The following is a 57,671-nucleotide window of genomic DNA, read 5'->3' as shown; positions in this document are numbered from 1 at the left end:
CATTCACGTTACTGGCACTGTGATCTTGGTGAGCGAGCACCTGCCGTGATCCCATGTGGTGGAACCCACGTGAAATCGCTAAAAGAGTATGCGACGATTAGCGTAGAACTGCGTCAAATTGATGCGCAGAACATTGAAATGCACACCAATGTAACTAGTGCAGATTCAGAATAAGATCTTTTTATTAAATGTGGTTATTCTTGCATTTATATTCAATTACCAGTGTTTTCAACTGTCTGTAATTGAAATGCAGGATATGTAACTTATGCTTTCGGTGTGTGGTTATATAAATGTTCTTTTTGCCGCAGATCGCTGATCACATTGGAAAACGCCGATGATCGTATAAAGATCATTGGCAAAAGCTTGGATCAGATCGTTCAATTTATAACAAACTTATTTAGTGAGAGTCGTAATGAGCAGCAATAATTGTCCAAACTGTCATCAAGAGCTGGACTGGGATGGTGGCTATGTGTGTAATCAGTGCGAAGTGCGCTTTAAAAAGATCGCCTTCTGCCCAGACTGCGAAGCCCAACTAGAGAAGCTCCAAGCCTGCGGCGCCGCCAGCTATTTCTGCAACAGCTGTAACGAGCTAAAGTCTAAATCGCGAATCAGGATCGAATTCGTACAAGATTAAAAAAGGAGCGAGGTGCGGGGACGCTGCGCTACGGGGAGCGAGGGGTCTTTGGTGCTGTGATATCTCCGATAAGATTAAAGGATTCCCTGCGTGGCAGAAAATCCTCGCACCTCGTAGGGCGAAGCCCGTCCCCGAACCTCGCACCTGCTTTTAGCGTGCAATAGAAGTAACGTCACCATCAGCCAAGCGCGTCACCAACACATCGCCCGATTTAACTTGCTCAGCCTGTGTAACGACCTGTCCAGATTCTAGTTGGGTGATCGAGTAGCCGCGCTTGAGTGTGGCCAGGGGGCTGACCGCATCGAGTTTTTCAGCCGCGAGTGCGACTTGGTGTTGGGAGGTCAGAAGTTGACGCTTTATGGCGTCTACCAAGCGATGCTGGGTGCGACTAAGTTGATGTTGCTGCTGATTAATGGTGTTAACTGGCGAGGCAGACAGGATTTTCTGCTGCTGACGTTCAACACCACTGCGTTGCTTAGTCATATACAGCGCCATAGCATGCTGCATGCGGCGCTCGAGCTCATCGAGTTGTTGCGACTGGCGTTCAAGTTGATAGCTTGGGTGCTGCTTCTCGAGTCGGTGCAGCAGTTGGGCTCGGCGCTGCTTTTGCTCTTGGAAATACAAGCGTGCGGCATTGAACAGACGATTGACGCGTGTCTGTACACCTTGGCGTTTATGGCTGTTATCGCGACTGACTAACTCGGCCGCGGCTGATGGGGTAGGTGCGCGCATATCGGCAACAAAGTCGGCGATAGTTACATCAATTTCGTGCCCAACAGCACTAATGATCGGGATCTGGCTCGCCGCAATCGTGCGGGCGACGATCTCTTCATTAAAGCACCACAGATCCTCAAGTGAGCCACCCCCACGCCCGACGATCAGTACGTCACACTCATTACGCTCATTGGCGGTGCCAATGGCTTGAGCGATCTTAATCGCGGCATCACCTCCTTGAACCATGGTGGGGTAAATCACCACTGGAAGGGTCGGGTCACGCCTTTTGAGTACATCAAGGATATCAAACAGCGCGGCACCGGTTTGCGAGGTGATGATCCCAACCCGTTTAGGGTGCTCAGGAAGAGGCCGCTTATTGGTCTGGGCGAACAAACCCTCGCCTGCAAGGCGCATTTTGAGCTCTTCGAACTGCTGCTGCAGTCGGCCATCACCTTCAGGCTGCATACTCTCAATAATCAGTTGATAGTCGCCGCGTGGTTCATACAGCGATAGGCGCGCTTTGACTAATACCTGCTGCCCAGACTGTGGCTTAAAGCTGACGCGGCGATTATTACCACGAAACATGGCGCACTTAACCTGAGCGCGAGCATCTTTGAGCGTGAAGTACCAGTGACCTGATACCGGGGCAGAAAAGTTGGAGATCTCACCGAGCAGCCAAACAATACCCATCTCATTTTCGAGAAGGAGGCGCACTTCGGCATTGAGCCGTGAAACAGTGAAGATATTGGGATTAGTCGCAGCAGACACAGCGATTCTCAGGACGTGAGTATGGAAGTTAGCGGCAATATAATACATAGCAAGGGGTAAAATGCAAATAAAAAATAGAAAAATGTGTAGCCAACCGTTTGCGTTGACCGTATAATCCCTCCGCAATATCTAATCCAAACGCAGCTAACTGCACTCATTATGCGAAACGATGAGTTTGGGTTTCTCTATTTTTACCTATCCTAATTGTGAGATATTGCAAATGCTAAGAATTGCCAAAGAAGCGCTGACATTCGACGACGTACTACTGGTGCCAGCACACTCCACCGTTCTCCCAAATACAGCTGATCTTCGCACTCAGCTGACGAAGAATATTACTCTAAACATCCCAATGATCTCTGCGTCGATGGACACCGTGACCGAAGCCCGTCTGGCTATCGCTCTGGCGCAGGAAGGCGGCATTGGCTTTATCCATAAGAACATGTCTATTGAGCAGCAAGCTGCTGAAGTTCGCACGGTTAAGAAATTTGAAGCTGGTGTAGTAACAGACCCTGTAACAGTAAACCCACATGCAACGATTGCCGATGTTGTGGCTCTGACGGAGAAGCACGGCTTTGCTGGTTTCCCGGTTGTTACTGAAAACAATGAACTAGTGGGTATCATCACTGGTCGTGACGTACGCTTTGTAACTGACCTGTCTAAATCTGTTGAGTCAGTAATGACGGCAAAAGAGAACCTAGCTTCAGTTAAAGAAGGTGCAACTCGTGAAGAAGTGCAAGAGAAGATGCACGAAGCACGCGTTGAGAAAGTACTTGTTGTGAACGAAGAGTTCCAACTAACCGGTATGATCACGGCAAAAGATTTCCACAAAGCAGAGCGTAAGCCAAACGCATGTAAAGACGCACAAGGTCGCTTGCGTGTTGGTGCTGCGGTTGGCGCAGGCGCTGGTAACGAAGAGCGCGTTGCAGCTCTTGTTGAAGCGGGCATCGATGTTCTTCTAATCGACTCTTCACACGGCCACTCTGAGGGTGTTCTAAACCGTATCCGCGAAACTCGCGCAGCGTACCCAGATCTTGATATCATCGGCGGTAACGTAGCGACTGGCGCAGGTGCTCAGGCACTGATCGACGCAGGCGTTAGCGCAGTGAAAGTGGGTATCGGCCCAGGTTCAATCTGTACCACTCGTATCGTAACGGGTGTCGGTGTTCCTCAGGTGACAGCGATTGCTGACGCGGTTGAAGTAGCGAACAAGCAAGGCATCCCAGTGATTGCTGACGGTGGTATCCGCTTCTCTGGTGATATCTGTAAAGCGATCGTTGCTGGTGCATCGTGTGTGATGGTGGGCTCAATGTTCGCGGGTACTGAAGAAGCACCGGGTGAGGTCATCCTTTACAACGGTCGTTCATACAAAGCTTACCGCGGTATGGGCTCACTTGGCGCAATGTCTCAAGGCTCTTCAGACCGTTACTTCCAGACTGATAACGCGGCAGACAAATTGGTACCAGAAGGTATCGAGGGTCGTATCGCGTACAAAGGTCGCCTAAAAGAGATCGTTCACCAGCAAATGGGTGGTCTGCGTTCAAGCATGGGTCTAACCGGCTCTGCCACTATCGAAGATATGCGTACTAAAGCTGAATTCGTGCGCATCTCGGGTGCAGGCATGGCGGAATCGCACGTGCATGACGTTCAAATCACTAAGGAAGCGCCAAACTACCGTCGCGGTTAATTTCTTCGCAGAAATGAGGGGCTCTGAATAAAGAGTCCCGCGACGAAAACGTTTGCTTTTTTCCTTGAAGCATTTAAGCGGGGCGAGTAAACTCGCCTCGTTTTCTTAACCCAGCTTAAAAAGACTGCCCAATATGACGAAAAATATTCATGACCAGCGTATCCTTATCCTAGACTTCGGATCGCAATACACTCAGCTCGTAGCACGCCGCGTTCGCGAAATCGGTGTTTACTGTGAACTATGGAGCTGGGATGTAGAAGAAGCGGATATTCGTGAATTCAACCCAGACGGTATCATCCTCTCTGGTGGCCCTGAAAGCGTAACCGAAGAAAACTCGCCACGCGCACCACAATACGTGTTTGATTCAGGTGTTCCTGTACTGGGTATCTGCTACGGCATGCAAACCATGGCTGAGCAGCTAGGTGGTAAAGTAGCAGGCTCTGATGAGCGTGAGTTTGGCTACGCACAAGTAAAAGTGGTTCACGAGTCATCTCTATTTAGCAACATCGAAGATGCGATTGCTGAAGACGGCAATGCACTGCTTGACGTGTGGATGAGCCACGGCGACAAAGTGGTTGAGATCCCATCTGACTTCACCAAGATTGCTCAAACAGACACCTGTCCTTACGCGGCAATGGCCAACGAAGAGAAGAAGTACTACGGCGTGCAGTTCCACCCAGAGGTGACGCACACTCGCCAAGGTACTCGCATGCTAGAGAACTTTGTTCTTAACGTGTGTGGCTGTGAAAAGCTATGGACCTCTCAGTCGATCATCGATGACGCGATCGCTCGCATCAAAGAGCAAGTGGGTGATGATGAGGTTATCCTAGGTCTATCAGGTGGTGTTGATTCATCTGTGGTAGCGATGCTAGTGCACCGCGCGATCGGCGACAAGCTGACTTGTGTGTTCGTTGACAACGGCCTACTGCGCCTGAACGAGGGTGAGCAGGTGATGGAGATGTTTGGTGACCACTTCGGTCTGAACATCATCAAGGTTGATGCAGAAGAGCGCTTCCTCAAAGCACTGGAAGGCAAATCTGATCCAGAAGACAAGCGCAAGACCATCGGTCACGTGTTTGTTGATGTATTCGATGAAGAGTCGAAGAAGCTTAAGAACGCTAAATGGCTAGCTCAAGGCACTATCTACCCAGACGTTATCGAGTCAGCAGCGTCTAAGACGGGTAAAGCGCACGTGATCAAATCTCACCATAACGTTGGCGGTCTGCCAGATGATATGGAGATGGGTCTGGTTGAGCCTCTACGTGAGCTGTTTAAAGATGAAGTACGCAAGATCGGTCTAGAGCTTGGTCTACCGTACAACATGCTCTACCGTCACCCGTTCCCGGGTCCAGGTCTAGGTGTACGTGTTCTTGGTGAGATCAAGAAAGAGTACTGTGACCTGCTACGTCGCGCAGACGCTATCTTTATTGAAGAACTGCACGCAGCAGACCTATACCACAAGGTTTCTCAAGCATTTACGGTATTCCTACCAGTACGCTCTGTTGGCGTAATGGGCGATGGCCGTAAGTACGATTGGGTGGTATCACTGCGCGCGGTTGAGACCATTGACTTCATGACGGCCCACTGGGCACACCTACCATATGACTTCCTAGGTAAGGTATCGAACCGTATCATCAACGAGATCGACGGTATCTCGCGCGTGGTTTACGATATCTCAGGTAAGCCGCCAGCGACAATCGAGTGGGAATAATCCCCGCCGCTTAGTAACTGAATCTAAAAAGCCCCGAGTACTTTATATACAGTACTCGGGGCTTTTTTCATTTGATTAACAATATCAATGATTGCAGTTAGATTGACTTCAGGCAATAAGTCTTGTTAGTTGATTTAGATTGCAACCTATATTGAGCGTTTGAGCTCGTTCGATATTGAGATAACTGTGGCCGTATCTAATAGCGATTTTTCTCTCAAGTTGATTAATCGGGACTTCCAACTCTTGAGTTTGTATCTGTTTCGGAGTCAGTGTTTTGACCGATGAATTCATACCACCTCGCTCGATCTTAAGCTGTCCGACCCACCACCGCAAAACTGTATAACCCACATCTATTGAGCGCACTGCTTTAGGAACTGAGTAACCTTGGTCAAGAACCAAGCATGCCAGATCCATTTCTAACTCGGCAGACAATATTTTGGCATTTGGCACCTTATTAATGGTGGTGGTGACTTTACCACCTAATTGTGTGCGCGGGATCGTTAAACCACTACAAAGAATTTGAAACGGCGACCTTGTAAAAGAAGTGCATCTAAACTCGGAAAAGCATGAGGATAAACAAGCCTAATTATGAGAAATGCAATACAAACTATTTTTAACTGCAATAAAGTTATGTTATAACATAGCGCCATTGATAAATGGGGCTATGTTGAGCGGAAAATGACTGCAATTTATGCTCATAGCGGTTTTTAAGGTGAATTATTACACTTTTAGAACCGATTAATGTTGGTCCACGTAACCCGTACCAAACGCTTCCCAGTTAGCTATACGCTCAGAGGAAGGTTAAATTGCAATCAATTATTTGGATGCCATGATATGTCCGTTAACTTTAAAGACGAAAATATAAATAGTGAAGAAAATAGATGATTGAAGGAGCAAGTAATCCAGCTTACAGGAAGGAAACAAGTTACCTAAACGGTTCAGTTTACAGAAAGGTAATGAGTTATTTACATAAGCCTATGCAGTTATTGACTGTATTGCTGGCTGTCAGTTTTCTCACCTTCGTATTAACCTCTCTGGCTCCTGGTGAACCAGGAGCTAAAATGTATGAAGCCGCAGGAGTCATACCAACACAAGAAATGCTGGCTTTAACGCGTAGCCAGCTTGGTCTAGACAAGCCTTTCCTTGAAAGATACTTTTTATGGCTGATTAGGTGCTTGCAGGGAGATTTAGGTACATCCTTTTCTCAACATGACGATGTTCTCAAGCTTATTTTGAAAAACCTGCAACCGACCATAACTCTTGCCCTATGCGTTTTGTTCGTGACTCTCACAGTTTCATTGCCTCTAGGTATTTTGTCAGCAGTAAGGAAGAATAAATTTACGGACTATATAATTCGTTTCACAAGCTTTGTAGGTAATTCTGCTCCTAACTTTCTGATTGCACTGATCTTAACCTATGTATTTTCCTATCAGCTTAAATTAATCCCAGTTTTTACTAAATCAGGGACTATTCAATCCTTGATATTACCGGTGCTTTCATTGGCAGTTGTTATAAGCTCAGAATATACGCGGCAGATTAGAGCTTTTTTCCTTGAAGAACTTTCACAGGACTACGTTTATGGTGCACGAGCAAGAGGCGTAAGCGAATCAAGAATTTTATTTATTCATGTCATGCGCAATACAATGCTACCACTCGTTACTTTGATTGCCTTTTCTTTAGGCTCTCTATTAGGTGGTGTAGCCATCATTGAAGTTATTTTCTCTTTTCAGGGGCTAGGTAATCTCATTATTTATGCTGTTGATTATAGGGATTATCCGCTGATCCAAGGTCTCGTGTTATGGATCGCCATGTGTTATACGTTGATTAATATTTTTACAGATTTACTTTACCAAGCCCTTGACCCACGGCTAAGAAAAGTTTCATAGGGAATGGTCATGATTAATAAACTTAAAAATGCAAAAACGATTACTATTCTCGTCATGGTTGGTCTTGTCTTTTTTGTGGCCGTATTCGCACCATTTCTAACTCCTCAAGACCCTTATTACACCGATTTTACTCGTTCCAACACAGCCCCAAGTGCTGAGCATTGGGCTGGAACCGACAGCCTTGGCAGAGATATTTTCTCTAGGCTTATATTAGGAACGCAAGCCTCGGTCTTATCTGCCCTTGCTCTTATAATACTGACGACTACTGTAGGCGTTTGCCTTGGTATGTTTGCCGGATACAATGGAGGTAGGGTTGATACATTTATTATGCGCATTGTTGACACCATGCTTTCTTTTCCTGATCTTGTGTTGGCGTTAGCTATTATAGGGATTTTTGGAACTGGACTACTTCCTGCGATGGTGGCTATTTTTGCGGTAAAGTGGGCGAAATACGCACGACTGACAAGAAGTTTAGTCATGAAAATCAAAACGCAGAATTACCTTATCGCTGCAATAACAAACGGGACTAAACCTCATAAAATCGTGTTTTCCCATGTTTTTCCCAATATCATTCCTCAAATTTTTGTTGCTGCATCTCTTGATATTGGAAGTATGATATTACTTTTATCTTCCTTATCCTTTTTGGGTTTTGGAATTTTGCCCCCAACCCCTGAGTGGGGATATATGCTGAGTGAGGCAAGAGGTTCGTTCTTAACGGCACCACATCTTATTTTTGCGCCGGGAGTGACGATGTTGATTGTAGTTATTATTTTTAACTTGTTTGGCGATAGTATGCGTGATGTTTTTGATACGAAATCAAATTAATGCGGTATGAAAAGTTTTAGTTTTTAAAATTAAATTAGTGAATATCTTTCGCTGTAAATACTAGCGATTAGAGAAAGGAAGTTTGTTAAATGAACAAAAGAATTGTTTTGATAGCTTTAGTTATAATAACTGGTGTGGCCATGTTATTTGCTAAATATTCAGGTGACTCAGGGTCAGAAGTAGACAAAAATGATAAAGTGGTTATTGCTACTTACTATTTTCCAGCAACCTTAGAACCCTCTAAGGATTGGGATAGTTGGTATGTTGTAGAATTTGGTGTGGGTGAAACATTGACCAAATATTCTAAAACCGGCGAAGTTATTCCTTGGCTTGCTGAAAGCTGGCAGATCAGTGAAGATAATAATTTGCTTTGGGAATTTAAACTGCGTGAAGATGTGGTTTTCTCAAATGGTGTGCCTATGACTGCAACAAAGGTCAAGGAGTCAATCGAACGTTTATATTCGATGGAAGATCCTGCTAATGGTGGAGGCGGTAACCCCCATGGGCACTTTACGTTTAATTCCATTGTAGCCGATGATGAAAATTACATTATCTATATTGAGACCTCGATACCTACTCCAGACTTACCCGGAGCACTTGGTTACCCTTGGCAGTTAATTGTGGATGTAGAAGCATCCAAGGAAAGAAATACATTCACAGAAAGTGTTGTTGGTACTGGGCCTTATATTATCACAGAATTTCAGCCTGGTATTTCCCTAAGTGGGGTTCGTAACGAAAACTACTGGAATGGCGAGCCTGGTTTTAATGAATTCGAAGTTGTTCACATGCAAGACGGTAATATGCGAGCCATGGCACTTATGGACGGAAGTATCGACTTTACGGTAAACCTACAACCTGGTGGACTTAGAGCTCTTGAAGGCAATGAGAATGTCATAGTGGAAGAGTATGCCGGTACCAAAACTGAGCTGGACCACATGAACTTTAGAGGAATTCTTTCGAATGAGATTCTGCGCAAAGCCATTGTTATGTCTATCGATGGAAATATCATTGCAGATAATGTTTTAGACGGTCTTTACAGTTGGGGATTCTCAGTCATTCCATCGGGCTTAGACTTTGATTATCACAGACTAACCAACCCTTATTCCTATAACTTTGATGCTGCAGTGAAACTGCTTGATGATAATGGAATTGTGGATACCACTGGCGATGGCATTCGTGAACTTGATGGCGAGAACATTGTTCTCGATTACGTCTCTCTTCCTGGCCAAAAAGAAATTGAAGCACGGATTGAGTTTATTAAAAAGCTTGGTCTTGGTGTAAACCACATTGTTCTAGAAGATTATCTTCCAAGGCTGTTTTCCCATGATTTTGATATTATTGGTAGTCATGATACAGCGACACCGACTGGAGATCCTGGGAAATTCCTGTCACGTTGGTATAGCGGTAATTTGGACAGCAACTATAGCGGATTTTCCAATGCAGAGTATGACGCCATTTACGAAAAATTGGAGTCGGAATTTGATGCCAATGTAAGAAGAGAGTATGTCGTCGAGCTACAGCAGATTCTTATTGATAACGCTGTAGCCTTAATTAGTGGCTACCCAGAATATAATGTGTGTTATGCCGCTGGACTCGAAGGGACAAATATTGGTGCTTACTACTATTACCAACTTACTCCTGAATTGAGATTTAAGTAAACGACTGAGCCTCTCTCAAACAAGTAAACTGCAAGGTTTGAAGGAGGCTCTGTGCATCAGTGCTCGACTCTGCACTTTATACAAAGGAGATTAAGTTTGTGGGTAAATTCCTATTAGATGTATCAGATTTAAGTATAGCCTATGATCAACCTTCAAATGTGATTGTAGAGGACTTTTGCCTACAAGTTGAGAGCGGTAAGATTGTCGCCATCGTAGGCGAAAGCGGAAGCGGCAAGACCAGTGTCATTCGTGCAATCATGGGAATTCTTCCTCCAACGGGTATAGTCACAAAAGGGAGTGTTATTTTTGATGATATCCCTCTACTAAAAAATACAAATCATAAAAAAGGCAAGGATATAGCTTTCGTATTTCAACACTCCGGATCAATGTTAAACCCCGTTTATACTATAGGGCAGCAATATATTGAGTTCATTCGGTCACACGAAAAAATGTCCAAATCTGAAGCAAGAGAACTTGCCGTCAAAACCTTGGAGAAAGTTCAACTATCTAATGCTGAAGAACTCATGTATAGCTACCCATTTGAGTTAAGCGGCGGCATGCAGCAGCGTGTAGGAATCGCGATGGCGATAACTTTTAATCCCCAATTGATATTAGCTGATGAGCCTACTTCTGCTTTAGATGTAACGACACAAATTCAGGTGATTGATTTATTAAAATCCATCAATGAAAAATATGGAACAACCATCATTATTGTTACACATAACCTTGGCGTAGCTTCTTATATGGCCGATGATTGCTTGGTTATGCTTGATGGGCAAATCATGGAATCCAATACCATGTCTAGTATTGTCCAAAGTCCAAGTAACGAGTATACAAAGAAATTGATTAATTCCACTATTCTTGAGGACATGCAAGATGGCTGAAGAAGTAATACTAAGCGTTAAGGACCTATGTAAGGATTTTAAGCGGAAAAATCATGTTATCAGCGCAAATGACCATATTAATTTTTCTCTCATGGAAGGAGAGATATTAGGGGTTGTAGGTGAAAGTGGTAGTGGTAAAAGTACACTGGCTAAATTACTTATGCATATTGAAAAACCACACCATGGCGAAATAAAAATATGTGGAGAAGAATATAGCACTTTGTCTGGGGAAAAACTTCGCATACATCGTAAAAATATTCAGATGATTTTTCAAGATCCCATTTCTTCTATGAACCCCAAGAAAAGGGTAAAGGATATTATCTGTGAGCCATTGTTGAATTATGGGAAGATTAAAAGAAGACAAATTGAAGAAAAAGCAATTGAATTGTTGCGTTCTGTAGAGCTTGATGAATCTTTCTTGGAAAAATACCCGCATAATATGAGTGGTGGTCAAGCTCAGCGTGTTGCTATTGCAAGGGCCATTGCCTTAAGGCCAAAGATCCTCCTTTGTGATGAAGCAACATCAGCACTAGATGTTTCTGTGCAAAAAAACATTATTGATACTTTGCTTAAGCTGAACCGAGAGCAAAATATATCGATTATTTTCATCTCCCATGACATTTTCCTGACCAGGTTAATTGCGGATAGAGTGATCGTTATGAATCAAGGTTGCATTGTTGATATTATAAATAAAGATGAATCTAAGAACCGAGAATATAACGAGTACACAAGAAAACTGATGTATTCTGCCAGTCTTATCAATAAGAATTTATCACCTAAGATCTAAGTGGTAAATTTATTTTGCTTTACCGAGTGTTCAGTGTTGTTGAGGCCGAGCGCTTTCTAGTCTAAATAAGTAGAAAACTGGACACAAGTCATAGCGCTCGAAGTACATGCGTTCATGAATAGGACTTTCTGCATCGACAATTGGCTGAGTGGGGATGCCTTCTATGGAGACGCCCCCGCTCTTTGTTAGGACAGTTGTCACTGGACCGTCTAAGCTAAATTCAATTTATGGTGATCTGTGTTTCTTTCGTCTTAAACCTAAGTGTCATTTCTGATGATTTCACCATATTTCAGCATCAGCTCTGCAAGGGTTGTAACCTCAAGCTTTTTCAAAATGTTGGAGCGGTGTACCTCAATCGTTCTCAGTGACAGGCACAGTTGATCGGCAATTTGTTGATTGCGTTTGCCACTGGTGAGTAAGTCTAGTACCTGACTCTCGCGTTTAGTCAGGGTGTGGTAGTTCTGTAGGTAGCTGTCAATTACCGCTTGCTGTTCAGACAGCTCAAGGCAGCGATAAATCGCCTCAACCAATGCCTCACCGTCGACCGGTTTTTGTAAGAAGTCGATGGCCCCCTTTTTTAGCGCCTCTACCGCCGAGGGGATATCACCATGCCCGGTGAGAAAAATCACTTTCAGTGGGCTGTACTCCTGCAGTAGCTTGTGATGAACTTCCTGACCGAGCATCTCTGGCATGCGCATATCTAGGACCACACATCCAGGTTGATTGATGTCTACTTGATCAAAAAAATCCATTCCAGAACAAAAGCTTGAGACCTTTAAGCCAAAGCTACTAAGGAGAAACCCAAGTGACTCGCGCACTTCTTGCTCATCGTCTATCAAGTATATCGGTAGTGGTTGTTTGCTCATGACTCTAGGGCTCTTCTTGGGTCTGGGGCTTTTCTTGGAATAGTGACTTGGGCAACGCAGCCGAGCTCGGCATTGTACAACAATAGGTGACCATCGTGCTTTTCTATTACATCTCGACAAATGGATAGTCCAAGGCCAAGACCACTGTCCTTGGTGGAAAAGAAGGCACTGTGTACTTCTTCATCGCTAGCAGTCAGGCCATTGCCATTGTCTTGCACCTGAATTTCAACATGAGTTGGCGCATAAGTAAGAGTGACCTTCACTATGAGCTCGCTGCGAATAGCCGTGACGGATTGACAGGCATCGCTGGCATTTCTCAATAGGTTGAGCAGGACTTGTTGCATTCCAACATAGTCAAACAGGGCAGAATAGGGTTGGCCGATGACTTCAAACGACAAGGTAATGTTATGGCGTCTAAAGTTAGATTCTATCAGCTCCATCGACTCATTGATAAAGCTGACTGGATCGCACAAGGTAAGTGTTGTTTCGCGCCGTTTTACCAGTGCACGTAAACGCTGAATGATATCGCTGGCAACGGAGGCTTGTTGATCAATTTTTTTAAGTGTGCCTGGTAAGTCATCGACTTCCCTCCCTTGGTGAATAAAATTAACCAGGCCCCGTGAGTAGTTTTTGATTGTCGAGAGGGGCTGATTGATCTCGTGAGCGAGACTGGAGCCGAGCTCACCAATGATCATGGTACGCTGCACGTGCTCTAGCATGGCGTTCTTCTCTTTTAACTCATCGAGAGACTGCTCAAGCTGTTTGCGGTTTTGATTAAAGCGATAAGTCAGCAGCAAGTGATAGCCGGTCATCGCGACCAGCGCCAATATCATGATCATCACCACGTAGTAGTGACGCTTAGCTAGTTCGAGTAAACGTTGCTGCCAGTGTTTCTGCAAAGGATGCATATCGAGGAACTTGTACACTTTATCCACATCGGTATTACTGACGGGAAAGGTCCAGCCAATGCTATACAGGGCTTTGGCTGCCGGATGCTCCTCAGGCATCGCCATCAAGGCTTGAGACACCTGCTTGCCTATATTGTCATCAGCGCGGTCGGTTTTCGCCCATGTCCAGTTTGGATAAAGGGGGGTGCTGACTGCACAACTTGAGTTGTAGGGGCGCTGTTCATTAATCACCCTCAACTTGGCTTTTGCAATCACTCCATCGAGCAACATATTCTCATAGGTACACGCAGGCACTATTGCCACCTCAATCTCGCCACTGATCACTGAGCGGATAATGTTGTCTGTCGGTGGCCCGGTAAACGTGAGATTTCGAAAGTAGGACGAGGTGGCTAAGTTGCGCTGCTCTATCTCGTATAAAAAAGCCAAAAATCCACCAAACGCTTTTGGGTCTACTGCGGCCATTGGTTTACGCGACAAATCCTCAAAGCTTTTATACGGGGAGTTTTCTCTGACGAGCACCACCGACGCGATTGAGCGACTTTGCAGGTCACTGAACCCCGTTTTTAAGGTGGCAAGCCCCGTCACCTCGAATTGGCGGGCAAATGTAGTCGCCTGCCCAGGGCTAGTTAGTACAAAGTCGAGCTGATCCGCTAAAAATTCCTGCTCAAGCAAGTCAAAGTCATAGGTATAGAGGTGGAACCGAGTGTTGGGTATCCGGCTTTCAAGCCAGTCTAGTGTTGGCCGCCAGTGCTCATGGGTATGTCTGTGCCCTCGTAGTGCAAGCACCCCAACATTGTAGTGCTCGATATCCAATGCACTGGACTGAACTTCGACTGAGGCGCTGACATCAGAAATCGTCAGCACAAGCGCAAAAATGATCGATAGAAAGTTTTTCATAATGTGTGATTTAGCGTGGCTGATCTCATTATTTTTAATTTTGTCAGCAAGCGATTTGTTTCAGATCAAGACAAGTCAAATACTGTGGAAAACCACAATATCCATACGGCCACTTAAGAGTGAAAATTCGCCCATACTACTAAATGGTTATATGACATTAGCCTCTTTAATAGCCCCATTAGTTCTAAGGATTAAATATATCAACAATGGAGCTGCATGTTATAAATCCATGAAAATAAAAAGATTTAACTAATTTATCATTTTAACTATTAATACTTATACTGGATATATCGAATGAAAAAATCAACGATTGCGATTGGCGTAGTGGCCGCAGCAGTGATTGGCGGCTATGCAGCCTACACGAACTTGTTTGGTGCGACTGCGGTGGAAGTGAGTGAAACCGCGCTCAACTCGAAGTTTGCTCAGTACCACCAAAGCGATAGCTTTATCTCGGCTCAAGAGCTGAATGTACTGATGAACTCGGGTCAGGATGTGGTCGTCATCGGCGCCCTTAACCCAATGCGCCCAAATCAGCCAATCTCTGGCTCGTTCACCATGTGGCGCAACGATTACTCAGCAGCCTCAGATGCTTATCCTTTTGGTGGGATGCAGAACACCCAGCAAGAGATGGAAGCACTACTGAGTGATTTCGGCGCAACACCTGAGACAACGATTGTCGTGTATGCCGCGGATTCTCACCATGATGCGGCTCGCCTGTTCTGGCAAGTTGCTGCACTTGGGCATGAAGACGTTCGTTATCTTGATGGTGGCCTAAATGCTTGGATGGGTGCTGGGTTTGCGACGGGCAATGCCAATCCAACCGTTGAGCCAACTCAGTACGCAGCGCCAAACTACTCAGAGGTTGAGCTGGCGACATTAGATATGGTTCTCGAAGCGCAAACTAACGAAGATTGGGTGATCATTGATACCCGTACTCTGGCTGAATTTGACGGCTCAACCACAGTCAGCGGGGCAGCAGGCCCTGGCGCGATTCCGACTAGCGTGCACATCGAGTGGACAGAGACGGTTGAAGATGACAGTACCCTTAAGTCGATGCCAGAGCTTGAAGCGCTGTATGCCGATATTATTCAAGGTAAAAAAGTGATCACTTATTGTCAGTCTGGTGTTCGCTCAGCGCACTCACTGATCGTACTTAAAGAGATTTTGGGCGCTGAAGAAGTCTACAACTACGATGGCTCTTGGATTGAGTACAGCCACGAGCACTACGTCGAGAACAACCCAGCGGTTAAAGTTATCAACGGTAACGGCTAGGGCGGCAGCGAGTAATGAGTAACGTAATTTTCAGTCAAAAACTGTACGACACGGCGCAAGTGATTGTCGATGGTTGTATGGGGGATGCGGACCCGGCTTGTCAGACGGCCTGTCCGATGCACACCGATGTGAAACAGTATGTTCGCCTTGCCGGTGAAGGCAAATACCAAGAGTCTTTAGACGTGGTGCGTCGCCGCCTCTTTCTGCCGCAAACACTAGGTCGTATCTGTGCTCACCCATGTGAGGTGGCTTGTCGTCGCAATACTGAGTTCGGTCAGCCGATCAGTGTCGCTGGGATCAAGCGCTTTGTCGCCGAGCAAATGGACAAAGCAGAAAACTGGGACCTGACCATCGCCGCTGAAACCGGCAAGAAAGTCGCAATCGTTGGGGCTGGCCCTGCGGGCGCTCAAGCTGCAATCGAGCTGCGCCGTCAAGGTCACAGCATTACCGTGTTTGAAAAGCTCGATGTTTACGGCGGTATGATGCGAGTTGGTATTCCTGAATACCGACTGCCCCGCGATGTGATTGATTTCGAATACAGCTATCTTGAACTGCTGGGTATCGAAACGCGCTTTGGGGTTGAGATTGGCAAGGATATCCTGTTCGCTGATCTTCGCGCGCAATTTGATGCCGTCATTCTGGCTCATGGCGCACATGTGGGCTCTATCATTCCTTTGCCAGGTCATGAGGCTAATGGGGTATTTTCGGCGGTTGAGTACCTAAAAGAGATCGCGCAAACCCAAGCCTTCCCACGCGCAGGTAAGCGAGTGATGGTCATTGGTGGCGGTGACGTTGCGATGGATTGCGCTCGCTCTTCATGGCGCATTGGGGCCGATCAGGTTCACCAGTGCTCACTCGAGTCGCTAGATAGCCTGCCAGCGAGTCAGGTTGAGATTGATGAGTCGCTCGAAGAAGGCGTGAGCTTTAACGCTGGCTGGGGCCCGGTGTCTATCCAATCTGAGGATGGTCGAGTGACGGCCATTACCCTTAAGAAGGTGGCATCGATCTTTGATAGCGAGGGGAACTTTGCGCCTCAATATACTGAGGAAACGCGCACAATTGAGGTCGATACTGTTGTGTTTGCAACAGGACAGATTGTTGCCGATATCACTGGCGGCGCCCTAGAGCAAACGCGTGGTGGTCGATACGTCGTCGATAAAGACACGCTAGCGACATCGGTCGATGGTGTTTATGTTGCGGGTGATGCTTGTGGCGGTAACATCGTGGTGGAAGCCATGGCGCTTGGCCATAAAGCGGCATTGAGTGTTGAGCGTCAGTTTGCTCAGCGCGACCTGACGGAAGGCCGTGATTTTACCCTTGAATATAGCTACCCATCACGTTTAGATGTTCCACTGCCTAAAGGGACTCAGGACACGCCACGCCTGCATGGTCTATTGCGTGATGCTGAAGAGCGCAAGCGTGATTTCAATCAGGTCGACTTTGGCTTTAGTGAACAAGATGTTCAAACCGAAGCCGGTCGTTGCTTGCAGTGTACTTGCAAGCTGTGCATGAGTGAATGCGTGATGATGAATGATTTTGGTGACTGTCCAAAGACGCTATTTAAAGACTTCATCGACAATAAAGATATGGACCCGCTGCTGGCCTATTCCTGTAACGCTTGTGATCAGTGTACCTTGGTTTGTCCTAAAGCCTTCCCAATGAAGGATATCTTTATGGGCTCGCGTGCGGACTTTGTTAAGGCCAATGATGGCAATTCACCGATACCGGGGCACAAAGCAATCAACATGCATCAAATGCTCGGGTTCTCAAAATTCTTCACTATGGCTAAGCGCGGAGCAAAATAATGAGCAATAAGATTTTTATGCCAGGTTGTAGCTTGCCATCCTACTCGCCTGAAGGGGTTGCAGCGATTGCAAATTACCTAAAAGAAGTCTTCCCAGAAATGGGGGCAGTGCAAAAATGCTGTGGTAAGCCTACCGCGGCCCTGGGACAGACCGAGCAGTTCAAGCAGCGCTTTGGCATGCTTCAGTCTGATTTCGATAAAGTCGATGCCGAGGAAGTCATCGTCGCCTGTCAAAGCTGCTTTGGCATGATCAAAAAGTTCTCTGATAACCAAGTGCCGGTCTCCCTGTGGACGCTGCTGCCGCAAATTGGCTTGCCGAAAGAGTTGGTTGGTAAGGCAAAAGACAGCGATGTGGTGTTCACGATTCATGACTCTTGCTCCACGCGCCATGAGCGAGAGCTGCAAGAGGGCATCCGCTGGATCATGAATGAGCTGGGTTATAAGACCGTTGAGCCTGAGCACACCAAAGAAAACACCCGTTGTTGTGGCTTTGGTGGCATGGTGGTGCCGGCTAACCCGGATGTGGCCAATCGGGTGATCAAGCGTCGTGTTGATGAATTTGAAACCGACCATGTCGTGGTGTACTGCGCGGCTTGCCGAGCTTCCATGATGGGCGTCGATACCGCATCTTGGCACATCTTGGACCTGATGTTTGGTCCCGTGGTGATGAAAGACACGCCACCACCGGCAAATGTTCTGGCAAGCCCAGTTAAATCTTGGTTTAACCGCTACAAGTCGAAAGCGGGTCTGATTAAATGCATGGCAGTTTAAGGCATTAGAAAATGAAAATTGTAAAAATTTTGGCTGCGATACTGGCTATCGCAGCGGTGATCTTCGGCGCGAAACAAACTGGGTTACTCGAGATCATTACTGATATTAGTCGCCTGCAAGCCTGGATTGCTGGCTTTGGCTTATGGGGTTACCTAGTCTTTGTCCTGGCGTTTGTATTTGCCTGTGTCTTTATGCTGCCAGGGAGTGCATTCACCATCGTCGCGGGCATTGTCTTTGGCCCAGTGAAAGGGGCGTTGCTGGCGCTGTTTTCAGCGACACTTGGGGCAACTGTGGCGTTTCTCTGTGCACGGTTTATTTTCCGTGACCTGATCCTAAACAAGTTTGGTGATAACCCAATCTTTAAGAAGATCGATGATGGCGTGGCGCAAAATGGGTCGAGCTTTTTGATCCTCACTCGCTTGGTGCCAGTGTTCCCCTTTAGTCTACAGAACTACGCCTATGGCATTACTGGCCTTAATCTTGGCACCTATATTCTAGTTTCACTGGTGACCATGGCACCTGGCGCCTTCATCTTCGCCTATATGGCGGGTGATATCGCTACCAACGGTGTGTCTGCGATGCTGCTGGTTAAATTTGCTGCCGCTGGCTTGGTTCTATTTGGCATGTCATTGATTCCAAAATATATTGCCAAGAAAAAAGGCATTGATATGGAAGCGCTAGCGAAGTAACGACGTTTGGATTAGGGGGCACTGCTCTGCCAAACTAAGCAAAGTATTGACCGGGCTTTGCCCCTCAAAACCAAGTCACTTGTCCAGCCTTTCAACAAGATAGGGAGAGTTTGTGTACAAATTCTCCCTTCTGTTTTTGTTTTGCAAACTATTGATGAAATTTTGTTACACTCGGTTAACGCTTAAATGAGTTAGGCGGTGGTAATGAAATGGAATGTCAAACTTATGAATAATAAAATCAATCAGATATTGACTCTATTTGCAGTGCTGTCTTTTGGTACTTCAGCTGGAGAAATTGAATGGCAACAAGTCACTGAGAAAGCTCAAGGACAAACCGTCTATTTTCATGCTTGGGGTGGAAGCCAAGAGATCAATCGCTACATTCAATGGGCAGGAAAAGAGCTGAGCTCACGTTACGGGGTGAAATTGCATCATGTCAAAGTTACGGATATTGCCGAGACGACACCGCGCCTGATTGCAGAAAAGGCGGTCGGAAAAAATACCGGTGGCAGCGTTGATATGGTGTGGATCAACGGTGAAAACTTCAAATCAATGAAAGACAATCAGCTACTGTTTGGTCCTTTCACCGAGCAGTTGCCAAACTGGCAGTATGTGGACAAAACGCTACCGATTGATGTTGACTTCTCAGAGCCGACCGAAGGCCTTGAGGCCCCGTGGGGAGTTGGCCAGTTGGTGTTTATTCATGACCCATACGAGCTGAATAACCCACCCAAATCATTTAGCGACCTGCTAAGCTACGCCAAGGCATTTCCAAACCGCCTCAGCTACCCTAAGCCACCAGAGTTTCATGGCACAAGCTTTCTTAAGGCACTGCTGATTGAGCTGTCTAACCATCACCCCGCGCTGTACCAAGAAGTCAACGAGGCGAACTTTGACCAGGTGACAAGTCCAATGTGGCAGTATCTCGATGAGTTCCATCAGGTCGCCTGGCGCAGCGGCCGTCAGTTCCCGGCGGGCACCTCAGAGACGATCCGTTTGCTCGATGACGGCCAGCTAGACCTTGCGATCACCTTCAATCCAAACGCGGTATATTCAGCGCAGGCATCGGGCCAGTTGGCTGAAACCACTCAAGCGTACGCCTTTGAGTCGGGAGCCTTATCCAACATTCATTTTCTTGCCATTCCCTGGAATGCAACAGCAAGGGAGGGGGCGCTGGTGGCGATCAACTTCTTGCTAAGCCCTGAGGCGCAATCGCGCAAGGGGGATCTCAATATCTGGGGCGACCCATCTGTTCTGGAGGTGAAGCATCTTACAGGCAGTGCGGCCAATACTCAGCATTATCAATCCATCGCTGAGCCGCACCCAAGCTGGCAGGCTGCCATTGAGCAGGAGTGGTTCAAACGCTATGGGCGATAACCGAACACTATGTTAAGACTGTCGTATTTTGTTGTGGTAGCGATTTGCATGCTACCCACACTGCCTGGCTTATTGGGCGTGACGATCGCGTCATTAAGCTATATTCCACCGCTAGGTCTAGACACGTTCTCGCTAGCTGGCTTTGCTCAAGTATGGGCATGGCACGGGGTTGGTAAGTCGCTGCTACTCTCATTTGTGACCTCGCTATTTAGCACGATACTCACCTGTCTTGTGACCTTTTCTATCCTGCAGCGCCTGTGGGGGAGAAGGGGCTGGCGACGTGTTGAGTGGTGTTTATCCCCCTTGATGTCGATGCCTCATGTGGCGTACGCGATCGGTTTTGCCTTTCTGTTTGCACCTACTGGCCTGGGGGTAAGAGCCTTTTTCCAGCTGTTTGGTATTGACCTGACAGGAGCCGGTGTGCAGGGGTTTGCCACCCTTGTTCAAGACCCTTACGGTTTAGGCCTGATTGTCATGCTGACTCTCAAGGAAGTGCCTTTTTTGCTGCTAATGAGCATTCCAGTCTTAAAGCAGCTCAATACAGAAAAGTCGCACAAGGTGTGCCAATCGCTGGGTTATCAACGCTATCAGTTTTGGTGGAAGTGCATGTTTAGCCAGTGGCTGGTCAAAATGCGCTTTCCAATCTTGGCTGTCCTGGCATATGGGTTGTCGGTGGTTGATGTCGCACTGATATTAGGCCCTACCAATCCACCCACGTTTTCCGTTTTGGTATGGCAGTGGTTCAATGATCCCGATCTAACCTTACTGCCTCGAGCGTCCGCAGGGGCCTGTGTGTTGTTTTTGCTCGCGGGTATCATGATAGCTATGGTCCGTGCGATAGAATGGGTTATCACAAAAGGCCTGCGTCAATGGCAAACCTCAGGACGGTCAGGGCTGAAACTGCCCGGTGTTAGCTTGATTGTTACCATGGTGGCTATCAGTAGTCTGATCATTCCTGTTACTGCTATTTGGAGTGTTGCCCAGCGATGGCGCTTTCCTGATTTTTTTCCGACGCGATACAGCTTAAGGTTTTGGCAGTATGAGTGGTCAGGCATTGTCTCGACCGTTGAGCAAAGCCTGACGCTAGCGCTTATCTCTGCCAGTGTGGCACTGCTGTTTGCCATCATCGCTCACGAGTATCGAATTAAGTATCGCTGGCAAGTGCCGGGGTATTTGATCGCGGTGCCGATGCTGATCCCTCAGCTATCAATCTTATTTGGATTTCAGATGATGACCTTATTCGTCGGGGGACAGCATTATTGGTTATGGGTCTGCTGGGCGCATATGTTTTTTGCCTTTCCATTTATCTACCTTGCGCTTGACGGTCCATGGCGGGCCTATAACCCGGGCTTTACTCGGGTGGCATTGAGCTTGGGTAAAACCCCCTTGAGAGCATTCTTTGCTGTTAAGGTGCCGCAACTGTTTTCGGCGATTGCGTTTGCATGGGCGGTTGGGATCAGTGTGAGTTTGGCTCAATACCTGCCAACCTTGATGCTCGGTGCGGGACGCATCAGTACCTTGACCACCGAGGCAGTGGCTTTATCGAGTGGCTTTGACCGACGCGTCACGGCGATCTATGCGCTTTGGCAGGCTTTGTTGCCGCTGCTGTTTTTTGTTTTTGCCATCACCCTGAGTCGAGCAACTCGGTGGCGAAGTAAGTTTCAAATGTTCAAAGGTTCAATAATTAATGAGTCTGTGTCTAAAAAAACTCACCATTCTTAAAAAGGAAGGTGAGGCACTGTTTACCGGATTAGATTTGCAGGTTTTGCCTGGTGAAGTCCTATCTTTAATGGGCCCGAGTGGTTGTGGGAAATCGACGCTGCTTGATGTCATCGCTGGTCACCTTTCTGATGAGTTTGAGTATCAAGGTCAAGTACTGCTTGATGATGTGGTGTTAGATAAGCTCAGTGCTCATCAGCGCCGAGTTGGGATCTTATTTCAAGATGATCTGCTGTTCCCTCACCTCACTATCTGGGAGAACTTGGCATTTGCCATTCCTGATAATGTGAAAGGGGAAGAGCGTAAGCAGCGAGCCATGCAAGCTCTGGAAAATATTTCTTTACTCACACTGGCAGACTCCTTTCCCGAGCAAGTCTCCGGTGGACAGCGGGCGCGTATCAGTTTGACCCGGATGCTGTTGGCCAAACCTAAGGTGGTGCTGCTCGATGAGCCTTTCAGTAAGCTGGACAAAATGTTGCGTGAGCAGTTCCGAGACTGGGTATTCGAACAACTGGCACAGGCAAATATTCCAACCGTGATGGTGACACATGATGAACAGGACGTTCCTGCAGGAAGTCGTATGTTGAACTGGCCTTGGGTAGACAATCATGCTGGATAGCTTAAGTATCAAAGTTATACGCTGGCCTTTGGCTCAGCTTGCCACCTTGCTGGATAAAATGGGGATCAAGGCTAACCAAGTCACGATTACAGGCTTTGTTTTAGGCTGTATTGCGCTGCCTCTGCTTGCCTTCGAGTGGTACATCGCTGGGTTAGTGTTCATCGCCTTGAATCGGATATTCGATGGTTTGGACGGGGCATTAGCCAGAAGGCAGGGCATTTCTGATGCCGGCGGCTTCCTCGATATCAGCCTCGACTTCGTTTTTTACTCTATGGTTCCGTTCGGGTTTGTTCTGGCCAACCCGGAAGCGAACGCCGTAGCGGGCGCGCTGTTGATCTTTTCTTTTATGGGCACAGGCTCAAGTTTCCTCGCTTTTGCCGTAATGGCAGGCAAGCGCGGGATCAGCAATCCTGTATACAAACAGAAGTCGCTCTATTACATGGCGGGGTTGACGGAAGGAACGGAGACCATCGCTTGCTTTGTGTTGATGTGTTTACTGCCACAATATTTTGCTCATATTGCCTACGTGTTTGCGATGCTGTGTTTTTTCACCACATTCACTCGCATCTACTCGGGCTTTCACACGCTCACCGAGCCATCTGAACCGTGATGACAATAAAGGCCCTCGATGGAATGATAATGAGGGCCTTTACCTAGTTTGCGCTCAAAGCTGATCCAGTTCAGTGTCTTCCTGTAGCTCTAACAAGTTAATCGCGATAGCGACAAAGTCACTGTCGGTAATGATGCCGATTAACTGATTGTTCTCGACCACAGGAAGGCAGCCGACTTTATGTTTTTGCATGTATTTGGCACTTTCCTTCAGTCCAGCCTGTGGCGTAACTGTCATCAGCTTGGTGTGCATGATCTCGCGTAAAGGCGTCTCTGCGGTGTAAGAGAGTTGCGCAGAGCCATTGAGTAGACTGGATTCTTGCGCGGCAAGGACGTCGCGTTGGGTGACGATACCGAGCAGGCTGCGGTCGGTATCCACGATGGGAATATGGCGGATATCTAGGGCGCTCATCATATCGCGCGCATCAGACAAAGAGTGCGAACGCAGCAGGGTATGCGGACTTCGCGTCATCATATCTTCAACCTTTATCATACCGGTCTCCTTGTTTTTCTTTAAATATAGTCAGTTTAAATGCCAAGAACTGAGAGCTAGTTCGTTTTTTACAGCGTCGAAGATGATTTGTATCAACTTGCTGCTAGCTAGGTAAATTCACGCGTTCTAGGCGTTGAATTAATCCTCTCGACATGCCCTGACAGTGCGGTTTTTTTACTCGACTTAGCGCAAGCTAAGAGGGTGATATCCCCCATCGCTTGTTGTATACTGCGCTGCTGCGACAAACCCGCTTGACGATTAACCCAACGGTAGAAGATTTTCCCATGCAAGTATCTGACTTTCATTTTGAGCTCCCAGATGAGCTGATTGCTCGCTATCCTAACCCACAGCGCACGGCCAGTCGTTTGCTGCAGCTGAACGGGAATAGTGGTGAGTTGACCGATGGAACCTTTACCGATGTACTCGAGCAAGTGCGCGAGGGCGACTTGATTGTGTTCAATAACACCCGAGTGATCCCAGCGCGTATGTTTGGTCGCAAGGCCTCTGGTGGTAAGCTCGAGGTGCTGGTGGAGCGCATGCTGGATGACAAGCGTATCCTTGCTCATGTGCGCTGCTCAAAATCACCAAAACCTGGCTCAACGATTCTGCTCGGTGAAGGCGATGAGTATCAAGCACTGATGGTGGCGCGTCACGACGCCTTGTTTGAGCTTGAGTTTCAATCCGACAAAACCGTGCTTGAGATCCTAGAGCAAGTCGGTCATATGCCGCTGCCGCCGTACATCGACCGTCCTGATGAAGACTCGGATAAAGAGCGCTATCAAACGGTTTACAACGCCAAGCCAGGCGCAGTGGCTGCGCCAACCGCGGGTCTGCACTTTGATGAGGTGCTACTCGACAAGATTAAGGCCAAAGGCGCTGAGCTTGCCTACGTGACGCTGCACGTTGGCGCCGGTACCTTCCAGCCAGTGAAGGTCGATAATGTGCTTGAGCACCATATGCATGCTGAGTATGTTGAGGTGACGCAGGAGGTGGTGGATGCCATCAAGGCCACTAAAGCACGCGGCGGCCGCGTGATCGCAGTAGGCACCACCTCAGTGCGCTCACTTGAGAGTGCTGCTCAAGACGCAGTGAAAAATGGCACAGAGCTGGTGCCTTTCTTTGGCGATACCGAGATCTTTATCTACCCAGGCTATCAGTTCCAATTGATCGATTGCTTGATCACTAATTTCCACTTACCAGAGTCGACCTTGATCATGCTGGTGAGTGCCTTTGCCGGTTACGAGAACACCATGCGGGCGTATCAGCACGCGGTGGACAATCAGTACCGCTTCTTTAGTTATGGCGATTCTATGTTTATCGAGAAAAAGACCAACTAGAACTGTCATAATTAGCGCGTAATCTTGCGCACAGTTTACGAGTGCTAGCAGTAGGCTAGGGTAGAGGCTAGAGCCGGTTATCTCGCATGGAAAGCGACCACTCCTTAGCAGGCTTTGGCCTAATTTAACCGTCAGACTGTTTCTCTGACAATTGGAGGATTCGTGAAGTTAAAGTACGAACTTAAGAAAACCAACGGTCATGCTCGCCGTGGTCAATTGACCTTTGAGCGTGGCACAGTGCAAACCCCAGCCTTTATGCCAGTGGGTACCTACGGTACAGTAAAAGGCATGACGCCAGAGGAAGTGAAAGAGACCGGTGCAGAAATTCTGCTAGGTAACACTTTCCACCTATGGCTGCGCCCAGGTCAAGAGATCATGAAGATGCACGGTGACCTGCACGACTTTATGAACTGGCAAGGTCCTATCCTGACCGATTCAGGCGGTTTTCAGGTCTTCAGCCTAGGTGCGATGCGTAAGATCACCGAAGAGGGTGTGCACTTCCGTAACCCGGTAAACGGTGACAAGATTTTTATGGACGCTGAGAAGTCGATGGAGATCCAAAAAGACCTTGGCTCTGATATCGTGATGATCTTCGATGAGTGTACGCCATACCCAGCGACGCACGATGAAGCGAAGAAATCGATGGAGATGTCACTGCGCTGGGCACAGCGCTCACGCGACCACTTCGATAAGCTAGACAACCCGAACAACCTATTTGGTATTGTTCAGGGCAGTGTTTACGAAGACTTGCGTGATGTGTCGGTAAAAGGCCTAACTGAGATTGGTTTCGACGGTTATGCTGTTGGTGGTCTTGCTGTCGGTGAACCAAAAGAAGAGATGCACCGCGTGCTTGAGCACACCACACCTCAGCTTCCAGAGGATAAGCCACGCTACCTAATGGGTGTCGGCAAACCAGAAGACTTGGTTGAGGGTGTGCGCCGCGGCATCGATATGTTTGACTGCGTAATGCCAACGCGTAACGCGCGTAATGGTCACCTGTTTGTGACGGGCGGTGTGATTAAGATCCGTAACGCGAAGCACAAGACGGACACGACGCCACTCGATCCAGAGTGTGATTGCTACACCTGTAAGAACTACTCGAAGTCTTACTTGCATCACCTAGACCGTTGTAACGAGATCTTGGGTGCGCGCCTGAATACGATCCACAACCTGCGCCACTACCAGCGCCTGATGGAGAGCATTCGTCGCGCGATTGAAGAAGATCGTTTCGACCAGTTTGTTGAAGAGTTTTACGCTCGTCGCAACCAAGAGGTTCCTTCTCTTGGTAAGCTAGAAGCGGAAAATTCATAAGATTTTGTGACGCCACCTTGTTTTTAACCACGCTGTGACTTGAAAATAAGGTGGCGTTACCCAATGTGATTGGATTATCTACAAAAAATAACGAGGACAGTTTATGTTTATTTCTCAAGCTCACGCAGCAGCAGAAGGCGCACCAGCAGGCGGCGGTTTCGAAATGCTAATCATGCTAGGTATGTTTGCGGTTATCTTCTACTTCATGATCTACCGCCCACAGTCTAAGCGCGTGAAAGAGCACAAGAACCTTATGGCGTCGATGGGCAAAGGCGACGAGGTACTAACCAGCGGTGGCCTAGTGGGTAAAATTACTAAAATCGCTGAAGACAACGATTACATCGCGCTTGAGCTAAACGCTAATAACGAAGTTGTGATCAAGAAAGATTTCGTGACTGCTGTGCTACCTAAAGGCACCATCAAGTCTCTATAAAACAGCATAAGGATCCTCGCTGTGTTAAACCGTTATCCATTATGGAAGTACTTGATGGTGGTCTTCACCATCGCAATTGCGGCCTTGTACGCACTTCCTAATATTTACGGTGAAGATCCGGCTATTCAAGTTACAGGGGCACGTGGTGCCTCTGTAGATATGTCAACGCTGGATGCTGTCACTCGTGCTCTTGAAGAAGAGCAACTCTCTCATAAATCCATTGCCCTAGAAAATGGATCCATTCTGGTTCGATTCAATGATACCGATACCCAGCTCAGCGCGCGTGATGTCGTCGCACAGGCAATGGGTAGCGATAATATCGTTGCGTTAAACCTTGCACCAGCGACACCAAATTGGCTTGAAGCGATTGGTGCTGCACCGATGAAGCTGGGTCTCGACCTGCGCGGTGGTGTGCACTTCCTAATGGAAGTGGATATGGATGCAGCAATGGCTCGTCTTATCTCACAACAAGAAGAAGCGTTCCGCACTGAACTGCGTGATGAGCGTATTCGCTACCGCGCGATTCGCCCACAAGGCAAAGACACGGTTGAGGTCTTGCTGCGTGATGGTGAACAACTGGCTGATGCTAAGCGCGTTCTTGAGTCTAACCACCCAGACATGACCTTTATCGACTCTGATTCAAATGGTCGTTTTGCCTTGGTGGCTACCTTTAACGAGACGCGTCTGCAAGAGATCCGCAACTACGCGGTTGAGCAGAACATCACCATCTTGCGTAACCGTGTTAACGAACTGGGTGTGGCTGAGCCGCTAGTACAGCGTCAAGGTGCCAGCCGTATCGTGGTTGAGCTGCCGGGTGTTCAAGACACGGCGCGTGCTAAGGAAATCCTTGGTGCAACCGCAACGCTGGAGTTCCGTGAAGTCGATAATCAGGCTGATCTCGCCGCCGCTGCAGCAGGTCGCGTGCCTGCCGGTAGTGAGGTGAAGCAAGATCGCGATGGTCGTCCTGTTGTGGTCAAAAAACGCGTTATCCTTGGCGGCTCAAGCATCACCGATGCGAGCTCAAGCGTGGATGAGTACGGTCGTCCTCAAGTAAACATCTCGCTTGATAGTGAAGGTGGCAACAAGATGTCGGCGTTCTCGCGCCAGAATATCGGTAAGCTGATGGCAACGGTATTCGCTGAGTACAAAGACAGTGGTCGCAAGACACCAGAAGGCAAGGTCATCCTGACTAAGCACGAAGAGGTGATCAACCAAGCGACGATTCAGTCGGCTCTTGGTCGTAGCTTCCGTATCACTGGTATTGACTCTGCTGCTGAAGCGCACAACCTGGCGCTATTGCTGCGCGCGGGTGCTCTGATTGCACCAATCTCGATTGTTGAAGAGCGCACCATCGGCCCATCTATGGGTCAGCAGAACATCGATATGGGTGTTCAGGCGTGTATCTGGGGCATGGTCGCAGTAATGCTGTTTACCCTGTTCTACTACCGTAAGTTTGGTGTGATTGCTAACGCAGCGCTAGCCGTAAACCTGGTATTGATTATTGGTGTAATGTCGATGATCCCAGGGGCAACCATGACGCTGCCAGGTATCGCCGGTATCGTTCTGACTGTCGGTATGGCGGTCGATGCTAACGTGCTGATCTTTGAACGTATCCGTGAAGAGCTGCGTGATGGACGCAATCCTCAGCAAGCGATTCACCAAGGCTATGCCAACGCGTTCAGTACCATTGCCGATGCCAACATCACCACGCTTATCACTGCGATTATCCTATTCGCTGTGGGTACGGGTGCGATTAAAGGCTTCGCCGTGACACTGTCGATTGGTATCTTGACCTCAATGTTTACCGCTATTGTAGGCACACGTTGTGTGGTTAACCTACTGTACGGCGGCAAGCGTATCAGCAAACTGTCGATCTAAGGCTGGGAATTAGTATGTTTCAGATTCTAAAAGCAGATAAAACCATCGACTTTATGCGTTGGTCTAAGATGGCCTTCATCTTATCTGTGTTAATGATTGGTGCGGCATTTGCTACGCTATCTACCAAATGGCTTAACTGGGGCCTGGATTTCACCGGTGGTACTCTGATTGAGGTCGGCTTTGATCAGCCGGCTAATCTAGAGGAGATCCGTGAAGCGCTTGATGCACAAGGCTTTGGCGATGCAACTGTGCAGAACTTTGGTTCTGCGCGCGATGTGATGGTGCGTCTGCGTCCACGCGATGATATGTCGGGTGAGATGTTGGGCAACCAAATCCTGACCGCGATTGAAACCGGTACCGGTGAAGACGTTGAGATGCGTCGTATCGAGTTTGTTGGCCCGAACGTGGGTGATGAGCTGACTGAGGCTGGTGGCCTTGCAATCTTGGTGTCATTGATCTGTATCTTGATCTATGTGTCGATCCGCTTTGAGTGGCGTCTTGCTGCTGGCGCTGTATTAGCCCTGGCGCACGACGTGATCATAACCTTGGGCGTGTTCTCATTGCTTGAGGTTGAGGTTGACCTCACTATCGTAGCGGCACTTCTGACCGTGGTCGGTTACTCACTCAACGATACCATCGTTGTGTTTGACCGTATCCGTGAGAACTTCCGCAAAATGCGTAAGGGTGAGCCAGCTGAGGTTATTAACAGCTCAATTACTCAAACCTTGAGCCGTACCTTGATCACCTCGGGTACCACCATGTTTGTGGTGATCTCGCTGTTTACCCTTGGCGGGGCGATGATCCACGGCTTTGCTCTGGCATTGCTGCTAGGTATCACTGTGGGTACTTACTCATCTATCTACGTGGCATCGGCGCTATCGCTGAAACTGGGTATTCAAAAAGAACACCTTATGCCACCACAGATCGATAAAGAAGGCGAAGAGCTCGACGAACTGCCGTAAGCTCACTGTCTTTCGATACATAATTGAAAAACCGCTGCCAAACGCAGCGGTTTTTTTCTATCTGTTGTAGGCTAGAGGAAGGTTTTAGCATCAAGGAGCTCCCTTGCAATATACCGCTAGCGGCGATACCACCCTGCGTATCGCCACGCTGAACTTGCTCAATTACTTAGCGCCGCCGAACGCCTATTACCAGTTTGATAATATCTATGACCAGCAGCAGTGGCAGGCAAAGCAGCGTTGGCTGGATACGCATATCAGGCAGTTGAATGCCGATATTATTGGCTTTCAAGAGGTGTTTAGCCCAGCCGAGCTCAAGGCTCAGTGCGCTAGATTAGGTTACCCCTATTTTGCTTGTTTATCTCAGCCGGTCATCGAGTCTGATTACGTCTACTCGCATCCACCTGTGGCGCTTGCCTCACGTCTGCCTATCGTTGAGCGTCAATGTGTTATTGCTGGCCAGATTGGCTCTGGTCATATTGGGGTAATGCCGGCTGGCTTTCGTTTTAGTCGTGTCCCTTTGCACTGCACGATTGTGACGCCCAAGCTTGGCCTACTCGATGTTATCGTGGTTCATCTCAAATCCAAGCGAGCGATGCTAGAGGTCAATCAAGACCAGTCAGCGCAGTTGGCTGAGCAAGCGAGGGAGATGGGGCGCTGGATGTCTACCATGCAACGCGGAAGTGAAGCGCAAGTACTCACTCACTATGTAGAAAATATGCAAAGCCAATTTGCGCGAGCCTGTGTCGTGATGGGGGATTTCAATCAGGACTTGGCACAACCCGAGCTAGCCTGCTTAACCAAGAGTGGACTACTGTCCGATAGCTATCTTTTGCAGCGCACGCTAGATGGCAAGCGCCCGGCAACCCATTACTACGGTGAAACAGGTAATATCATCGACTATATCTTGGTCTCACAAGCGTGTGTTCCTGATAGTGCCCTACGTCAGGCTCAAGTCGAGATAGTGAGCGTTTATGACCAGCACCTAGTATCGCCGGATTTTAGTCACGACCAGTTTGCCTCCGATCACGCCTCAGTATGTATGACATTGTCGATTGATTAAGCCGATTGAGTTAGGTATAAGGTTAAGAAAGGTAAGGAAATTTGGTTGTATTATGGAAATTGTTATTCGCCCTAGCTTAACCTCAGATGCTGCGGCTCTGTGTGATATCTACTCTCAGCCTCAGGCTCAACGCCATACCCTGCAGTTGCCCCATCCATCCCCGGTGATGTGGCAGCAGCGCCTAGAATCGATGCCCGCGGGATTGTATTCCTTCGTGGCTGAGATTGATGGCCGAGTAGTAGGTAACATCGGCTTTGAGCACTCACAAAACCCACGCACTGCCCACTGCGCAACCTTTGGGATCGGTGTTCATGACCAGTTTCATCGCCTTGGCATCGCGAGCAAGCTTATTGAGACGGTACTCGATTTAGCGGATAACTGGCTGCAAATCAAACGCGTGCAAATTGAAGTTAACAGCGACAACCAAGCCGCCATCGCCTGCTATCAAAAGTTTGGCTTTGAAATCGAGGGTGAGGCGCAGTGCTCATGTTTTCGTGATGGTGAGTATGTAAGTACTTACTACATGGCGAGGGTTAAGCGTTAATTGTCGTCTTGATACGCTTCTAATTGCTGCAAAGCCCGCCGAGTAAGTTCCTCGGTATAAGGGTTTATCTTCCAATGCTCCGGGCTCCAGCCCTTGATAAAGCGCTGAAAGTCGGCCCACGCGATAGCAAAGAGTGGCCGCCAGGCTTGCTCAACGGCATCAGGGTAGAGGTCGGGTTGATAGTGGCGAATTGCATCGCGCAAATGAGCAAAGTAGCTATCGAGTAGCGGCTGCTCTTGCGATGCACATTGCTCGGGTGGCACAGCGCTGCTCATAAATAGAGCCACATCCTTCATTGCACATCCTTTGCCGACATACTGAAAGTCGATCGCTGCTGCGCGTGTGCCATCTGGCGTAAAACAAAAGTTAGCCAGCTTGGCATCGCCGTGCACAAGGGTTGGAAACGGAGCATGAGCGAGGCAAGAATCCAGTGCTGGTGCTGCTCGTTTGAGGGGTGAATCCGCCAGGCTGGCGAGTTCATCAGGGCGAGTAGCCAAATGCCAATAGGTCCCCGATGGCCAGAGTTGATTTGGATGATGATGGATATATTTAGCGTGAAAGTTAGCCAGCCAATACAAGCAAGCACTCTGCTGAGGCTCGGTTGACTGAGTGCTGCTCGTGACACTGAAGCCCTTAACAGCAAGGTCTTCCATGATCATTAGCCACTCACTTCTGGTGGAAAATGTGCGCAGTGAGCGCGGTGTAGGGCAACGAGGATCGATATCTTGGCAATAGTGCTGATACCAATTTGATTCAACCTGGTAAGAGCGCAGTTTTCGCTGATGTGAACGTGGGTTATTCCATCCGCGTGGGTGGACTCGCTCTTCGGGTAACTTTACGTGTTTGATCACAACGCTTGAACTTTCGCCTGCCACTCTTTGCCGCACTAACTCACCATAACCACTCCACAATGGTTGAATCAACTCAGCATCACTGATTGCTTGCAGGCCAATCGGGGTGAGGAAGTTTTGGTAGCAGGAGGTCATGACAGGCCTTTAATATATAGCGTAGTCGGATGATTATACGCTGATATGAGGATCACCCGCTAGAGACGATGCTTGCTTGCCAATAAAGATTTACGCTGATGGACTGCCCATGCGCTACCCCCATTAATAAGCAAAGCAGTCTATGTCGCAGTTATCTTCACCGCACTTAACGTCGTCAGCGACTATGATAAGGGAACATTACCGAATCGTCATAGGCCAAGGAGGGGACGATGGATAAGCGTGCTAGTGGATGGTTATTGGTTTTTTCTGCGTTTATGTCTTTGCTGTTCTTTGCTTCATATAGTAATGCCTCTCCTTGGGAGTTGGCTATCTCACCAACCAGCGACCCAGCGCAGTCTATCGGCACCTATGCGAACGGTTGTGTCATCGGCGCTAAGGCCTTGCCGGTGGATGGGGAAGGGTATCAGGTGCTGCGCAGTCAAATGCGGCGTAATTTTGCTCACCCTGAGGCGGTGGGCTTTGTTGAGTCTCTGGCCAAGCAGGTCTATGCGCAGACTCAGCTAAGTCTGCTGGTCGGGGATATGTCCTTGCCACGTGGCGGGCAGTTCTCTTCCGGCCATACCAGCCATCAAACCGGTCTCGATATTGATATTTGGTTGCAGATGAACGCCAAGCCTTGGCAGCAAGAGCAGCTTGCCTCGCCTCAGCCAGTCAGTTTAGTTGACCTGGATTACTACACGATTCAATCAGAGCACTGGCAGCCCTCGCACCTGACTTTGTTTCGCACGGCGGCCAATAGCAAGCAAGTGGCGCGTATCTTTGTTCACCCTGTGATAAAGAAGCAGTTGTGTCTAGAGGCTGGAGAGGACAAGGATTGGCTACGTAAGGTGCGTCCTTGGTGGGGGCACCATTATCACATGCATGTGCGCCTGCATTGCCCGGAGGGAAGTCATAACTGTCGCGCCCAGCGGCCACCGCCGCAGGGCAGTGGTTGTGGGGCTGAGCTTGACAGTTGGTTCCCCCAGTCAGTACCGGTAGTTCGCCCCAAGTCAACCGCGAAAAAAGATCCCAAGCGTGGTTATAAAAAGATCATGCCGCCCCAGTGCCAGGCATTGATCGCGGGCAACTGAGTAAAAAAATATTTCAAGGTGTTCAAATTAGAGACAATTTTGCCGTGGAGAAATTTTCGATCATTTCCTAATGTTAAAATGAAACGAGAAAATCAGCACCTTATTGTTTAACTCTGTTACCCCATACGGCGAGCCCATGGGTCGGTATTTTGACCCCGTGACTTGACCGCTATAAATATCTAACAATGGCCAGGTAGAGAAGCAGTTATCGATTAAGGTGAATTAGGTGAGGAGTTGATAGGCAGGCAAGGCTTACTTCCTATCGATTCATTAACTTGAGGACAATCCCATGACTATGGTTTGTGCAAAAGAATTTGCTGGGTGGTTGAAGGCGCGTTACGGAAACGAGACCAAGGCCATCACAATGTCGAGAAAGGATGTCAGCCATCTGACGGGACGGACCCGCTTTACCATGGGGTTTGTGCATGATGTTCACTTTGAGATGATGCAACACGGCTTTGCGTTCGTGACAGATATGTCTCGCGAGGACTTTTTTCTGCTGCCAGTGAGCAATGCGGTGAATTGGCGCGAGCAGCTTGAGCATCAGTATGAAAAAGAGCTCTACTGCAACATATTTCCGATTGCAAAGAGCGTCTCTGGTACATAAGTCGTTCATATCAATCTGTAAACTATGTCACCAGCCGACCTATCGATAACGATTAGCAGAAAATGACGCAGGGCAGGTACAAAAAAGGCTCATCCTTGATGAGCCTTTTTCTATTTGAGCGCCTGCAATTATTCAGCAAGACCTTGGATAATGACGAACTTCTCCAATAGCTGCTCTTCGGTCTCAACATGGTTGGGATCGGTAATAATGCACTTAGTGATTGGACACACCGACTGACAAGTTGGCTTGTCATAGTGCCCCTTACACTCGGTACACAACACCGGGTCGATCTCAAAGATCGAGTCGCCCATGGTGATAGCACCATTCGGGCACTCAGGGTCACACATATCGCAGTTGATGCATTTATCGGTGATCAGCAGAGCCATATTACTTACCCGTTGGGTTGCGAGTATCTTGACCTGAGTCTAGGTTGCGCATCAGCAGGGCAAAATCGAGATCCAAGTCCTCTGGCACAGGGATATAGACAAAGTGACCGTTGCCTTTAGCATCGTCAATCACTTCTGACTTGCGGTTTTCCATCGCTTCTAGGGTGAACACTACGTTGCCTTTTGGCGTCATAAGCTCAAGCGTATCGCCAACCACAAACTTGTTCTTCACCTCAACCTCAGCCATCGCGCCACGGCGCTTGCCAGTGAACTCACCCACAAACTGCTGTGTATCAGAGACAGAGTAGCCGTAGTCATAGTTTTGGTAGGCATCGTGAGTGTGACGACGCAGGAAGCCTTCAGTGTAACCGCGGTGGGCTAGGCTCTCTAGGGTGGTCATCAAAGACTCATCAAACGGGCGACCAGCCACGGCATCATCGATGGCTTTGCGATAAACCTGAGCGGTACGTGCACAGTAGTAGAACGACTTGGTGCGACCCTCAATCTTCAGCGAGTGGACACCCATTTTTGTCAGGCGCTCTACATGCTGGATAGCACGCAGGTCTTTAGAGTTCATGATGTAGGTGCCATGCTCGTCTTCAAACGCCGCCATCTTCTCTTCAGGACGATGGCTCTCAGACAATAGTACGACCTCGTCGCTTGGCTTACCGCGACCAATGGTGGTCTCAGGGCGCTCATCGGCAACTTCAATCGCTTGAGCTTCTGGCGTGTACTTTTCAACGATCTGGCCAGAGTCACTCTCGGTGCCTTGCTCAACCTTGTACTCCCAACGACACGCGTTGGTACAGGTACCTTGGTTTGGATCGCGCTTGTTGATGTAACCAGATAGTAGGCAGCGACCCGAGTAGGCCATACAGAGCGCGCCGTGGACAAAGACTTCGATCTCAGTCTCTGGACATTCTTTGCGGATCTCTTCGATCTCTTCTAATGACAACTCGCGCGAGACGATCACGCGCTCAACCCCTTGGGTTGCCCAAAACTTAACCGTTGCCCAGTTGACCGCGTTTGCTTGAACCGACAGGTGTATAGGCATCTCAGGGAACGCCTCACGCACCATCATGATAAGGCCAGGGTCAGACATAATCAGCGCGTCGGGGCCCATCTCTACCACAGGCTTAAGGTCGCGGATAAAGGTCTTTAGCTTTGAGTTATGTGGCTGGATATTACACACCACATATAGCTTTTTACCCAGCGCATGCGCCTCATCGATACCGATTTTCAGGTTCTCGTGGTTAAACTCGTTATTACGTACGCGTAGGCTGTAACGAGGTTGGCCTGCATAAACGGCATCCGCTCCATAGGCGAACGCGTAGCGCATGTTCTTAAGGCTACCGGCTGGAGACAAAAGCTCCGGTACAAAAGGGGTTTGAGTTGTCATTGCTTCAATTCTCTAGTTTCTGATCACAAGTCAGGCCGATCCCACCCAATGGGATCCGGGGCGCAAATTTTACGCGAGATAGCGCTAAAAGTATAGCAATTGAAGTGAGCGGAGAGGTGAAGGAACTCAGGGCTTGCGCAGCCCTTCCCTGAAAAAGGAACTCACCACAGCGTGCAAAGGCCCTTATCAAGCGCCATCCACGTAGTTGAAAGAGTGGCTGGATTGGTTCGATTTATATTCGGACTCTCATTGTTTGTCGGCGCCCTAAATTAGATCTTATCCGCACCAATAAATATGCGATACAGAACAAATTTGCTATATATCTCATGTACCTATATAACGCTCCGGTATATTCACAAATATGGAACTAACTATGACTTCACTCCTTATTTTTATCGGCATTGTTTTACTTATCGTTTTGCTTATCGCGATGTTTGTGGTCAGTATTTACAACAAACTAGTGACCCAACGTAATCGCTTCAAAAACAGCTTTGCTCAGATTGAGATCCAGCTAAAACGTCGTTACGACCTGATCCCAAACCTTGTTAGCACCGCGAAAGGCTACATGGCGCATGAAAAAGAAACCCTTGAGGGGGTCATCAAAGCGCGTAACCAAGCGATGTCAGGCTTGAAAGCAGCAAGTGATGCGCCAGACAGCAGTGCGGCTATCAGCCAACTGGCACAAGCTGAAGGAATGCTACAAAATGCACTCGGTAGGTTAAATGTTGTCGTTGAGGCTTACCCAGAGCTGAAAGCCCACGATACCATGACTCAGCTACAGGAAGAGCTGACCAGTACAGAGAATAAGGTTGCGTTTTCTCGCCAAGCCTTTAACGATACTGTGACTAGTTACAACACTTACAAGCAGAGTTTCCCAACGGTTTTGTTTGCCAATATGTTTGGCTTCCAAGACGGTGAGCTGCTGGAGTTTGCCGATAGTGAAGCAATCCAGGAAGCGCCTAAGGTTGAATTCTAATGAACTTTTTTGATCATCAAGATAGCGCGCGTAAGCGTACTGGGCTTTTGGTGTTCCTGTTTTCCTTAGCAGTATTCATTATCGCTAGTTCGGTCAGCGTTTTGTCGATTACTATCTATTACGTAGTCACTGGGGAACCGTATGATGAACTAACCGCTATCGGTTATACCTTGTTGTGTTTTACAGGCGTGGCACTGATTATCGCACTCTGTTCGAAGGTCCGCTTATCTGAGCTTACTTCCAATGGCGGTCGCGGCGTTGCTGAGAGTATTGGCGGGAAACTTATTTCCTCGAATACGACGGACACAAAACATCGTCAGTTGCTTAATGTAGTCGAGGAGATGGCAATTGCATCTGGCATTCCCGTCCCTCCTGTTTATGTTATGGAGGGAGAGCGTGGTATAAACGCTTTCGCAGCAGGCATGAGCATTGATGATGCCGTCATCGGTGTGACTCAAGGTGCGCTAGACAGCTTTTCTCGTGATGAGCTGCAAGGCGTCATTGCCCATGAGTTCAGCCACGTACTAAATGGCGATATGCGCTTGAACACCCGCTTGATTGGTGTTTTGTTCGGTATTACTTGTATTGCGGAATTGGGTCACCTAGTTCTCGACAGTATGCGCCATCCAAGCCGCCCATCCAAAAAATCAAAATCTTCTGATTCTGATTCTGATAATAAAGGCATCATAGTCGTTTTATTGATCGCGATGGTGTGTGTCGTGGTAGGTTGGGCCGGCACTCTATTTGGCTCAATGATCAGAGCCGCTATCTCACGACAACGCGAGTTTTTGGCGGATGCGAGTGCGGTGCAGTTTACGCGCAATGATCAAGGTATTTCAGGTGCTCTGAAGAAGATTGGCGCTCACGCATCTGGCTCTAGCCTGAATGCGCAAGAGAGCGGCGAAATGAGCCACATGATGTTTGGCCAAAGTAGTTTGTATGGTTTCAACGGCCTCTTCGCTACTCACCCACCCTTGAAAGAGCGAATCCGTCGTATCGAGCCTACTTGGGATGGCAGCTTCTTGAGCAAAAGTCACAGCAACGCTTCAGCGTTTGCAAGTGAACAAGTCAGTGGATTTGCGTCTAATGCCGACGTTGGTTCTCGCGGCCATGAAACACAAGGGGTCGCCCCAACGTCCGCAGAGCTATGTGAAACAGGTTTACAGCTTATTAGTCAATTACCTCAAGACTTGCTAGACATTGCACGTGAACCCTACAGTTCTCGTTTTATTGCATTCCTACTCATCTTTGACGGAAGTGACATACAACGTGAGATGATCAAAGGTCATATTTCAATAGCCTCGCATGCCAAACTATTGCCGTGGTTGGATTACGATTTACCAACGCACTTGAGGCTTCCTCTACTCGAGCTTTCTATCCCTGCGCTTAAATCAATGGGTGAGGGTCAGAAAGCCAGATTTTGCGAAGTTCTGCGAGAATTGTCTAAAACCAATAATTACTACTCACTGGGTGAATGGTGCATCATTAACTTGCTGGAAAAGCAGCTCATTGCATCATTGGCTTCCACTCGCCACAACAAGACCTTAAAACAACTCGAAGAAAGCGTTCACTGGCTGCTAAGAGAATTAGCTTGGGTCACTCATTCAGAACGAGAGGGCGCGCAACGAGCGTTTAACACCTCGCTCACCTCGCTTGGATTTGCAGAAACCACGCTAGTTGAACCAAATAACAACTGGCGCTTAAGTCGTGCTGCATTGGAGCTGTTGCTGCAACTTAAACCCCTTCAACGACGCGAGTTCGTCAAGGCGTGTCGTTTAGCCATCGAGTCTAACGGCAAAATCACCGTCGCAGAGGGAGAATTGTACCGAGTGATAGCGTGTTTCTTGGAAGTACCAGAGCCGCCACTCACTGTGACGCTCTAGCTTCACAAAGTAAAACGCCAGCGATCATCGCTGGCGTTTTTTATATTCGATTATGAATGATGCTGATTAGGGGCTGTTGAACTTTCACATTGGCTTGCTTGAAGTTAGCCGTTATTTGCGAGTCAACCCGTACCCCGCCTCTATCCCACTATGCGTTTGGCTGACTTAGACCACCAAGTGCCTCAAACAGGCTTGGCAAGAAGGCGCTGAATTCGCCACACAGCAAAGAGAAGTCAGCATCAAAGCGTGCTGCTTGATCTTCACGTGGAATATCGTCGTTCTGATCTTTCAGCTCGTCTGAGTATTTCAGGCGCTTGATGCTGCCATCTTCCGCTAACACAAACTCAAGGCGATCCTGCCAGTTAAGTGCCAGCTTAGTCACCATCTTGTCGGACTCGATGTGCGCGCGGATCTCATCTGTGGTCAGCTCTTGCTTCTTACAGCGGATAATACCGCCTTCTTCCAATACCGACTTCAGCTCGGCCTCATCAAGCATCTGCCAGCCAGCAGGGGTGTCACCATTTTTAACCCAGTCAGTGAGGGTATTTTCGATCGGTTTTTCTGGCAGTGCTGGAACAACTGGTAGGCTGCCCATGGTTTTACGCAGTAGGGCCAACACATCTTCTGCTTTTTTACTGCTGCCGGCATCGACCAGAACAAAGCCCTCTTTTGGCATGATCAGCACATAGGTCAGGGCACTGCGACTAAAGGCACGTGGCAGCAGGTCCATGATGATGTCTTCTTTTAGGTTGTCCTTCTCTTTTTTATTCAGAGGGCGACCTTCTTGGGCTTCTTGGGCATCTACTTTGGCGGCAAGCGAGTCTTTGATCACTGAGGCTGGCAGCATCTTTTCTTCTTTCTTGGCACAGATCAGGATGCGGTTCTCAGAAACGTGAGTCATCATGTCACCGTGTTTGCCCAGCGCGTGCACCCAGCCAAATTTCTGTTTGTCTTGGCTACCACAAGGGGTGAAGCGGAACTCTTGAAGTTGTTGTTCTAACTGTTCAGCGTTAAAGGTAATGTCACGGTTAAAACGATAAGCAAGGCAGTTTTTAAACCACATAATTGTTCTCAGTCTCTGAAATGGGGCTCCAATAATAGGGGTTTTATATCGCTTTGTCCTATCGGATTTGTGAAAAACGGGTCAGGTACACAATCTGCCCTGTAGCGAAAATCACGCAGCCTGATGGTGCAATTCGGGTCATTTCATGACATTGGTTCAAACACTTAGCTGAGACGATGGCATAGATGAACTTGCAGAGACAGTTATATTAAAATTTGTTTGCAAGGGTCACAAAAGTGTCATAATGAATGGTAATAATGCTCACAGTTGCAGGGTGTTTCACCCTAGAAATAATTCAGTTATAAGGTTATTCAAACATGTCTAGAAGGATCCTGGTGGTTGAGGATGAAGCTCCAATTCGCGAGATGTTGTGCTTCGTACTTGAACAGAAAGGCTATCAAGCTGTTGAAGCGGAAGATTACGACACCGCAGTGGACAAATTGGCTGAACCGTACCCTGATCTTGTCTTGTTAGATTGGATGCTCCCTGGTGGCAGCGGTATCAACTTTATCAAGCACATGAAGCGTGAAGAGTTGACGCGCAACATTCCGGTTGTGATGCTAACGGCACGTGGTGAAGAAGAAGATAAAGTGCGCGGCCTTGAAGTCGGCGCTGATGATTACATCACCAAACCATTCTCACCAAAAGAGTTGGTGGCACGCCTTAAAGCGGTGATCCGCCGCGTTACGCCAACGGCACTGGAAGAAGTGATTGACGTACAAGGTCTTAAGCTAGACCCAGTTTCTCACCGCGTTACCTCGGGCGAAGATCCTATCGATATGGGCCCAACTGAGTTTAAGATGCTGCACTTCTTTATGACGCACCAAGAGCGCGTATACAGCCGTGAACAGCTGCTGAACAACGTCTGGGGCACCAACGTTTACGTTGAAGACCGTACGGTGGATGTACACATCCGTCGCCTGCGTAAGGCGCTTGAGACTGCAGGTCACGATAAGCTGATCCAAACTGTTCGAGGCGCGGGCTACCGTTTCTCAACAAAAGCGTAAACACACTTGGAGACATAAGTGGTAGAACGTTTGACGTGGAAGAAGCTGGCATGGGTGCTGGCTTTTTTTTATAGCCCTTGGGTGATCCTTGGGGCAATCTTCGGTTATATGCCGTGGCTGCTGTTTTTGGCAACCGCGGTTTTGTTGCTTTGGAATCTAAACAATCTAGTGCGCTTTTCAGCGTGGCTTTATGATGATAAGCGCCTGACACCACCGGCGGGCTCAGGCCCTTGGGAAGGGGTGTTCAATGGTGTGTATCGCATGCAGCAGCGCACTCGTCGCAAGCGCAAAGAGCTGACAAATCTGATCCGCCGTTTTCGTAACGGTGCGGAATCGCTGCCCGATGCGGTGGTGGTATTTCGTGGTGAAGGGAATATTGTTTGGTGTAACAAGTTAGCTCAGCATCTGCTGGGTTTTCGCTGGCCTGATGATACCGGCCAACCGATCACTAATTTGATTCGTACCCCAGACTTTATCAAGTACCTCAATAAGGGTAACTTCTCAGAGCCTTTGGAGATGTGCTCACCGCTTAATGTTGAGCGGATCCTTGAGCTGCGTATCGTGCCTTACACTGAGGGCGAGCTATTGATGGTGGTGCGTGATGTCAGCCAGATCAAGCAGCTTGAAGGCATGCGCCGCAACTTCTTTGCCAACGTTTCGCATGAGCTGCGCACGCCAATGACGGTGCTCCAGGGTTACCTAGAGATGACGGCCGACCCTGATATGGTAGTCGGACCAATGTGGCCCAAGGCGCATGGTGTGATGACCGAGCAGCTTAGCCGTATGAATAGCCTGGTTGAGCAATTGCTGACACTGTCCAAGATTGAGGCCTCTAGCCATGTTGAGCTTGATGAGGTAGTTGATGTGCCTAGTATGCTTGAGGTGCTGGAGAAAGAGGCGATCAGTCTCAGTGGCAATCGCGAGCACAAGCTGCATTTCAATGTCGACACGGCACTCAAGGTGTTTGGCGACAATGATCAGCTACGCAGTGCGATCTCCAACCTAGTGTACAACGCGGTGAAATACACCCCAGATGGCAGTGAGATCCATGTCAGCTGGTATAAGGACAGTCAAGGTGCACACCTAAGCGTGCGTGATACCGGCGATGGCATTGAGCCGCAGCACCTGCATCGTTTGACGGAGCGTTTCTATCGTGTTGATAAGGCGCGTTCTCGAGATACCGGCGGTAGCGGCCTAGGATTGGCGATTGTTAAGCATGCGCTCAATCACCATGATTCACACCTTACCATCCAAAGTGAGGTCGGCGAGGGCAGTGAGTTTGCATTTACTCTTCCGGTGCGTCTCATTGCGTAGTCGAAGCGTTCTATCTATCCCAACTATTCTGGTGGCGCTTAGCGCCACCTTTTGCGCATCTGTAAGCTGGGCCAATCCCGAGTTGGTGGAGTACCAGAAAGAGCGGGTGATCTCCGGCAGTTTGATCTCTGTCGGCTCGGACACCCTAGCCGGAATGACGACCCTATGGGCCGAGGAGTTTGGCCGCTTGTACCCGGGCGCGAATATCCAGATCCAGGCCTCTGGCTCATCAACCGCGCCGCCGGCCCTGATTGAGGGCACAGCGCAAATTGGACCCATGAGCCGAGTGATGCGCACGCGCGAGGTCGAGTCATTTATTCGCGAGCATGGCTACCCGCCGACTAAGCTGCGTGTGGCGATTGATGCGATTGGTATCTTTGTCCATCAAGATAACCCCATTCAGGGTTTGAACTTTGCCGATCTCGACAGCATTTTCTCGGTGACTCTCCGCTGTGGCTCAGTCAGCCAAGTTCAGCGTTGGTCTGAGTTGGGACTTAATTATCGCTGGGCAGAGCGACATATGCAGCTGTTTGGCCGCAACTCTGTCTCCGGCACTTATGGTTACTTTAAAGCCAATGCCTTGTGCGGTGGCGACTTTAAGGCCAATGTTAACGAGCAGCCCAGCTCGTCATCGGTGGTGCAGTCGGTCAGCTCGTCAATCTCCAGCATCGGCTACTCAGGAATTGGCTATCAAGTCTCTGGCGCCCGTTTAGTGCCTGTTGCGGCGAAAGGGAATGACTATGTCGCCCCAACGCACGATAATATTCTCTCGGGCCAGTACCCGTTATCACGTTTCTTGTATATCTACGTCAACAAGCACCCCGAAAAACCCCTGCGCGCAATCGAGCAGGAGTTCCTGCGCTTTATCTTTTCACGCAACGGCCAAGCGCTGGTTGAAGAGGACGGTTACCTATCGGTCGGCGGGGAGATTGCTCAGCAGGAGTTGGAGAAGGTTGGCTTAAGCCTATAAGCCTATAAGGCTTACAGGGGCGGGGTGCGAGGACGGACTTCGTCCTGCGGGGAGCGAATGGTGACGCGCAGCATAATGGCTGCACCGAATCCTTGCCCCTCGAAGTTAAGCCTCCCACACCTTTACCCTGGCTTGCGCTTTGGAACAAGTGGCGTGCGCAGTAATTTCAACGTCCTCGAGACACCTCGCTCCTCGTAGCGAAGCGTCCCCGCCCCTCGAACCTGAGCTTAAGCTTAAGCTTAAGCGGTGAATTCCAATTGCCACTCCACCGACGCCCAATAACCTTGCTCGGTGAGCAAGTCGGCATGAAGCAGTTTGTTGGTTTCTAGCCAGTTGGGGTCGTCGCAGCTTAGCGTCCATTCATCGCCATCAGCTTTGAGGGTGAGCTCAGGTAGCGGGCCTTCGTTGCGTTGACCGTTGAGTACGGCGGCTAGGCGTAACAGGCGGATCAAAATGATGATGTGCTTGCGCTTAAATAGGGTGAACGACTCCATCTCATTGAGCTTGAGCGCCTTGCGCTGGAAACGGGCCAGGGTTGAGAGGACACGCTGCTGCTCTTGGTTAAAGCCGGGCATATTGGTGTGGCGCAGGATATAGGCCGAGTGGCGATGGAAGCCTTGGAGGCTAATACTCAGTCCAACCTCGTGCAGTAACGCAGCCCAGCGCAGCATATCCACCAGCTCGCCTTTTTTGCTGACTCCAGAGTCCCCATTAACCTGCTTGAGCAGTTGCATCGCGGTTTGGCTGACGGCTTCTGCGTGGTCAAAGTCCACCCGGTGTTTCTTGGCTAGGCTTTCGGTGGTGCGCATACGGATATCTGAGCGCTTAAATCGCTCCTCCATCTCGTACAGCAGCCCCTCACGTAGTGCCGCCTCAGAGAAGTGCAGGGTTTCGATATCTAGGTCTTTGACGATCGCATGCAAGATCGCCACGCCAGCAGCAAACACCGGCTTGCGCTCAGGATTGAGACCATCGAGGTCTATGTCCTCAACCTTATCCCATTGGCACAAGGTGTCGATGAGCTTGTCGAGGCGTTTGAGCGTGATGCGGCCATCTTCGTAGCCAAGCTCAATTAACACCTCTCTAACCGCTTTGATGGTTCCCGACGAGCCAAGAGCAATGTTCCAGCCGTGTTTGCGATACTTACGCGAGATAGGCTCGAGCCGCTGTTGCGCGGCGATTGACGCCTTGGCAAAGTTCTTTTTCGATAGCTTGCCATTGGCAAAGTAGGCATTGTTAAAGCTCACGCAACCCATCTGCGTGCTGTTAACCAACTGAGGCTCGAACTCAGTACCTATGATCAGCTCAGTACTTCCCCCACCAATATCAATCACCAGTTTGGTGTCTGATTCAATCTGGGTGTGGGCAACGCCCATATAGATTAGGCGTGCCTCTTCTTCACCAGGAATGATCTCGATCGGGTAGGGCAACACTTGGCGCGCTCGCTCAATAAAAATATGCGCGTTAGCGGCTTGGCGCAGGGTATGAGTGGCGGCAATCCGGACATTTTTCGCCTCAAAGCCCTCAAGGCGTTCCGCAAACATGGCAAGACACTCGAGACCACGCTCCATCGAGGCGTGGTCGAGGTTTTTGTGACTATCAAGGCCGTTAGCCAGACGCACCCGTTGTTTGTGGCGGCTGACAAGTTGCAGATCCTGGTCGACGACTTTCGCCACGACCATGTGGAAACTGTTGGAGCCCAAATCGATGGCCGCGATATCGCGGCCAGGGGGCGGAGTATTAGATTGGTTTTGACTCATGCGCTTGTGACAGACTCTGCTGCTTCTTTCTCGTTTGTTTCTCGACCTGTTTAAGGTAGTCGTATATCGCTAATTGTGAACGAACTTTCTTGCGATTACCACGAGCAACGTAACTGTTTGTCATTTCTTTATCGATAACACGCGCTTTCACGGTATCAGTAAAGTGGATGTCAATGATGTCAATAATACGTTGTTTTAGCTGAGGATCTTTAACCGGTGCCGCTACCTCAATCCGGTGATCGATATTACGCGTCATCCAGTCAGCCGACGAGATATACACTTGAGGGTCGCCGGCGTTTTCAGTGATGATCACGCGAGGGTGCTCAAGGAAGCGGTCAACGATGCTGATGATTTTGATGTTGTCACTGATGCCCTCAACCCCTGGCACCAAAGAGCACATTCCGCGAATGATCATCTTGATCTCAACACCAGCGTTGCTTGCGCCGTACAGCTTATTAACCAAACCTTTGTCTACTAAGTTGTTGACTTTAAGGGTAATGCCCGCTTTTTTACCGGCTTTGGCATTGGCAATCTCGCCATCAATCAAGCGATATAGCTGCTTACGAGAGTTGCGCGGTGAAACGATCAGCTGGTTGAATTTGACTGGGCGGTAAGGGTTTTGAATATAATCAAACACATTACGCACCTCATTGGTGATTTCGGCATCAGCAGTCAGGAGAGAAAAGTCAGTATAGATACGCGCGGTTTTCTCGTGGAAGTTACCGGTACCGATATGCGCGTAGCGGACAATCTCATTGTCTTCGCGACGGCTGATGAGCAGCAGCTTCGAGTGGATCTTCAGGCCCGGCGCACCAAACACAACCCGCACCCCAGCATCGGTCAGGACTTTTGCCCACTCGATGTTCGCCTCTTCATCGAAGCGTGCCTGAAGCTCAACCACCACCGTTACCTGTTTGCCATTGTGCACCGCATCAATCAGCGAGTGCATCAGGCGTGAGTCTTTGGCCACGCGGTAGATGTTGATTTTGATGCTCAGCACTTTAGGGTCGAACGAGGATTGGCGCACCAACTCTGTGATGTGATCAAAGGTGTGATACGGATAGTAGAGCAAGATATCCTTAGCGCGAATGGCGTCAAAGGCATTCTTGTGACCCTCGAAATCGGCGCAGGTCATCGGGGGTAGGGGTTTGTTCTCGAGATACTCACGGCCAACATTTGGGAAACCAATAAAGTCTTTAAAGTTGTGGTAACGACCACCAGCGATCAAGCTGTCATAGTTTGAGATTTGTAGCTTATCGCAGAGCATATCGAGCATATCCTGCGGCATGGTGCGCTCGTAAACAAAGCGCACCGGCATCGCGCTGAGGCGCTGATCGATGCCCTCTGACATCTGCTCGAGTAGGCTATGCTCGACCTCATTGCTCAGGTCATATTCAGCGTCACGGGTCATTTTCATCGAATGGCCCTGAAGCTCGTCATACTCGACAAAGCCATCAAACAGCTCATCGAGACAGTAGCGGATAATATTATCGAGCAGAATAATCGTCTTACGGCGTTTGCCCTTCTGCTCTGGCACCATCACAAAGCGCGGCAGCTGATCGGTTGGGATCTCAATCAAAGCATACTGACGCTCGTCACCTTTTTTCAGCTCGACCGAGATATAGGCATACTCATCTTTGAGAAACTGAATCAAGTCGGTGTCTTTGGTGATGAACTGCGGGCAGATATGTGGCTGAACCTCTTTTTTAAAGTACTTCTTAATCCACTTTTGCTGCGATTCAGTTAACTGGTTTTCATTAACCAAGAAGATCCGCCGACGGGCCATCTCAAGGATTAGCTCATTATACAGTTCGTCAAATTCTTGATTGAGCTTGAGTGCTTTCGATTGCATCTTGGACAACAGATGCTTGGAGTTATCGTCTTTGCCTTGCTCTTGAGCAATGATGATACGACGCTTTACATCAGAAAAGCGCACTTTATAAAATTCATCCAGGTTATTAGAGAAGATACCAAGAAAACGGATGCGTTCGATAAGGGGGACGGTTTTATCTTTCGCTTCTTGCAACACGCGCTCGTTAAACGATAACCAACTTAGCTCTTTTTCACTGTATAGTTTTTCTGCGCTCATGCTGCTCCTTCCCATTCTGATGGCGTTAAAACTGATAACGAAGACCAAGGCAATTTGTAGGATCTAATCTCCAAGAGAGACTTGGCTATAGATGGCGACTGTATGGTTTTTTTATGACAGTTATATTTCAAAGTGTGCGATAAATAGCATTTGAGTTAAAATATCGTATTAAATATAGATTAAATAGAGTTTTCTATAGCAGTGATTACTGTGATCTCGAGCTTAAATAACTAATTTTATTTAATTTTTTATTGGTTTTTTCTGTGTTTGGCGTGATTGTTGTAATTCGGTGTTTAGTGACCGATGTCATATTAGTGTCACTTAAATGACATAGTCTTACGGGTTGAGATTGGATTAGGTAGAAGAGATGGCAAAAGCAAACTTTTTTTTGCGTGAGCGCGATACTAAGCGAGTGATCAAAGATCGCTTGTTTCGTGCGGCTGTCTCGACCGGGGGTAATCTGGTGCTTGGGGCATTGGTCCTGATCTTTGTTTACCTTGGTATCGTGGTCTTTCCGCTCTTCTCCGATGCTGAGATCCGCACCGGATACAGTAAGCAAGCACTGGATCAGGTGACGCCCGTGTCGATGGGGATTGATGACCAGGGGCAGCAGGTTTATCTCGTCAGCGAGCAGGGCGAGCTGGAGTTTTGGCTGCTCAATCGCTCTGCCACGCAACCTGCCAAAAGCTTTACTGTGTTTGAAGCGCCTAGCATGCTCGCGACTCAGCAAGGTGGCGGCGACTGGCACGCTGTGGCCAACGATAAGGGCCAGATCTCTCTGTTTCAGCCCAAGTTTGCCACCGGTGTACCGGCGCGTAATCAAGCCCCCGAGGTCAGTGTCGAACGAATCTCGCCTGCTCGCGGCCTTGAGCTTGGCCAACTGTCACTAAGAGACTTTCACTTTGGCTACCATCGTGATCAACTTGCGCTGATCGGGCTTTTGTCTGATGGCAGCTTATTGCTTCGTTGGGGGGATGTCGATGAGATGGGCTACCAACAAGTGATTGCTGCGCAATTTCACAACGCCGAACAACTGTTGATCACCCCTGATGGCCTTCGTGCCTATGTGCGCAGCCGCTCTGAGCTGGTGGTGCTGAGTCGGGTAGGGAACCATTACTCGGTGACGGATGTGGTTGATCTCAGTCAGAGCAATCCGGCTCACGACGCTATTGATATCACCTTCTTGGCGGGCGCGCATTCATTGCTAGTATCACATCAAAATGGGGTCGTCTCGCAGTGGTTTGAAGTGGTGGAGAATCAACGCCGCAAGCTAGCACGGATCCGTGATTTCAAGCTGGCATCAGAGGTGGAGTTGCTGCTCCCAGACACCAATCGCAAAGGATTTTACAGTTTTTATCCCAATGGCACGCTGCAAAGCCACTATACGACCAGTGAGAAACTGGTCATGTTTGAGCGCGCCTACCCAGCCGCCCCTGAAATGGTGGCCATGTCGAACAATGAGCAGTTTGTTCTGGCGTATCGCAATCACTTTTTGGATATCGCCCGGGTGAAGAATCCACACCCGGAGATCTCATTTAGCTCGATGTGGAATAAGGTCTGGTACGAGAGTTACCCTGAGCCGGCTTATGTGTGGCAAACCACCGCTTCATCAGATACGTTTGAACCTAAATTCAGCCTCTCTCCGATTGTGTTCGGTACGATCAAAGCGGCGGCATTCGCGATGTTGTTCGCTGTGCCCATTGCGGTGCTGGGGGCTATTTACACCGCTTACTTTATGTCGCCTCAGATGCGTCAGGTCGTTAAGCCTTCAGTGGAGTTGATGGAAGCGTTTCCGACTGTAATTATTGGCTTCTTGGCGGGCTTGTGGTTTGCTCCCATCGTTGAGACCTACTTGCCATCGATCGTGATTTTGCTGTTGCTGTTGCCCTTTTCGACCATCTTTGTTGGTGGGCTGTGGCACTGCCTGCCTCACAGCTGGCGACAAAAAACGCCGCGCGGTTGGCATGCCATGATCTTAATGCCTGCCTTGGTACTGATTGTGCTGGGCTTGATGCAATTTAGTGGCGATATCGAGCGTTTACTGTTTGATGGTGATGTGCGTCGTACCTTGGCAGACCATGGGATCAGCTATGATCAGCGCAACGCCTTAGTCGTCGGTATTGCAATGGGGTTTGCCGTGATCCCAACCATATTTACCATCGCCGAGGACGCGATTTTTTCAGTGCCCAAGCACTTGTCTGATGGCTCGTTAGCGCTGGGGGCAACCCCTTGGCAAACCCTAATTTACACTGTGCTCTTGACCGCCAGCCCCGGCATTTTTTCAGCTGTGATGATGGGACTCGGCCGAGCGGTTGGTGAAACCATGATTGTGTTGATGGCGACAGGGAATACACCGGTGATGGATTGGAACCTTTTTGAGGGTATGAAAACCCTCTCCGCCACGATAGCGGTTGAGATGCCAGAGTCCGATGTAGGTAGCTCCCATTATCGTGTGCTGTTCTTTATCGCTTTATTACTGCTGGCATTTACTTTTGCCGTGAACTCGTTGGCTGAGTGGGTGCGCCTGCGCCTGCGAGAAAAATACCGCGCCCTGTGATCCGGTTGAGAATTGAGCATGAAACGAATATTAAATTGGATTAAATCAGGGGCGCCGTGGATTTGGCTAACCGGTGGCGCGGTGAGTGTCAGTCTGCTAGCCACCCTTGGCCTACTGCTGTTGATTGGCTGGAAGGGGCTGGCCTATTTTTGGCCAACCCAACTGCACATGTGGCAAACCCAAGATGGTCGTCAAATTGTCGGTCAGCTGTACGCCGATGAAAAAGTGCCGGTGAACTATCTGCAAGAGATGCTGCCAGAGATCCCTGATGCAATCAAAGAAACCGGCTTAGTGCGCCGCTTGAGCATCAAGGTGGCCAACCGTGACCTGTACGGCTCTGATTTTATCAGCTTTCTCGAGACCGAGCTGGTTGAAACCAGCCTACCTCAAAACTGGGCGGTGATTGAGCGCAGTCGTAATGGTGACTTCTTCGGTCGGCCCGTGGCCTATCGGCGCGCTGATGGCAGCTTGATCGATACCCCATTACAAGAGCTGTCCGATGGACTCGAGTACGCCACTGACCTGCGCGAGGAGATCGAGCGGATATTGGCCAGCGAGATCCGACCGATCAGCCGAGAAATGGAACGCTTGCAGCGTGAGCATCGCCGTCGAACCCTCAATCGAGAACTCACGCCGGATTACCGGCAGCAACACAGCAGTGAGTATCAACGGCTAAACCTGCGCCTGATTGAGGCCGAGGGGAAATTGGATGGCTTGCGTGAGGTGCTCGATAGAGAGGCCTTGATTGTTGAGGATATGTTTGCCACCGAGGTCGAGATCCCGCTCAGTCAGATCTACGCGGTTTGGTTTCCAAACCAAATGAGCAGCGGTGAGAAACTGGTGCATTGGTTTGGTGAGGTAGGGAAATTTGTCTCAAAAAATCCGCGCGAGTCGAACTCTGAGGGTGGGGTATTTCCAGCCATCTTTGGTACTGTGCTGCTGGTGATGATCATGGCGATTGTGGTGATGCCACTTGGTGTGATTGCCGCCATTTATCTGCATGAATATGCCGAGGACAACTGGCTTACCAGGGCAACTCGTGTAGCGGTGATAAACTTGGCCGGGGTGCCATCGATTGTCTACGGGGTGTTTGGCTTAGGCTTTTTTGTTTATACCCTGGGCGGCAGTATTGATAGCCTGCTGTTCTCCGATCGCTTGCCGTCCCCAACCTTTGGCACGCCAGGATTGTTATGGTCGTCATTGACCTTAGCGGTGTTGACGCTGCCGGTGGTGATTGTCGCCACCGAAGAGGGGCTTTCTAGAATTCCCAAGTCGGTGCGCGATGGCTCGTTTGCGCTCGGCGCAACCCAGTCAGAGACCTTGATGCGGATTGTGTTGCCGATGGCAAGCCCAGCGATGATCACCGGGCTTATCCTTGCTGTGGCCCGTGCGGCGGGTGAGGTGGCGCCGCTGATGTTGGTTGGGGTGGTCAAGCTGGCTTCGAGCCTACCCGTGGATGGTGATTTTCCATACCTACACCTAGATAGAAAGTTTATGCACCTTGGCTTTCACATCTATGATTTAGGTTTTCAAACCAGCAATATTGAGGCCGCAAGACCCTTGGTGTTTGCTACCTCATTCCTGTTGGTTTTAGTGATTGTGGTGCTAAACCTAACCGCTATTCGAATTCGCAATAATTTGCGAGAGTACTACCGAACTTTAGGGCAAGATTAACCATGTTTTCAGTCAGTCAAGCGCTCGGCTATGCGCCGCCACTCGATGTGCACAACCTCTCTGATGAGCAGACGGCCATTACGATTGAAGGTCTCAATCTTCACTATAAGAACTTTAAGGCGCTGGATGACATCTCAATGCGCATTCCTAAGGGCCAGGTGACGGCGTTTATTGGGCCGTCGGGCTGCGGAAAGTCGACTTTGCTACGTTGTATTAACCGGATGAATGATCTAGTTGATGGTTGTACGGTCGAGGGGCAAGTGCGCCTGCACGGCAAGAATGTCTATGAGGCGGATGTTGATGTGCCGACTCTGCGTCGTCGGGTAGGGATGGTGTTTCAAAGGCCAAACCCGTTCCCAAAATCGATCTACGAGAATGTGGTGTATGGCTTACGCCTGCAAGGGGTCCGCGACAGTCGCGTGCTGGATGATGCGGTCGAGCGCTCATTGCGTGCGGCGGCCTTATGGGATGAAGTTAAGCACCGCCTGGACGACAGCGCCTTTGGTCTGTCCGGTGGACAGCAGCAGCGTTTGGTGATTGCTCGTGCGATTGCGATCGAGCCAGAGGTGCTATTGCTCGATGAGCCAACTTCGGCTCTGGATCCGATCTCGACTCTGACAATTGAGGAGCTGATCAGCGACCTTAAGAATCAATATACTGTGGTGATTGTCACCCACAATATGCAGCAGGCGGCGCGTGTCAGCGACCACACTGCGTTTATCCATATGGGGAATTTGGTCGAGTACTCCGATACCGATTCTATATTTACTTCACCCGTCAAAAAACAGACCGAAGATTACATCACCGGTCGCTACGGCTAATTCACTAATTTAAGGAAGCGTTACCCAAGATGAACTTTGGTCGCCATATCTCTGGACAGTTTAATGTTGAGCTTGAGTCGATCCGTACCCATGTACTGGCGATGGGCGGCTTGGTAGAGCAGCAGCTGTCTTTTGCGCTGCAAGCCTTGAACAAAGAGGACATCGAGCTTGGACGCAAGGTGGTCAAAGATGACCACAAGGTCAATATGATGGAGATGTCGATAGATGAGGCATGTACGCGTATCATTGCCAAGCGTCAGCCGACGGCCAAGGACTTACGCTTGATCATGGCGATCATTAAGACTATCAGTGATCTAGAGCGGATCGGTGATGTCGCGACTAAGATCGCCTATGTTGCGATTGAAACTCCCTCTTCAAAAGGGCGTAAATTCCACGTTTCCCTCGAGCCTCTGTGCCGTTTGGCCATCGACATGCTTCACCAAGCTTTGGATGCGTTTGCCCGCATGGATGTTGAGTCAGCCGCTCAGGTGCACAAACTAGACGACCAAGTTGATGCAGAGTGCCGTGCTGTGTGCGACCAGCTGACGCAGATGATGATGCAGCATCCACAAGACATTCCAGCCTTACTGCAGATTATGGATTCAGCGCGAGCCATCGAGCGGGTGGGGGATCGTTGCCAGAACATCTGTGAATACATCGTCTACTTTGTGCTGGGTAAGGATGTGCGCCACCTAGCCGATGATGATCTAGGCCGAGCACTGAACGATATTGATAGTTGATAGCTTATGATTACGCTCGCTATCGACGCTCAAGTGCCGCTTTAACTGCATCAATTGCGCTTGAATTGGTCACCGGCAGCGAAAAGTCATCGACATCCTGTGCGCCCATTTTTGCTTGGTTAGCGATAAAACGCATCTGACTGGCACGCTGGGTTTTCCCCGATAGGTGCACTGCTTCAACGCCGCTATAGTTAACCAGTTCTGCCACATTGTCGCGATTAACTCCGGCGCCTGCCATCACCTGAATCCGCCCATTGGCCTGGCTCACCAAGTCCTTGAGCAGCTCTTTACCACTTAAGGCATTGCTCGCTTGGCCCGAGGTCAATACCCGCTCACAGCCGAGCTCGACGAGCTGCTCTAGCGCAAGCTTTGCATCACGGCACTGGTCAATCGCGCGATGAAATGTCACCTTAAGCCCAAGATGATGCGCTTTGCTAACTAGAGCTTTCATTGCGGGTAGGTTTATCGAACCATCGGCGAATAATACCCCAGTGACAATACCTCGTGCTCCCGCGCTCGCCGCTGCTTCAATATCCATCATCATCAGCGTAATATCCTCTTCTGTGTAGAGAAAGTCACCTTGGCGTGGGCGGATCATCACATAGATAGGCACTCTGCTGAGCCTGACCGCTTGGCGCATCAGACCAAAACTTGGCGTGAGGCCGCCCAGGGCAAGTGATGAGCACAGCTCAATACGCGAGGCTCCGCCAAGGATGGCGTACCTGAGAGATTCAATATGATCGATGCACACTTCAATCTCTATCGGAGTGCGGCTGGATGGACTGTTAGTGGGCTGTGACATAAAGACTTACCATCGTGGATAAAAAAAGAGCATGGCGGATGGCCATGCTCTCATAGTTGTGACGTCAAAAACGTGATAGCCGTATTAGGCTGCGTCTTCTGTTTTGGTCTCTTCTACCGCTTCAACGGCTTTGGCTTTCTTCGGTGCAGGCTTGCGCTTCGCACCCAGTGCGTAAAGCACCTCTTCTTTGTTCTGGGCTAGGAACATGGCAAGATCTTCTTGGGTATTTTCGTCTTGCATTAGTTCACTCTTACCAAGTAGCTCGAACAGCTCATCTGCCATATCAAGCATTTTGTCATAAGCGTCCGCTTCGGCTTTAGAGGCAAAAGTCATCTTTTCTTCTCCGTTGCGTTCCACCACGTACTTCACGATTACAGCCATGGTCAATCCTCAAATCTGATCTGTCAAAATAACTGGCTTTTTATACAGTTTTTAACCACGTAAGTCCAGTGTGCGGTGTAAAGAACCCGACATAGCACTATGTGTATTTGTGCAACAGATCGGTGCGAACATCAGCAAGTGGGTCGCGTTTTACGCTTAGGATCATGTGGATAGTGGGCAGTTATGCTAATCTGCAAGGCACCATGGATGCAATCGAATGAGTCGCCCTTGTTTACGGTATATCACTCAAATCAAATCGACGTGCTCAAGACCCTGTTGGTTGAGCTGATCAAACGAGACCCTTTACCCAACCCACTGCAGTCAGAGCAGATCTTAGTCCAAAGCCCGGGGATGTCCCAGTGGCTGAAAATGGCGCTTGCCGATGAGTTGGGGGTTGCGGCGAACATAGACTTCCCACTCCCAGCAACCTTTATCTGGAATATGTTTACCCAGGTATTGGCCGATGTACCCGAGCGCAGCGCCTTCAACAAAGAGGCGATGGTGTGGAAGCTGTTGACGATTCTCCCCCGCCAGTTAGAGCAGGAAGAGTTTGCCCCGCTCAAGCAGTACTTGAGCGATGATGAGCAGCAGCTCAAGCTCTATCAACTGGCGGAGAAAATTGCCGATATTTTTGATGGTTACTTGGTTTATCGCCCCGAGTGGATCGCGAGCTGGGAAGCAGGTCAGGAGGTGGCAGAGCTTAATGGCGAGCATGCCTGGCAGCCACTGTTGTGGCAGGCACTGTATGACTACACCGTATCACTCGATCAGTCGCCTTATCATCGTGCCAACCTGTATGAGCATTTTATTGATAGCCTTGAGTCTTACCATGGTCAGGTGGAAAACCTGCCGCAAAGGCTGTTTATCTTTGGCATCTCTTCGCTGCCACCACGCTATCTCGATGCCCTCAAGGCGCTGGGTGAGCATATTGATGTTCACCTGATGTTTACCAATCCATGCCAATATTATTGGGGCGAGGTTCGTGATAGAAAGTTTATCGCCAAGCTGGCCGCGAAACATCGTCAGCATTTGGTGCTTGAGCAGCAGCGCAGCCAATTAGAGGGTGAGACGCCGCAATTAAAGGGCACCATTGAGCAGAATACGCTCGATGAGCTGCATGTCGATGCCGTTGGCAATAGCCTGCTCGCCTCAATGGGTAAGCTTGGGCGCGATAACCTGTATCTGCTAGCACAGCTCGAGTCGAACGAGATTGAGGCCTTTGTCGACGTTGAGCGCGACTCACTGCTGCATCACTTGCAGGCGGATATCCTCAACCTTGAGGAGCATCAAGACGATGAGCGACTGGCATCGAGTGAGCACAAGCAGGTCGTGAGTCTTGCTGATGACTCGCTGTCGATTCATGTTTGTCATAGTGCGATGCGTGAGGTTGAAGTCCTGCACGATCAGCTATTGAAGATGTTCGAGCGTGACCCCGACCTCAAGCCCCGCGATGTGATTGTGATGGTGGCGGACATCAATGCCTACAGCCCCGCTATTCAAGCCGTGTTTGGTAATGCGGGGGCTGATCGCTTTATTCCTTTCTCTATCTCCGATCGCACTGCAGACAAAGAGAGCCCAATTCTCAACGCCTTTATGCAGCTACTGAGCTTACCCGAGGCGCGATGCACCGCATCAGAGCTGCTTGAGCTGCTTGAGACGCCCGCTATCATGCGCCGTTTTGGTCTCGACTACGATGATTTCCAGCAAGCCAAGCATTGGGTCGAGCAAGCAGGGATACGCTGGGGGCTTTCACCAAGCACCGCAACCGAATTTGACTTGCCCGCTACCGAGCAGAACACTTGGCAGTTTGGCATCGAGCGGATGCTGCTAGGGTATGCCATGATGGGCGAGGAGCAGCTATTCCGCTCGGACGCTGGCATCGTCTCGCCGTATAACGAGGTGCAAGGACTTTCGGCAGAGCTTGCCGGTAAGCTGGCCCACTATATCGAGAGTATTGCCCACTTTAGAGCGCAGCTTGGTCAGGCGCAGCCGCTGGCCAATTGGCAGCAAGGCGTGGGCGAGCTACTTGAAACCTTTTTTAGCCCGGAGCTGGAAGAAGAGGTGGCTCTGCACGGGATCCGTCATACCTTTGCTCAGCTTGCCCAGCAGCTTGATGATGCCGGTTATGATCAGTCGCTTGAGCCAATCATCATCCGCCAGTACCTCGATAGTAAGCTCTCAGGCAGTCGAGTCTCGCAGCGCTTTTTAGCCGGTCAGGTTAACTTCTGTACCCTGATGCCAATGCGCTCCATTCCCTTTAAAACCGTGTGCCTGCTCGGCATGAACGATGGTGCCTATCCACGCACGGTAGCCCCGGAAGGCTTTGATTTGATGCAGGGCCGGACACGAGCGGGTGATCGCTCGCGCCGTGATGATGACCGCTACCTATTTTTGGAAGCGCTACTCTCAGCACAGCAGAGCTTATACATCAGCTACATTGGTCGCTCAATTCAAGACAATACCGAGCGAGTCGCCTCGGTGTTGGTGACCGAGTTACTCGAGTACTGCCAGCAAAATTACTGTTTAGCGGGAGAGTCACACTTGGATGTCGACTCATCGGGCGAGCGGTTATTAAAGGCGCTAACTCACCACTACTCAATGGTGCCTTTCAGCCGTCAATCCTTTCTCCAAGGCAGTTATGCGCGCGAATGGTTGCCGGTGGTCAATGGTGAGCAGGCCAGTAAGCCTTGTGCTCACACCATGGGTGACTTTTGGCTTGAGGTTGCCTTTCCCTACCAATTGGACTTGGTAGAGCTGCAACGTTTTTGGCGCCTGCCGGTGCAGTATTTCTTCAATCGCCGCCTGCAGGTGGTGTTTGATCAGCTGGATAACCCGCTGCTCGATGATGAGCCATTTGCACTCGATGGACTGCAGAGTTTTCAAATCAAGTCTGAGCTGTTAGACACCTTGCTGGGCACTGCCCCACAAGAGGCAGCGCAGGCACTTGAGCTGTTTGTCACTCGCAAGCGCGCCGAGGGCACCTTGCCGGTCGGTGCCTTTGGTGAGATGGAGTTTGAGAGCAACCGGGTACAAATCGAGGCGTTGCAGCAAGCCCTGCAGGCGGTTTGCGCCGCGCCGCTTGATGATGTCGAGGTTCGCCTGAGTCTAACGCCAAACGGGGCCAGTCGACCGATTGAGCTGGTGGGCTGGTTGCATCAGCACTATCAGTCCGGTCTGGTGCGTTATCGCGTGGGCCGGATCCGCGCGCAAGATATTCTTGCCGCCTGGATTGACCACCTGTGTCTTGGGGGCATGGGTGAGTCTAAACCCACCCACCTAATAGGTTACGACCGCAAAGAAGGCGTGGTGCATTGGGTCATACCGGCGCTGGATAGCGAGAGCTGCGTCAATTACCTCACCGAGCTGGTGCGCCTGTTTACTCAAGGGGTTAATCAGCCACTGAGCTTTTTCCCTGCAACCGCCCTGGCGGCCATCGAAGCTGGATTTTCGCGTGGTAAATGGGTTGAGGACGAGGACAAATCGCACAAGAAGATGGCTGAGACCTTTGCTGGCGGTTATATGAAAGCGGGCGAGTGTGAGAACGAATACATTGCTCGTTTGTACCCTGAGTGGCATGAGGTATTGGCGAATGACGTTCTGACACTCAGTCGCTTGGTGATGCAAGCGCCACGTCTGACCATGCAGACAGCAAGTGATTACTATGCAGGGCAGGGGCAACCTGTGCAGGAGTAGTGATACAAGAGGTAGGGCGGCCGCCAGCCTATGATTATTTTATATAGGGTATGGGCTGGACGGCCATAGGTCAGAGGGACCTAAAACTGTTGGAATGGGTATTTTCCGATGCGCGCATAGTAGCGATTCAAACCGCGCGATACCGTGAGAGAGATCCCATCAAACCGCTTAAATTTAGCAATTTATTTTATGTACTCGGTTTTTCTAGCCTAGGTCACAGTTTGATCAACTAGGAAGACGGCTTACTAGGAACATTTTTATGACCGATTCCGCGCACAAAGTGACACCACTGAATGCCATGACGTTTCCGCTTCACGGTGCCAGGCTTATTGAGGCCTCGGCAGGGACAGGGAAAACCTTCACCATCGCGGG

Annotated in this window: 50 protein-coding genes (2 of these 50 only partly in view); 37 read left to right on the top strand and 13 right to left on the bottom strand. The window is 49.3% G+C overall.

Annotated elements, in window-relative coordinates; genetic code table 11:
* Together ACSTTG_RS17975 and ACSTTG_RS17970 are read left to right on the top strand one after the other, a co-directional pair.
* Positions 1–174, top strand: the 3' portion of a protein-coding gene (locus ACSTTG_RS17975) for an alanyl-tRNA editing protein (RefSeq protein WP_438460216.1). The gene continues 711 nt to the left of window position 1, outside the view; 174 of the gene's 885 nt are visible here — the last part of the coding sequence; its start codon lies beyond the left edge, outside the window; the stop codon is at positions 172–174.
* A 238-nt stretch (positions 175–412) separates the two neighbouring features.
* The gene (locus ACSTTG_RS17970) at positions 413–634 is read left to right on the top strand and encodes a zinc ribbon domain-containing protein (RefSeq protein WP_438475753.1); all 222 of its coding nucleotides are present in this window, start codon (positions 413–415) and stop codon (positions 632–634) included.
* A gap of 150 nt (positions 635–784) precedes the next feature.
* On the opposite strand, the gene xseA is transcribed toward ACSTTG_RS17970, so the two are convergent.
* Entirely contained in the window at positions 785–2,164 is a 1,380-nt protein-coding gene (gene xseA, locus ACSTTG_RS17965) for an exodeoxyribonuclease VII large subunit (RefSeq protein WP_438460218.1), read from the bottom strand.
* 172 nt (positions 2,165–2,336) lie between these two features.
* Between xseA and guaB the strand changes: the two genes are divergently transcribed.
* The 7 genes from guaB (at position 2,337) to ACSTTG_RS17930 (ending at position 11,551) form a co-directional block, all read left to right on the top strand.
* Positions 2,337–3,800: an IMP dehydrogenase gene (gene guaB, locus ACSTTG_RS17960; RefSeq protein ID WP_438460219.1), complete on the top strand. Its 1,464-nt coding sequence runs from the start codon at positions 2,337–2,339 to the stop codon at positions 3,798–3,800.
* A 133-nt stretch (positions 3,801–3,933) separates the two neighbouring features.
* Positions 3,934–5,511: a glutamine-hydrolyzing GMP synthase gene (gene guaA / locus ACSTTG_RS17955; protein ID WP_438475752.1), complete on the top strand. Its 1,578-nt coding sequence runs from the start codon at positions 3,934–3,936 to the stop codon at positions 5,509–5,511.
* A gap of 881 nt (positions 5,512–6,392) precedes the next feature.
* Positions 6,393–7,397 (top strand): ABC transporter permease, encoded by a 1,005-nt coding sequence (locus ACSTTG_RS17950; protein ID WP_438460221.1) that lies wholly within the window; start codon positions 6,393–6,395, stop codon positions 7,395–7,397.
* Between the two features lie 9 nt (positions 7,398–7,406).
* A complete protein-coding gene (gene nikC / locus ACSTTG_RS17945; protein ID WP_438460222.1) occupies positions 7,407–8,222 on the top strand; it encodes a nickel transporter permease in 816 nt (271 codons plus the stop codon).
* A gap of 89 nt (positions 8,223–8,311) precedes the next feature.
* Positions 8,312–9,880, top strand: a complete 1,569-nt coding sequence (locus ACSTTG_RS17940; protein WP_438460223.1) for an ABC transporter substrate-binding protein — start codon at positions 8,312–8,314, stop codon at positions 9,878–9,880.
* A 98-nt stretch (positions 9,881–9,978) separates the two neighbouring features.
* On the top strand, positions 9,979–10,764 hold the full coding sequence (locus ACSTTG_RS17935) for an ABC transporter ATP-binding protein (RefSeq protein ID WP_438475751.1): 786 nt from the start codon (positions 9,979–9,981) through the stop codon (positions 10,762–10,764).
* Positions 10,757–11,551 carry an ABC transporter ATP-binding protein gene (locus ACSTTG_RS17930; protein WP_438475750.1) on the top strand — a complete coding sequence of 265 codons (795 nt, stop codon included), beginning with the start codon at positions 10,757–10,759 and terminating at the stop codon, positions 11,549–11,551. Before ACSTTG_RS17935 ends, ACSTTG_RS17930 begins: the two co-directional genes overlap by 8 nt.
* 257 nt (positions 11,552–11,808) lie before the next feature.
* Here ACSTTG_RS17930 and ACSTTG_RS17925 read toward each other — a convergent pair whose 3' ends face one another.
* The gene (locus ACSTTG_RS17925) at positions 11,809–12,417 is read right to left on the bottom strand and encodes a response regulator transcription factor (RefSeq protein WP_438460226.1); all 609 of its coding nucleotides are present in this window, start codon (positions 12,415–12,417) and stop codon (positions 11,809–11,811) included.
* Positions 12,414–14,222 (bottom strand): sensor histidine kinase, encoded by a 1,809-nt coding sequence (locus ACSTTG_RS17920; protein WP_438475749.1) that lies wholly within the window; start codon positions 14,220–14,222, stop codon positions 12,414–12,416. Before ACSTTG_RS17920 ends, ACSTTG_RS17925 begins: the two co-directional genes overlap by 4 nt.
* A 294-nt stretch (positions 14,223–14,516) precedes the next feature.
* Between ACSTTG_RS17920 and ACSTTG_RS17915 the strand changes: the two genes are divergently transcribed.
* The 8 genes from ACSTTG_RS17915 (at position 14,517) to ACSTTG_RS17880 (ending at position 23,083) form a co-directional block, all read left to right on the top strand.
* The gene (locus ACSTTG_RS17915) at positions 14,517–15,494 is read left to right on the top strand and encodes a sulfurtransferase (RefSeq protein ID WP_438460228.1); all 978 of its coding nucleotides are present in this window, start codon (positions 14,517–14,519) and stop codon (positions 15,492–15,494) included.
* A 14-nt stretch (positions 15,495–15,508) separates the two neighbouring features.
* On the top strand, positions 15,509–17,299 hold the full coding sequence (locus ACSTTG_RS17910) for an FAD-dependent oxidoreductase (RefSeq protein ID WP_438475748.1): 1,791 nt from the start codon (positions 15,509–15,511) through the stop codon (positions 17,297–17,299).
* On the top strand, positions 17,299–18,069 hold the full coding sequence (locus tag ACSTTG_RS17905) for a heterodisulfide reductase-related iron-sulfur binding cluster (RefSeq protein ID WP_438475747.1): 771 nt from the start codon (positions 17,299–17,301) through the stop codon (positions 18,067–18,069). Before ACSTTG_RS17910 ends, ACSTTG_RS17905 begins: the two co-directional genes overlap by 1 nt.
* 11 nt (positions 18,070–18,080) lie before the next feature.
* The gene (locus ACSTTG_RS17900; protein ID WP_438475746.1) at positions 18,081–18,758 is read left to right on the top strand and encodes a TVP38/TMEM64 family protein; all 678 of its coding nucleotides are present in this window, start codon (positions 18,081–18,083) and stop codon (positions 18,756–18,758) included.
* Between the two features lie 225 nt (positions 18,759–18,983).
* Positions 18,984–20,135, top strand: a complete 1,152-nt coding sequence (locus ACSTTG_RS17895; RefSeq protein ID WP_438460232.1) for an ABC transporter substrate-binding protein — start codon at positions 18,984–18,986, stop codon at positions 20,133–20,135.
* A 9-nt stretch (positions 20,136–20,144) separates the two neighbouring features.
* A complete protein-coding gene (locus ACSTTG_RS17890) occupies positions 20,145–21,857 on the top strand; it encodes an ABC transporter permease (RefSeq protein ID WP_438475745.1) in 1,713 nt (570 codons plus the stop codon).
* Complete coding sequence (locus tag ACSTTG_RS17885) at positions 21,823–22,473, top strand: ATP-binding cassette domain-containing protein (protein WP_438460234.1); 651 nt, start codon at positions 21,823–21,825, stop codon at positions 22,471–22,473. The genes ACSTTG_RS17890 and ACSTTG_RS17885 overlap by 35 nt, the downstream gene beginning before the upstream one ends.
* Positions 22,463–23,083 (top strand): CDP-alcohol phosphatidyltransferase family protein, encoded by a 621-nt coding sequence (locus tag ACSTTG_RS17880; protein WP_438475744.1) that lies wholly within the window; start codon positions 22,463–22,465, stop codon positions 23,081–23,083. The genes ACSTTG_RS17885 and ACSTTG_RS17880 overlap by 11 nt, the downstream gene beginning before the upstream one ends.
* A 54-nt stretch (positions 23,084–23,137) precedes the next feature.
* On the opposite strand, the gene ACSTTG_RS17875 is transcribed toward ACSTTG_RS17880, so the two are convergent.
* Complete coding sequence (locus tag ACSTTG_RS17875) at positions 23,138–23,575, bottom strand: CBS domain-containing protein (protein WP_438460236.1); 438 nt, start codon at positions 23,573–23,575, stop codon at positions 23,138–23,140.
* A gap of 107 nt (positions 23,576–23,682) precedes the next feature.
* On the bottom strand, positions 23,683–23,880 hold the full coding sequence (locus ACSTTG_RS17870; protein ID WP_438475743.1) for a hypothetical protein: 198 nt from the start codon (positions 23,878–23,880) through the stop codon (positions 23,683–23,685).
* Here ACSTTG_RS17870 and queA point away from each other — a divergent pair.
* The 7 genes from queA to ACSTTG_RS17835 all read left to right on the top strand — a co-directional run bounded on the left by queA (position 23,860) and on the right by ACSTTG_RS17835 (position 31,100).
* Positions 23,860–24,912 carry a tRNA preQ1(34) S-adenosylmethionine ribosyltransferase-isomerase QueA gene (queA, locus tag ACSTTG_RS17865; protein WP_438475742.1) on the top strand — a complete coding sequence of 351 codons (1,053 nt, stop codon included), beginning with the start codon at positions 23,860–23,862 and terminating at the stop codon, positions 24,910–24,912. The genes ACSTTG_RS17870 and queA overlap by 21 nt on opposite strands.
* Positions 24,913–25,074: 162 nt before the next feature.
* The gene (gene tgt, locus ACSTTG_RS17860) at positions 25,075–26,223 is read left to right on the top strand and encodes a tRNA guanosine(34) transglycosylase Tgt (RefSeq protein ID WP_438460239.1); all 1,149 of its coding nucleotides are present in this window, start codon (positions 25,075–25,077) and stop codon (positions 26,221–26,223) included.
* Between the two features lie 103 nt (positions 26,224–26,326).
* Entirely contained in the window at positions 26,327–26,656 is a 330-nt protein-coding gene (gene yajC, locus ACSTTG_RS17855) for a preprotein translocase subunit YajC (RefSeq protein WP_438460240.1), read from the top strand.
* Positions 26,657–26,677: 21 nt separating this feature from the next.
* A complete protein-coding gene (gene secD / locus ACSTTG_RS17850) occupies positions 26,678–28,534 on the top strand; it encodes a protein translocase subunit SecD (RefSeq protein ID WP_438475741.1) in 1,857 nt (618 codons plus the stop codon).
* Positions 28,535–28,548: 14 nt separating this feature from the next.
* Positions 28,549–29,496 carry a protein translocase subunit SecF gene (gene secF, locus ACSTTG_RS17845; RefSeq protein WP_438475740.1) on the top strand — a complete coding sequence of 316 codons (948 nt, stop codon included), beginning with the start codon at positions 28,549–28,551 and terminating at the stop codon, positions 29,494–29,496.
* 103 nt (positions 29,497–29,599) lie between these two features.
* The gene (locus tag ACSTTG_RS17840; protein ID WP_438460243.1) at positions 29,600–30,556 is read left to right on the top strand and encodes an endonuclease/exonuclease/phosphatase family protein; all 957 of its coding nucleotides are present in this window, start codon (positions 29,600–29,602) and stop codon (positions 30,554–30,556) included.
* A gap of 52 nt (positions 30,557–30,608) precedes the next feature.
* Positions 30,609–31,100: a GNAT family N-acetyltransferase gene (locus tag ACSTTG_RS17835; RefSeq protein ID WP_438475739.1), complete on the top strand. Its 492-nt coding sequence runs from the start codon at positions 30,609–30,611 to the stop codon at positions 31,098–31,100.
* On the opposite strand, the gene ACSTTG_RS17830 is transcribed toward ACSTTG_RS17835, so the two are convergent.
* Entirely contained in the window at positions 31,097–32,086 is a 990-nt protein-coding gene (locus tag ACSTTG_RS17830; protein ID WP_438475738.1) for an aminoglycoside phosphotransferase family protein, read from the bottom strand. The two genes, ACSTTG_RS17835 and ACSTTG_RS17830, sit on opposite strands and share 4 nt — an antisense overlap.
* 230 nt (positions 32,087–32,316) lie before the next feature.
* Here ACSTTG_RS17830 and mepA point away from each other — a divergent pair, with 230 nt between their 5' ends.
* Both mepA and ACSTTG_RS17820 read left to right on the top strand, forming a co-directional pair.
* Positions 32,317–33,177 carry a penicillin-insensitive murein endopeptidase gene (gene mepA / locus ACSTTG_RS17825; RefSeq protein ID WP_438460246.1) on the top strand — a complete coding sequence of 287 codons (861 nt, stop codon included), beginning with the start codon at positions 32,317–32,319 and terminating at the stop codon, positions 33,175–33,177.
* Between the two features lie 289 nt (positions 33,178–33,466).
* Positions 33,467–33,784, top strand: coding sequence for a hypothetical protein (locus ACSTTG_RS17820; protein ID WP_438460247.1), 318 nt, complete (start codon positions 33,467–33,469; stop codon positions 33,782–33,784).
* Positions 33,785–33,912: 128 nt separating this feature from the next.
* On the opposite strand, the gene ACSTTG_RS17815 is transcribed toward ACSTTG_RS17820, so the two are convergent.
* Together ACSTTG_RS17815 and trhP are read right to left on the bottom strand one after the other, a co-directional pair.
* On the bottom strand, positions 33,913–34,170 hold the full coding sequence (locus ACSTTG_RS17815; RefSeq protein ID WP_438460248.1) for a YfhL family 4Fe-4S dicluster ferredoxin: 258 nt from the start codon (positions 34,168–34,170) through the stop codon (positions 33,913–33,915).
* A 1-nt stretch (position 34,171) separates the two neighbouring features.
* A complete protein-coding gene (gene trhP, locus ACSTTG_RS17810) occupies positions 34,172–35,569 on the bottom strand; it encodes a prephenate-dependent tRNA uridine(34) hydroxylase TrhP (RefSeq protein WP_438475737.1) in 1,398 nt (465 codons plus the stop codon).
* A gap of 373 nt (positions 35,570–35,942) precedes the next feature.
* Here trhP and ACSTTG_RS17805 point away from each other — a divergent pair, with 373 nt between their 5' ends.
* Positions 35,943–36,545, top strand: coding sequence for a LemA family protein (locus ACSTTG_RS17805; RefSeq protein WP_438475736.1), 603 nt, complete (start codon positions 35,943–35,945; stop codon positions 36,543–36,545).
* The gene (locus ACSTTG_RS17800; RefSeq protein ID WP_438475735.1) at positions 36,545–38,428 is read left to right on the top strand and encodes a M48 family metallopeptidase; all 1,884 of its coding nucleotides are present in this window, start codon (positions 36,545–36,547) and stop codon (positions 38,426–38,428) included. The genes ACSTTG_RS17805 and ACSTTG_RS17800 overlap by 1 nt, the downstream gene beginning before the upstream one ends.
* Positions 38,429–38,576: 148 nt before the next feature.
* Here the strand turns inward: ACSTTG_RS17800 and rdgC are convergent, their stop codons facing one another.
* Positions 38,577–39,491 carry a recombination-associated protein RdgC gene (gene rdgC, locus ACSTTG_RS17795; RefSeq protein ID WP_438475734.1) on the bottom strand — a complete coding sequence of 305 codons (915 nt, stop codon included), beginning with the start codon at positions 39,489–39,491 and terminating at the stop codon, positions 38,577–38,579.
* A gap of 317 nt (positions 39,492–39,808) precedes the next feature.
* On the opposite strand from rdgC, the gene phoB reads away from it, so the two are divergent.
* The 3 genes from phoB to ACSTTG_RS17780 are packed head-to-tail and all read left to right on the top strand — an operon-like array spanning position 39,809 to position 42,782.
* A complete protein-coding gene (gene phoB, locus ACSTTG_RS17790; RefSeq protein ID WP_438460253.1) occupies positions 39,809–40,498 on the top strand; it encodes a phosphate regulon transcriptional regulator PhoB in 690 nt (229 codons plus the stop codon).
* An 18-nt stretch (positions 40,499–40,516) separates the two neighbouring features.
* On the top strand, positions 40,517–41,812 hold the full coding sequence (gene phoR / locus ACSTTG_RS17785) for a phosphate regulon sensor histidine kinase PhoR (protein WP_438475733.1): 1,296 nt from the start codon (positions 40,517–40,519) through the stop codon (positions 41,810–41,812).
* A 25-nt stretch (positions 41,813–41,837) separates the two neighbouring features.
* Positions 41,838–42,782, top strand: a complete 945-nt coding sequence (locus tag ACSTTG_RS17780) for a PstS family phosphate ABC transporter substrate-binding protein (protein WP_438475763.1) — start codon at positions 41,838–41,840, stop codon at positions 42,780–42,782.
* 239 nt (positions 42,783–43,021) lie between these two features.
* Here ACSTTG_RS17780 and ppx read toward each other — a convergent pair whose 3' ends face one another.
* Both ppx and ppk1 read right to left on the bottom strand, forming a co-directional pair.
* On the bottom strand, positions 43,022–44,542 hold the full coding sequence (gene ppx / locus ACSTTG_RS17775) for an exopolyphosphatase (RefSeq protein WP_438475732.1): 1,521 nt from the start codon (positions 44,540–44,542) through the stop codon (positions 43,022–43,024).
* Positions 44,523–46,631, bottom strand: coding sequence for a polyphosphate kinase 1 (ppk1, locus tag ACSTTG_RS17770; protein ID WP_438475731.1), 2,109 nt, complete (start codon positions 46,629–46,631; stop codon positions 44,523–44,525). Before ppk1 ends, ppx begins: the two co-directional genes overlap by 20 nt.
* A gap of 367 nt (positions 46,632–46,998) precedes the next feature.
* On the opposite strand from ppk1, the gene ACSTTG_RS17765 reads away from it, so the two are divergent.
* From ACSTTG_RS17765 to phoU, 4 genes are read left to right on the top strand one after another with little or no spacing between them, the layout of a single operon-like run.
* Positions 46,999–49,188, top strand: a complete 2,190-nt coding sequence (locus tag ACSTTG_RS17765; RefSeq protein WP_438475730.1) for an ABC transporter permease subunit — start codon at positions 46,999–47,001, stop codon at positions 49,186–49,188.
* 18 nt (positions 49,189–49,206) lie between these two features.
* Positions 49,207–50,862, top strand: coding sequence for a phosphate ABC transporter permease PstA (gene pstA, locus ACSTTG_RS17760; RefSeq protein WP_438460258.1), 1,656 nt, complete (start codon positions 49,207–49,209; stop codon positions 50,860–50,862).
* 2 nt (positions 50,863–50,864) lie between these two features.
* Positions 50,865–51,683, top strand: coding sequence for a phosphate ABC transporter ATP-binding protein PstB (gene pstB / locus ACSTTG_RS17755; protein ID WP_438460259.1), 819 nt, complete (start codon positions 50,865–50,867; stop codon positions 51,681–51,683).
* A gap of 29 nt (positions 51,684–51,712) precedes the next feature.
* Positions 51,713–52,423, top strand: coding sequence for a phosphate signaling complex protein PhoU (gene phoU, locus ACSTTG_RS17750; RefSeq protein ID WP_438460260.1), 711 nt, complete (start codon positions 51,713–51,715; stop codon positions 52,421–52,423).
* 19 nt (positions 52,424–52,442) lie between these two features.
* Here phoU and ACSTTG_RS17745 read toward each other — a convergent pair whose 3' ends face one another.
* The gene (locus ACSTTG_RS17745) at positions 52,443–53,225 is read right to left on the bottom strand and encodes a copper homeostasis protein CutC (RefSeq protein ID WP_438475729.1); all 783 of its coding nucleotides are present in this window, start codon (positions 53,223–53,225) and stop codon (positions 52,443–52,445) included.
* 84 nt (positions 53,226–53,309) lie between these two features.
* Positions 53,310–53,606, bottom strand: coding sequence for a YebG family protein (locus tag ACSTTG_RS17740; protein WP_438460262.1), 297 nt, complete (start codon positions 53,604–53,606; stop codon positions 53,310–53,312).
* 228 nt (positions 53,607–53,834) lie between these two features.
* Between ACSTTG_RS17740 and recC the strand changes: the two genes are divergently transcribed.
* Complete coding sequence (gene recC, locus ACSTTG_RS17735; RefSeq protein WP_438475762.1) at positions 53,835–57,299, top strand: exodeoxyribonuclease V subunit gamma; 3,465 nt, start codon at positions 53,835–53,837, stop codon at positions 57,297–57,299.
* Between the two features lie 259 nt (positions 57,300–57,558).
* Positions 57,559–57,671, top strand: the start of a protein-coding gene (recB, locus tag ACSTTG_RS17730; protein WP_438475728.1) for an exodeoxyribonuclease V subunit beta. The gene runs 3,499 nt beyond the window's last position; only the first 113 of its 3,612 coding nucleotides appear in the window; it begins with the start codon at positions 57,559–57,561; its stop codon lies beyond the right edge, outside the window.

It is taken from the genome of Vibrio glycogenivorans, from assembly GCF_051660965.1.
GTDB lineage: Bacteria > Pseudomonadota > Gammaproteobacteria > Enterobacterales > Vibrionaceae > Vibrio.
The sequence above is the reverse complement of the archived record's forward strand: the minus strand, read 5'-3'. Positions and strand labels throughout refer to the sequence as shown.

Bases quoted from the DNA above. Each gene is read 5' to 3' on its own strand.
- ACSTTG_RS17835 (WP_438475739.1), top strand. From the start codon at position 30,609: ATGGAAATTGTTATTCGCCCTAGCTTAACCTCAGATGCTGCGGCTCTG.
- ACSTTG_RS17910 (WP_438475748.1), top strand. From the start codon at position 15,509: ATGAGTAACGTAATTTTCAGTCAAAAACTGTACGACACGGCGCAAGTG.
- ACSTTG_RS17970 (WP_438475753.1), top strand. From the start codon at position 413: ATGAGCAGCAATAATTGTCCAAACTGTCATCAAGAGCTGGACTGGGAT.
- ACSTTG_RS17895 (WP_438460232.1), top strand. From the start codon at position 18,984: ATGAATAATAAAATCAATCAGATATTGACTCTATTTGCAGTGCTGTCT.
- xseA (WP_438460218.1), bottom strand. From the start codon at position 2,164: ATGTATTATATTGCCGCTAACTTCCATACTCACGTCCTGAGAATCGCT.
- ppk1 (WP_438475731.1), bottom strand. From the start codon at position 46,631: ATGAGCGCAGAAAAACTATACAGTGAAAAAGAGCTAAGTTGGTTATCG.
- ACSTTG_RS17900 (WP_438475746.1), top strand. From the start codon at position 18,081: ATGAAAATTGTAAAAATTTTGGCTGCGATACTGGCTATCGCAGCGGTG.
- secF (WP_438475740.1), top strand. From the start codon at position 28,549: ATGTTTCAGATTCTAAAAGCAGATAAAACCATCGACTTTATGCGTTGG.
- ACSTTG_RS17820 (WP_438460247.1), top strand. From the start codon at position 33,467: ATGACTATGGTTTGTGCAAAAGAATTTGCTGGGTGGTTGAAGGCGCGT.
- ACSTTG_RS17905 (WP_438475747.1), top strand. From the start codon at position 17,299: ATGAGCAATAAGATTTTTATGCCAGGTTGTAGCTTGCCATCCTACTCG.
- yajC (WP_438460240.1), top strand. From the start codon at position 26,327: ATGTTTATTTCTCAAGCTCACGCAGCAGCAGAAGGCGCACCAGCAGGC.
- ACSTTG_RS17740 (WP_438460262.1), bottom strand. From the start codon at position 53,606: ATGGCTGTAATCGTGAAGTACGTGGTGGAACGCAACGGAGAAGAAAAG.
- ACSTTG_RS17890 (WP_438475745.1), top strand. From the start codon at position 20,145: ATGTTAAGACTGTCGTATTTTGTTGTGGTAGCGATTTGCATGCTACCC.
- pstB (WP_438460259.1), top strand. From the start codon at position 50,865: ATGTTTTCAGTCAGTCAAGCGCTCGGCTATGCGCCGCCACTCGATGTG.
- pstA (WP_438460258.1), top strand. From the start codon at position 49,207: ATGAAACGAATATTAAATTGGATTAAATCAGGGGCGCCGTGGATTTGG.
- ACSTTG_RS17875 (WP_438460236.1), bottom strand. From the start codon at position 23,575: ATGATAAAGGTTGAAGATATGATGACGCGAAGTCCGCATACCCTGCTG.
- guaA (WP_438475752.1), top strand. From the start codon at position 3,934: ATGACGAAAAATATTCATGACCAGCGTATCCTTATCCTAGACTTCGGA.
- mepA (WP_438460246.1), top strand. From the start codon at position 32,317: ATGGATAAGCGTGCTAGTGGATGGTTATTGGTTTTTTCTGCGTTTATG.
- ACSTTG_RS17745 (WP_438475729.1), bottom strand. From the start codon at position 53,225: ATGTCACAGCCCACTAACAGTCCATCCAGCCGCACTCCGATAGAGATT.
- ACSTTG_RS17815 (WP_438460248.1), bottom strand. From the start codon at position 34,170: ATGGCTCTGCTGATCACCGATAAATGCATCAACTGCGATATGTGTGAC.
- ACSTTG_RS17915 (WP_438460228.1), top strand. From the start codon at position 14,517: ATGAAAAAATCAACGATTGCGATTGGCGTAGTGGCCGCAGCAGTGATT.
- ACSTTG_RS17805 (WP_438475736.1), top strand. From the start codon at position 35,943: ATGACTTCACTCCTTATTTTTATCGGCATTGTTTTACTTATCGTTTTG.
- ACSTTG_RS17870 (WP_438475743.1), bottom strand. From the start codon at position 23,880: ATGAAAGTCAGATACTTGCATGGGAAAATCTTCTACCGTTGGGTTAAT.
- phoB (WP_438460253.1), top strand. From the start codon at position 39,809: ATGTCTAGAAGGATCCTGGTGGTTGAGGATGAAGCTCCAATTCGCGAG.
- ACSTTG_RS17885 (WP_438460234.1), top strand. From the start codon at position 21,823: ATGAGTCTGTGTCTAAAAAAACTCACCATTCTTAAAAAGGAAGGTGAG.
- ACSTTG_RS17925 (WP_438460226.1), bottom strand. From the start codon at position 12,417: ATGAGCAAACAACCACTACCGATATACTTGATAGACGATGAGCAAGAA.
- ACSTTG_RS17880 (WP_438475744.1), top strand. From the start codon at position 22,463: ATGCTGGATAGCTTAAGTATCAAAGTTATACGCTGGCCTTTGGCTCAG.
- nikC (WP_438460222.1), top strand. From the start codon at position 7,407: ATGATTAATAAACTTAAAAATGCAAAAACGATTACTATTCTCGTCATG.
- ACSTTG_RS17765 (WP_438475730.1), top strand. From the start codon at position 46,999: ATGGCAAAAGCAAACTTTTTTTTGCGTGAGCGCGATACTAAGCGAGTG.
- ACSTTG_RS17940 (WP_438460223.1), top strand. From the start codon at position 8,312: ATGAACAAAAGAATTGTTTTGATAGCTTTAGTTATAATAACTGGTGTG.
- ACSTTG_RS17930 (WP_438475750.1), top strand. From the start codon at position 10,757: ATGGCTGAAGAAGTAATACTAAGCGTTAAGGACCTATGTAAGGATTTT.
- trhP (WP_438475737.1), bottom strand. From the start codon at position 35,569: ATGACAACTCAAACCCCTTTTGTACCGGAGCTTTTGTCTCCAGCCGGT.
- guaB (WP_438460219.1), top strand. From the start codon at position 2,337: ATGCTAAGAATTGCCAAAGAAGCGCTGACATTCGACGACGTACTACTG.
- ppx (WP_438475732.1), bottom strand. From the start codon at position 44,542: ATGAGTCAAAACCAATCTAATACTCCGCCCCCTGGCCGCGATATCGCG.
- rdgC (WP_438475734.1), bottom strand. From the start codon at position 39,491: ATGTGGTTTAAAAACTGCCTTGCTTATCGTTTTAACCGTGACATTACC.
- ACSTTG_RS17830 (WP_438475738.1), bottom strand. From the start codon at position 32,086: ATGACCTCCTGCTACCAAAACTTCCTCACCCCGATTGGCCTGCAAGCA.
- queA (WP_438475742.1), top strand. From the start codon at position 23,860: ATGCAAGTATCTGACTTTCATTTTGAGCTCCCAGATGAGCTGATTGCT.
- ACSTTG_RS17800 (WP_438475735.1), top strand. From the start codon at position 36,545: ATGAACTTTTTTGATCATCAAGATAGCGCGCGTAAGCGTACTGGGCTT.
- ACSTTG_RS17920 (WP_438475749.1), bottom strand. From the start codon at position 14,222: ATGAAAAACTTTCTATCGATCATTTTTGCGCTTGTGCTGACGATTTCT.
- phoU (WP_438460260.1), top strand. From the start codon at position 51,713: ATGAACTTTGGTCGCCATATCTCTGGACAGTTTAATGTTGAGCTTGAG.
- ACSTTG_RS17950 (WP_438460221.1), top strand. From the start codon at position 6,393: ATGATTGAAGGAGCAAGTAATCCAGCTTACAGGAAGGAAACAAGTTAC.